The 57,671-nt window shown below is 45.3% G+C and carries 31 protein-coding genes and 1 pseudogene (2 of these 32 running past the window's edge); 24 read left to right on the top strand and 8 right to left on the bottom strand.

All coding sequences use genetic code 11. The annotated features are described in order from the left end of the window. From R70331_RS07095 to R70331_RS07120, 6 genes and pseudogenes are all read left to right on the top strand, one after another. Window positions 1–6,408: pseudogene (locus R70331_RS07095) on the top strand (amino acid adenylation domain-containing protein); its annotated part reaches 9,837 nt to the left of the window's first position; the annotation flags it as partial. Then, window positions 6,382–7,281 carry a phosphopantetheine-binding protein gene (locus R70331_RS32460; RefSeq protein WP_231576491.1) on the top strand — a complete coding sequence of 300 codons (900 nt, stop codon included), beginning with the start codon at window positions 6,382–6,384 and terminating at the stop codon, window positions 7,279–7,281. The pseudogene R70331_RS07095 and the gene R70331_RS32460, both read left to right, overlap by 27 nt. Before the next feature lie 59 nt (window positions 7,282–7,340). Beyond that, window positions 7,341–8,588 carry an ACP S-malonyltransferase gene (gene fabD / locus R70331_RS07105; RefSeq protein WP_042174069.1) on the top strand — a complete coding sequence of 416 codons (1,248 nt, stop codon included), beginning with the start codon at window positions 7,341–7,343 and terminating at the stop codon, window positions 8,586–8,588. A 14-nt stretch (window positions 8,589–8,602) separates the two neighbouring features. Next, window positions 8,603–13,297 carry an SDR family NAD(P)-dependent oxidoreductase gene (locus tag R70331_RS07110; protein ID WP_042174071.1) on the top strand — a complete coding sequence of 1,565 codons (4,695 nt, stop codon included), beginning with the start codon at window positions 8,603–8,605 and terminating at the stop codon, window positions 13,295–13,297. A gap of 35 nt (window positions 13,298–13,332) precedes the next feature. Further along, window positions 13,333–18,105, top strand: a complete 4,773-nt coding sequence (locus R70331_RS07115) for an SDR family NAD(P)-dependent oxidoreductase (protein ID WP_156131086.1) — start codon at window positions 13,333–13,335, stop codon at window positions 18,103–18,105. 165 nt (window positions 18,106–18,270) lie between these two features. Then, window positions 18,271–18,990, top strand: a complete 720-nt coding sequence (locus R70331_RS07120) for a thioesterase II family protein (protein WP_042174073.1) — start codon at window positions 18,271–18,273, stop codon at window positions 18,988–18,990. A 136-nt stretch (window positions 18,991–19,126) separates the two neighbouring features. Here the strand turns inward: R70331_RS07120 and R70331_RS07125 are convergent, their stop codons facing one another. Genes R70331_RS07125 through R70331_RS07135 form a run of 3 tightly spaced genes read right to left on the bottom strand, consistent with a single transcriptional unit; the run spans window position 19,127 to window position 21,002 of the window. Further along, complete coding sequence (locus R70331_RS07125; protein WP_042174075.1) at window positions 19,127–19,894, bottom strand: hypothetical protein; 768 nt, start codon at window positions 19,892–19,894, stop codon at window positions 19,127–19,129. Then, a complete protein-coding gene (locus R70331_RS07130) occupies window positions 19,891–20,625 on the bottom strand; it encodes an ATP-binding cassette domain-containing protein (RefSeq protein ID WP_231576419.1) in 735 nt (244 codons plus the stop codon). The genes R70331_RS07125 and R70331_RS07130 overlap by 4 nt, the downstream gene beginning before the upstream one ends. Then, window positions 20,616–21,002, bottom strand: a complete 387-nt coding sequence (locus R70331_RS07135; protein ID WP_042174077.1) for a GntR family transcriptional regulator — start codon at window positions 21,000–21,002, stop codon at window positions 20,616–20,618. Before R70331_RS07135 ends, R70331_RS07130 begins: the two co-directional genes overlap by 10 nt. Window positions 21,003–21,194: 192 nt before the next feature. On the opposite strand from R70331_RS07135, the gene R70331_RS07140 reads away from it, so the two are divergent. Then, a complete protein-coding gene (locus R70331_RS07140) occupies window positions 21,195–24,215 on the top strand; it encodes an efflux RND transporter permease subunit (protein ID WP_042174080.1) in 3,021 nt (1,006 codons plus the stop codon). A gap of 122 nt (window positions 24,216–24,337) precedes the next feature. Here the strand turns inward: R70331_RS07140 and R70331_RS07145 are convergent, their stop codons facing one another. The 3 genes from R70331_RS07145 to R70331_RS07155 all read right to left on the bottom strand — a co-directional run bounded on the left by R70331_RS07145 (window position 24,338) and on the right by R70331_RS07155 (window position 27,061). Then, complete coding sequence (locus R70331_RS07145; RefSeq protein ID WP_052418958.1) at window positions 24,338–25,033, bottom strand: 4'-phosphopantetheinyl transferase family protein; 696 nt, start codon at window positions 25,031–25,033, stop codon at window positions 24,338–24,340. Between the two features lie 402 nt (window positions 25,034–25,435). Then, entirely contained in the window at window positions 25,436–25,993 is a 558-nt protein-coding gene (locus R70331_RS07150) for a glutathione peroxidase (RefSeq protein WP_042174082.1), read from the bottom strand. Window positions 25,994–26,170: 177 nt separating this feature from the next. Further along, a complete protein-coding gene (locus tag R70331_RS07155; RefSeq protein WP_052418959.1) occupies window positions 26,171–27,061 on the bottom strand; it encodes a helix-turn-helix transcriptional regulator in 891 nt (296 codons plus the stop codon). 128 nt (window positions 27,062–27,189) lie between these two features. On the opposite strand from R70331_RS07155, the gene R70331_RS07160 reads away from it, so the two are divergent. Beyond that, window positions 27,190–29,916 carry a glycosyl hydrolase family 95 catalytic domain-containing protein gene (locus R70331_RS07160; protein WP_042174084.1) on the top strand — a complete coding sequence of 909 codons (2,727 nt, stop codon included), beginning with the start codon at window positions 27,190–27,192 and terminating at the stop codon, window positions 29,914–29,916. 432 nt (window positions 29,917–30,348) lie between these two features. Here R70331_RS07160 and R70331_RS07165 read toward each other — a convergent pair whose 3' ends face one another. Then, window positions 30,349–32,334 carry a beta-galactosidase gene (locus tag R70331_RS07165; protein ID WP_081947520.1) on the bottom strand — a complete coding sequence of 662 codons (1,986 nt, stop codon included), beginning with the start codon at window positions 32,332–32,334 and terminating at the stop codon, window positions 30,349–30,351. Window positions 32,335–32,450: 116 nt separating this feature from the next. On the opposite strand from R70331_RS07165, the gene R70331_RS07170 reads away from it, so the two are divergent. The 7 genes from R70331_RS07170 (at window position 32,451) to R70331_RS07200 (ending at window position 41,917) form a co-directional block, all read left to right on the top strand. Then, window positions 32,451–33,293: a helix-turn-helix transcriptional regulator gene (locus tag R70331_RS07170; RefSeq protein WP_042174086.1), complete on the top strand. Its 843-nt coding sequence runs from the start codon at window positions 32,451–32,453 to the stop codon at window positions 33,291–33,293. A gap of 53 nt (window positions 33,294–33,346) precedes the next feature. Next, window positions 33,347–35,128, top strand: coding sequence for a sensor histidine kinase (locus R70331_RS07175; protein WP_042174088.1), 1,782 nt, complete (start codon window positions 33,347–33,349; stop codon window positions 35,126–35,128). Continuing rightward, complete coding sequence (locus R70331_RS07180) at window positions 35,128–36,723, top strand: response regulator (RefSeq protein WP_042174090.1); 1,596 nt, start codon at window positions 35,128–35,130, stop codon at window positions 36,721–36,723. Before R70331_RS07175 ends, R70331_RS07180 begins: the two co-directional genes overlap by 1 nt. Before the next feature lie 129 nt (window positions 36,724–36,852). Next, window positions 36,853–38,382 carry an ABC transporter substrate-binding protein gene (locus tag R70331_RS07185; protein ID WP_042174092.1) on the top strand — a complete coding sequence of 510 codons (1,530 nt, stop codon included), beginning with the start codon at window positions 36,853–36,855 and terminating at the stop codon, window positions 38,380–38,382. Window positions 38,383–38,466: 84 nt separating this feature from the next. Continuing rightward, entirely contained in the window at window positions 38,467–39,396 is a 930-nt protein-coding gene (locus tag R70331_RS07190; protein WP_042174094.1) for an ABC transporter permease, read from the top strand. Window positions 39,397–39,416: 20 nt separating this feature from the next. After that, a complete protein-coding gene (locus R70331_RS07195) occupies window positions 39,417–40,307 on the top strand; it encodes a carbohydrate ABC transporter permease (protein ID WP_042174096.1) in 891 nt (296 codons plus the stop codon). 47 nt (window positions 40,308–40,354) lie between these two features. Next, on the top strand, window positions 40,355–41,917 hold the full coding sequence (locus R70331_RS07200) for a glycoside hydrolase family 43 protein (protein ID WP_042174099.1): 1,563 nt from the start codon (window positions 40,355–40,357) through the stop codon (window positions 41,915–41,917). A 300-nt stretch (window positions 41,918–42,217) separates the two neighbouring features. Here R70331_RS07200 and R70331_RS07205 read toward each other — a convergent pair whose 3' ends face one another. Further along, the gene (locus R70331_RS07205) at window positions 42,218–44,380 is read right to left on the bottom strand and encodes a carbohydrate-binding protein (protein ID WP_197071402.1); all 2,163 of its coding nucleotides are present in this window, start codon (window positions 44,378–44,380) and stop codon (window positions 42,218–42,220) included. 205 nt (window positions 44,381–44,585) lie between these two features. Between R70331_RS07205 and R70331_RS07210 the strand changes: the two genes are divergently transcribed. From R70331_RS07210 to R70331_RS07250, 9 genes are all read left to right on the top strand, one after another. Further along, complete coding sequence (locus tag R70331_RS07210; RefSeq protein ID WP_042174101.1) at window positions 44,586–46,394, top strand: sensor histidine kinase; 1,809 nt, start codon at window positions 44,586–44,588, stop codon at window positions 46,392–46,394. Continuing rightward, entirely contained in the window at window positions 46,387–47,979 is a 1,593-nt protein-coding gene (locus tag R70331_RS07215) for a response regulator (protein ID WP_042174103.1), read from the top strand. The genes R70331_RS07210 and R70331_RS07215 overlap by 8 nt, the downstream gene beginning before the upstream one ends. 186 nt (window positions 47,980–48,165) lie before the next feature. After that, a complete protein-coding gene (locus R70331_RS07220; protein WP_231576420.1) occupies window positions 48,166–49,473 on the top strand; it encodes an ABC transporter substrate-binding protein in 1,308 nt (435 codons plus the stop codon). An 84-nt stretch (window positions 49,474–49,557) separates the two neighbouring features. After that, the gene (locus tag R70331_RS07225) at window positions 49,558–50,469 is read left to right on the top strand and encodes a carbohydrate ABC transporter permease (RefSeq protein WP_042174107.1); all 912 of its coding nucleotides are present in this window, start codon (window positions 49,558–49,560) and stop codon (window positions 50,467–50,469) included. A gap of 47 nt (window positions 50,470–50,516) precedes the next feature. Then, the gene (locus tag R70331_RS07230) at window positions 50,517–51,317 is read left to right on the top strand and encodes a carbohydrate ABC transporter permease (RefSeq protein ID WP_442950576.1); all 801 of its coding nucleotides are present in this window, start codon (window positions 50,517–50,519) and stop codon (window positions 51,315–51,317) included. A 108-nt stretch (window positions 51,318–51,425) separates the two neighbouring features. Beyond that, window positions 51,426–52,703 carry an ABC transporter substrate-binding protein gene (locus R70331_RS07235; protein ID WP_231576421.1) on the top strand — a complete coding sequence of 426 codons (1,278 nt, stop codon included), beginning with the start codon at window positions 51,426–51,428 and terminating at the stop codon, window positions 52,701–52,703. Window positions 52,704–52,833: 130 nt separating this feature from the next. Next, complete coding sequence (locus tag R70331_RS07240) at window positions 52,834–55,032, top strand: alpha-galactosidase (RefSeq protein ID WP_042174109.1); 2,199 nt, start codon at window positions 52,834–52,836, stop codon at window positions 55,030–55,032. Between the two features lie 175 nt (window positions 55,033–55,207). After that, window positions 55,208–56,197, top strand: a complete 990-nt coding sequence (locus R70331_RS07245; protein ID WP_042174112.1) for a LacI family DNA-binding transcriptional regulator — start codon at window positions 55,208–55,210, stop codon at window positions 56,195–56,197. Window positions 56,198–56,373: 176 nt separating this feature from the next. After that, a protein-coding gene (locus tag R70331_RS07250; protein ID WP_042174113.1) for a sucrose-specific PTS transporter subunit IIBC crosses the window boundary here: on the top strand, window positions 56,374–57,671 show its 5' portion. The gene runs 151 nt beyond the window's last position; 1,298 of the gene's 1,449 nt are visible here — the first part of the coding sequence; its start codon is at window positions 56,374–56,376; its stop codon lies beyond the right edge, outside the window.

Consider the following 57,671-nt stretch of genomic DNA (forward strand, 5'->3'; position numbering starts at 1 on the left):
GGCAAACGTGCGAGGCATCGAGAATATTATCGGATTGTTTATCAATACCATTCCGACGAGAGTCAAAGGCAGCGAGGACATGACCGCAATAGAGCTGCTCAAGAATCTCCAGAAGCAAGGAACGGAGAGCGACCCATATTCCTATTGCTCCCTCGCTGAAATTCAGTCTTCAAGCCAGCAGAAGAATCACCTGATCAAAGTGCTTTATGTATACGAAAACTACTTTATTGATGAAGAAAAGCTGAAGGCCGGGGAAGGCGGGCTCTCGTTTACACTGGAGTCGTCCAGAGAGCAGACCAACTATGATATAACATTGTGTGCGTATCAAGATGAAGAGCGTCTGGTATTTGACCTTCTTTATAATCCAAATGTATATGCCAAGGAAGAAATTCAGAGCATTCTAGCCAGAATTGAAAAAGTGCTGCAGGCCATTGGTGAAAATCCTAACCGGAAATTGTCCGAGATTGAGACGATTACTGAACAGGAGAAACTCCAAATCCTCAGCGGATTCAATGATACGGCTGTTGAGTATGCACGAGACCGGACTGTCGTAGATCTGTTTGAGGAGCAGGTTAGGAAATTCCCTGCAAAAACGGCGGTTGCTTTTGGGGAGCAGCAAATGACTTATGCTGAGCTGAACCATAAGGCCAATCAGCTGGCAGGCAAACTGCGCGATTTAGGTGTAAAACCAGATGATCTTGTAGCTATTTTAGTTGAGCGTAGAATCGAGACGATTATCGGTATTTGCGGAATTCTAAAAGCAGGAGGGGCTTATGTCCCAATTGATCCGATGTATCCGGAAGATCGAATTCAGTATATCTTGAAGGACTGCCAGTCTAAAGTGGTGCTCATTTGCAGCTCAGAACTCGAAACGGAATTATCTGTCATAAATCTTGCAGATCATAAGATTTGGGAAGGTGAGGCGAATAATCCGGTAAGTGTGAATAAATCGGGGGATTTAGCGTATTGCATCTATACTTCTGGCACAACCGGTAAGCCGAAAGGCAGCCTGATTGAGCATAAAAGCATCATTCGATTGGTCACGAATACTAACTATGTGGAACTGGATGAAAAGAGAGTAATTTTACAAACGGGATCTATGTCCTTTGACGCATCCACGTTTGAAATGTGGGGAGCACTCCTTCATGGGGGACTCTGGTGCTTGCATCTCAGGAGGTAATCACCGACAACAAGAGTCTGAAAGAGCACATACTCCGTTATCAAGTAAGCACGATGTGGATTACAGCCTCTTTGTACAACTTAATGATTCAGACTGATGTCGAGATGTTTGACAGTCTAAACGAATTGTTGATTGGCGGAGAGAGGCTCTCGGAAGAACATGTGAGAATGTTAAAAAACCGGAAGAATCAGGTTAGATTGATCAACGGTTACGGGCCGACAGAAAACACAACATTTACAACAACTTATGAAATTCCTGAGTGCTTTGAGCTGATTCCGATCGGCAAACCGATTGCCAATACGCAAGTCTACATTCTAAATCAGAATAGACTCTGCGGAATTGGCATCCCCGGAGAGCTCTGCATCGCGGGCGATGGTCTGATGAGAGGATACCTGAACAAGCCGGATTTAACAGCCGAGAAGTTGATCACCAATCCGTTTGGAGCAGGCAAACTGTATCGTACCGGAGATTTGGCAAGATGGTTACCTAATGGCAACATTGAATACTTAGGACGAATTGACGAACAGGTTAAGATCAGGGGCTTCCGAATTGAGCTGGGTGAAATCGAAAGTACACTCAGAAGGATCGATTTGATGCAAGATGCGGTTGTGCTTGCACAAGAAGATACTTCGGGAGAGATGGCCCTCTTCGCTTATCTGGTATCCGATACGCCGATCCGCTTGCCGGATATCCGGGATACTCTTAACAAAATATTGCCTTCTTACATGATTCCGGCTCATATGATGCAGATCGACAGTATTCCGGTCACTCCAAATGGAAAGTTGGACAGAAGAGCACTTCCGGAGATAGTAGCAAGCAGCCAACACGATTATGTTGCGCCGAGAAACGAAATCGAAGAGACGCTGTGTCAGGTCTTTAGTCAGGTGCTGGGTGTGGAAAGGGTTGGGGCGGAGGATAGCTTCTTTGAACTTGGCGGAGATTCCATCAAAGCGATCCGCATCGTATCGAAGATGAGAAGCGCAGGGTACAGCATCTCCGTTAAGGAGATCATGGGCAAATATACGGTGGAAGCGATCGCTCACGCGGTTGAGGCAGTCAGCGAAAACCGCTATGAGCAAAATGAAGTGACAGGACCCGTGATCCCGACACCGATCATAGAGGCGTTTGCATTGTGGCAGCTTCCCGTCCCGCAGCATTTCAACCAGGATATCATGCTGGAGATTGATCTTGTGGATGAAGCCCAAATCCACAAGGTGCTCACCGCTTTGGCTGTGCATCATGATATCATCCGGTCCGTCTATCGGAAGGGCCGCCTTGAAATTCTGGGCAGCCGTGAAAGCAAATTGTATGAGTTAAAGGTGTTTGATGTCCGGGGTGAAGCGCAAGTAAGGGACCGGATCGAAGCCGCCTGTACCGAACTGCAGAGTAGTATGGATCTGGAACAGGGACCCCTGATGAAAGCGGCATTGTTCCGGACTGCCGGGAGGAACCTCCTCTTCCTCTGCTTGCACCATTTGATTGTGGACGGCGTATCTTGGCGCATCCTGCAGGAAGACTTAAGAACGGCTTTACAGCAGGTGAAGGAAGGCCGGAGTATTAACTTGCCGGCCAAGACGGCCTCGTTCAAGGAATGGGCAGAAGCGCTGGAAGCCTATAAAGGCAGCCGTCAGCTTCAAAAAGAACGGACGTATTGGGAACAGGTCATGTCACAGATGGAACAGGGCCATATTGCAAGTGAATATACCGGTGCTACCGGATTCGCCAGCCTGGAGATCACCTTGAGTAAAGAAGAGACGGAGCAGCTGGTTCACCGGGCAGGAAGGGCATTTAACACTGAAATAAATGACCTGTTGATCAGCGCCATCGGTATGTCTGTCCAAAGGCTGACGGGGCAAGCCGTTGTGTCCGTTGGACTGGAGGGCCACGGCCGGGAAGAAATCCATACGAAGATGGAAATTGACCGGACCGTCGGCTGGTTTACAAGCATGTATCCGATTGTCATCGCATGTCATGAAGAGCTGCACGAAATGATTGTGGCGACAAAGGAAATGCTGCGGAAAGTTCCGAATCATGGCCTGGGATACGGGGTGCTGAAGCCGGAGCTTCCGGATCTCGCAGCTGACATCCAGTTTAATTATTTGGGACAAATGGATGCCGAGGCCAAAGACGGTAAGCTAAGCTTCTTTTCCGCAGGAAAAAGCTCAGCAGATGAAAATATCTTACCGGGAAAAGTGAGCTTTAACGGATATATTTCCGGGGGCCGGCTCAGCCTGACCTTAGCCTATGACAAAAGCCTGTACTCTGGTGTACGGATAGAAAAGTTCACATCCCTGTACAAACAAAGTCTGCTTGAGATCATTGAGTATTGTCTCCTGCAAAAGGAAACGGTGAAGACCCCTTCGGATTATTCTGTATCCGATTTAACGAACACGGATTTATCCGTTATACAGAACGCTTTCGAGAGAACGTCGCGGATCGAGGACATATACGCCCTTACCCCACTGCAGGGGGGGATGCTATTCCACGACATTGCCGATAAGGAATCCACAAATTATATCATCCAGAGCCTATTTTCTATCGGAAGCGATGTTGAAGAAGCCTATATTCAGCAGGCCCTGCAATTGCTTGCCCTGAGGCATGATGTATTGCGGACGGCGATTGTGCACGAAAACCTCTCCAAGCCGAGACAGGTGCTGCTGCATGACAGGGAAATCGGGTATGAAAGAACGGATCTGTCGGGACTTGAGCAACCTGAGCAAGCGGAAAGAATCGCCGCGATAGCGGAAGGCCATATCAAACGCGGATTTAACTTGGAGCAAGATCCGCTGCTGCGGGTTCAATACCTTAGAGCTAGCGAGGGCAGTCACAAATTGATTTGGAATTATCACCATATCATCTTGGACGGCTGGTGCTTGTCCTTGCTGTACGGCGATTTCAACAGATTCTATAGGATGTTGAACGAAGGCAGCAGCCGGGATGAGCTGGAACAGATGGTGAGGGAGGAAAAGAAACAGAATGCTTCCTATGGGGAGTATATCGAATGGCTGGAGAAGCAGGATCAGGAACAAGGGCTGTCCTATTGGGAGAAGCTGCTGAGCGATTATGAGGAAACGGCTGAGATTAAACCGGTGACGAAGCCCCCGGTGACGGAGCTGCAGGTTCAGCGGGAAGTCGTCAAGGTGTCTGGCGAGACCAGTAAAATGCTTTTCCAGGCCGCCGCGGCTCATCAATTGACAGCCAATACTTTGGTAGAGGCTGCATGGGGAATCGTTTTGCAGGCATACAGCGGTACCCGGGATGTCGTATTTGGAAAGATTGTTTCAGGTCGTCAGGCAAACGTGCGAGGCATCGAGAATATTATCGGATTGTTTATCAATACCATTCCGACGAGAGTCAAAGGCAGCGAGGACATGACCGCAATAGAGCTGCTCAAGAATCTCCAGAAGCAAGGAACGGAGAGCGACCCATATTCCTATTGCTCCCTCGCTGAAATTCAGTCTTCAAGCCAGCAGAAGAATCACCTGATCAAAGTGCTTTATGTATACGAAAACTACTTTATTGATGAAGAAAAGCTGAAGGCCGGGGAAGGCGGGCTCTCGTTTACACTGGAGTCGTCCAGAGAGCAGACCAACTATGATATAACATTGTGTGCGTATCAAGATGAAGAGCGTCTGGTATTTGACCTTCTTTATAATCCAAATGTATATGCCAAGGAAGAAATTCAGAGCATTCTAGCCAGAATTGAAAAAGTGCTGCAGGCCATTGGTGAAAATCCTAACCGGAAATTGTCCGAGATTGAGACGATTACTGAACAGGAGAAACTCCAAATCCTCAGCGGATTCAATGATACGGCTGTTGAGTATGCACGAGACCGGACTGTTGTAGATTTGTTTGAGGAGCAGGTTAAGAAAACACCTGATGAGATTGCAGTCGTTTTTCAGGAAGAACGACTGACGTATGCGGAACTAAACCGGAAAGTTAATCAAGTCGCATGGAAACTCCGCCGGCTGGGGATAAGACCAGATGACAGGGTTGCCATCATGACCGAGCGTAGTATCGAGATGATCGTCGGGATCTATGGAATCATGAAGGCGGGCGGTGCCTATGTACCGATTGATCCTACCTTTCCAGAAGAGCGTATCCAGTTTATTCTGGAGGATTGTCGACCCAAAGCAGTGCTTCTTTACAAAACGGATTTAAATACTGAACTTTCTGTTCTCGATCTTGCAGATCCTTCGATTTGGGAAAGTGTGTATGAAGATCCGGATAAAGTAAACAAGCCCGATGACTTGGCCTATGTCATTTATACCTCGGGAACTACTGGTCAGCCTAAGGGTGTCATGCTGCAGCACCAAGGCATTACAGCCATGCGTATCTATCTGAAGAATCTATACCAAGTAACCGATCAAGACAACGTTCTGCAATTTTCCAACTATGTCTTTGACGCTGCAGTGTGGGAAATGACGTTGTCACTCCTGCTTGGTGCAAGGCTGACGTTAATCACGAAAGAGATAATTGCGGACACCGGAAGATTTAATGAGTTTGTTAACCAGAGTGGAATCACGTTGGCCTTGTTGCCGCCACAGTACTATTTGCAGACTCAGCTTACAGGCTTGAAGGTGCTCACGACCGGCGGTTCGGCATCCAATGCAGCAATTATTCAAAAGGCGGGCAGCCTTTGCAGATATGTCAATGCCTATGGACCGACAGAAAACACAGTACTAGCTACACACTGGGAATATGACGGAAAAAGTGACATCCCGCATCCGGTCCCGATAGGCCGGCCGATCTCTAATGTACAAGCCTATATTATGAACGGAATGAATTTATGCGGAATCGGGATACCAGGTGAATTGTGTTTTGCAGGGGATGGTATAGCTCGAGGGTATCTGAATATGCCGGAATTAACAGCCGAGAAATTTATTTCCAATCCATTTGGAGCCGGCAAACTATATCGGAGCGGAGACTTGGCCCGCTGGCTGCCTGATGGAAACATCGAATATCTTGGACGAATCGACGAACAGGTCAAGATCAGAGGGTTCCGAATTGAGTTGGCTGAAATCGAAAGTGTGATGCGTAAGCTGGAACACATCGTTGATGCAGTGGTAATCGCAAGAAAGGATGACCGTGAAGACAACACTATTCAAGCCTATGTGATATCCGATGTTCAGGTTAATCCGACCGAGATCAAGAATGCACTCAAAGGTGTACTACCAGGATACATGATTCCTGCCTTTATCATGCAGATTGATAGTCTTCCAGTTACCAGAAGCGGAAAGTTGGATAAAAATGCATTGCCTATACCTGACTTAGATCTCTTCCGTAAGACCAATCGATTTGTAGCTGCTAATAATGAATGTGAGCACATCCTGAGTAATATCTGGAGAAGCATACTTCATTTCGACGAAATCGGCATTGACGATAACTTTTTCGATTTAGGTGGAAATTCCTTGCTGATCACCGTCATGCTTTCACAAATTGAAGAGCAGTACCCTGGGGTTGTAAAAGTTGGTGATGTATTTGCAAATCCAACCATTGCACAGCTTGCCGAGCATATTGAAATGAGCAGTTTGGAAACTATGTCCTGCTCGCAGATTTCGTTCCCTGATTCTTATTTTAAGCAGTCCAACAAAGTGCTTCGTGATTCTATGGTCAAAGTCACGGACAGCGGCAGCCTGTATCAGAGTATTAAAGCAATGCATGATACCGATGAATTCAAACTATATGAATTTCTGTTGTTCTCTTACAGCTATTTGTTGTTTGATGCGACTGGCCAGCAACAACTTGCGGTATGTGCTGTCAATCAAAAGGACTATGCCTCCTTTGAAGTAGAAGCTGAAGAAGACCTGAATGTTCTTATGGAGACTGTCCATCAGAACTATCAGGATGCGACTAAATTCCAGAGAGCGAAGATCCACATCAAAAGCGCGGAAAAAGGTTTGATGCCAATTTTTCTCTACCGATTTAGTGGTAACGAACTATACAAGGACTATTATGATTTCTCCCTTTCCTTTGATATTGGAGAAGATTCCGTCACATTTGCTGCTGAGGTTTTTAACAAAAAAGTTTCTGAGCAAAAGCTAGAAGAGTTATTGAGGGGATTGATTCAAATCGTCCAATACCTGTTGGAATATGCATAAAAAAAATATGAAGGGTGGGTAGACTAGCCCATACGAATGTATGGGCTAGTCACTAAATTATGACTAAAAAGGCAATTGTATTTCCGGGGCAAGGTTCGCAGTATGTTGGAATGGGCAAGAAATTGTGTGAGAACTTTAAAACAGCATCCGATGTTTTTGATCAAGCAAGTGAAGCGTTATCCTTGGATATGAAAAAAATGTGCTTTGAGGGTGAAAAGTCAGAATTGACACTCACGTACAATGCACAGCCGGCTATTCTAACCACCAGTGTTGCAATGTTCCGGGTCTTTATGGAAGAAGAAGGGGTTACACCTGATCTGATGGCCGGTCACAGCTTGGGGGAAATCTCAGCGTTGACTTGCGCTGGCGCTATCAATTTTTCTGATGCGGTTAAGATTGTGAGAAGACGAGGGGAATTCATGCAGCAGACCATTGCCCCCGAGCTCGGTTCAATGGTGGCTGTATTGACCCGAGATATCGATAAACTTGAAGAGGTTTGCAGATCGGTATCGGGAAAGGAGGGGATTGCCAGCATCTCCAACTTCAATTCGATAACTCAAACCGTGATCTCCGGTAATCGAAATGCAGTAGATCAAGTAGTAACGATATTGGAGAAAGAGGATATCAAGGTGAGCCGACTAAATGTCAGTGCACCCTTCCACTGCGAGTTGATGCAGCCTGCTGCAGAGCTTTTCAAGGAGGAACTGGCCAAATATACGTTCAACGATCTCGAATATTCTGTCCTTTCGAATGTAACAGCAAAACCCTATGGGGGAAAAGAGGACATTGTTGAGAATCTGACTGCTCAGATTGTAATGCCTGTACAATGGGTCAATTGCATGATCTATGCCAAGATGCTGACGGTACAGTATGCGGTTGAGCTTGGGCCAGGTAATGTTCTGAAAAACATGATGAAGGGTATTACGTCCGATCTTCCAACCTACTCTTATGATAATCCTTCAGAAATAATTGCTCTAAAAAAATACATTCAAAACAAATATATTCCGTTTTTGTCGAGAAGCTTGGGAATCTCCGCAGCAACCCGGAATTTCAACTGGGATGAGGAAACATATCGTAAGGGTGTTATCGAACCATATAATCACATAAATGATATCCAGCAGCTTATCGAAAGAGAAGACAGAGTAGCAACCAGTGAAGAAATGCAACTGGCAATTGAAATGCTGCTCAAAATGTTTCGCACCAAGAAAACTCCGCGAGACGAACAAATTGCAAGATTCAAGCAATTGTTTAATGATTCGGGTACCCAAGGTTTGTTCAAAGATTTTGACTATAGCATGATCAATTAAGGGGGGGAATCTCTATGGATTTGAATGCTTTAAAGCATCTTTCGATTCTTCCCGATTCCAGTGATGTGCCTGTATCTGCAGCCGCCGATGTTGGGGGGAATGACATTGCTATTATCGGTATTGACGCAAAGATCGGAAGTGCTAAAAACGTCGAGGAACTTTGGGATTATTTGAGTAATGGTTTTGATCTGATACGGGATTTCCCAGTAGAACGCTGGAAGGACGCTAACCAGTTCTATAAATTAAAGTTTAATAGGCAATTGCCTGAAGAACTGACCCCATGCTCTTATATAGATCGGCTGGATATGTTCGATGCCGGATTTTTTCAGTTATCTCCAGCAGAAGCAGAATTGATGGAGCCGGCTCAACGGTTGTTTCTTGAATCTGCCTGGACTGCTTTAGAGGATTCCGGATACGGTAAAGGGATTTTGAACGGAAGCAAAACCGGAGTTTTTCTGGGATACAATAATCCACAAAATCCATACAATATGGTGGTTGAAGAGACTGATAATTATATGTATGGCGTGGCGGTGTCAGGAAATGTGGACGCAATTATCGCAAGCCGAATTAGCTATTTTCTGAATTTAAAAGGTCCGGCGGTTAATGTTGATACATCTTGCTCTTCATCGTTAGTAGCTGTTCATCTGGCTTGTCAACAAATTAGAGACGGTGAGGTTTCGATGGCGTTGGCGGGTTCTGTACGCTTGAAGACATTGCCTCCTCATCAGCATGGAAAGAAGATGGGAATCGAATCCTCTTCCGGCAGAACTAAAACATTTGATGACCGCGCAGATGGTACTGGTATAGGGGAAGGCGTCATCTGTATCGTCCTTAAATCGCTCCGTCAGGCCGTACGGGATCGCGATAACATCTATGCTGTAATTAAGGGCAGCAGCATCAATCAGGATGGTGCATCCGTCGGCATCACAGCTCCAAATGCGGCTGCACAAGAAGAAGTCATCAAGGCAGCGTGGAAGGATGCGGGGATTAATCCGGAAACGATCACTTATATTGAAGCGCACGGTACCGCTACTAATTTAGGAGATCCAGTCGAAATCAATGGTATCGAACGGGCATTCGGCAGTTTTACAGATAAGAAGCAGTTTTGTGCAATCGGTTCAGTGAAATCAAATGCCGGGCATCTAGACTGTGCTTCGGGACTAGCAGGCTTGGTGAAAGCAATCTTGATGCTGAAGCACAAGCAATTACTGCCTACTCTTCATTTTGAGGTGCCTAACCGAAAGATCAACTTTATATCATCCCCGGTTTACATCAATGACACATTGGTGCCCTGGGAAACGGAATACGGTTCGAGAAGATGTGGGGTCAGCTCTTTTGGAATGAGCGGTACGAACTGTCATCTGGTCTTGGAAGAAGCACCTGTGTTGCAAAGAATGGAAGGAAGCACCGCTCCAGTAAGATTGTTGACCGTCTCTGCGAAGAATAAAGAGGGGGTTATGCGTCTGATAAAGGATTATCAGACCTATCTCCGGCGGTTTCCAGATTGTAGTTTGGATGATTTCTGTTATACGGCTAATATCGGCCGCGGGCATTACAATTGCCGGTTTGCGATGATTCTCGATTCAACCGATGATTTTTCAAACCAAGTATTTGACATTCATCAGCTTACTGATGAGCGTTATATGTATCGCGAACATAAGGTGACAGATGTAGAACTGCAGATAGAGGGATATATTACTTCTTCTTTGAAAAAGTCATTAACGGAGCAGGCAAATCTATTAATCGAACAGGTCAATGAGGAGCAGGATGCCAATTTATATGAGCAGCTGCTGCAGAAAATCTTAGACCTTTATGTTCAGGGAGCAGACATTCAGTGGCATCAGTTTTATAAAAATGAGGTTCGGTATAGAGTGAATATTCCTACGTATCCCTTTAATTATAAACGTTACTGGATTAACTTCCCTGAAAAAGAAGCTTCACCATTGCAAAATAATAACTTGGAGAAGCTTCATCCCTTGGTTCATAAATGTGTTCTCGATACTCATCAAATGCAGGTGTATGCCACTGATATGAGTATAGATAGCTGTTGGGAACTGAAATCTCATAAGATCAACGGTGTGTATGTTTTACCTGGAACTGCATTTATTGAGATGGCTCAGTTTGTCAGTAGCCGTTTTTTGAAAAAAAATCATTTCGAGATTCAGGAATTATCCTACTTAGTCCCATTTGTTTGTAAGGAAGATGAAGTGCGGGTTGTTCACACGCTTGCAAAAATGGAGAATTCTGAGTTGAGCATCTCATGCTACAGCAAAAATAATGATGAACATGAGTGGACGCCTCATCTGGAACTGAGGGTGAGTGAAGAATGTGAACAAGTGCGATTTACTTTGCAGGCAAATGAAATTATTGACCGTTGTAAAAAGGCCGATACGGCGACAAAACCAAGCACGCTGTCGATCGTTGAGATCGATGGAGAAAAGTGGGGCCACTTAAAGGACGTCTATTTAAATGACAATGAAGTTTTGCTTCACCTTGAACTGAATTCATCTCTTACACAGGACATAAAAAATTACTTTTTATTTCCGTCCATGTTGGACCCGGCAATAAATGGAGGGAATTTCCTCCTGCAAAGTGTGTATTTGCCGTTCTCTTGTTCAAAAGCCAGGTTCTACGAGGCACTTCCAGAAAATTTGTACAGTCACATTAAAAGAAAAACTCATGGAAACGAGTCGGATGAATTTGCAGCCTTCGATATCACACTGTTGACGGAAAATGGACGGGTTATTGCCGAACTGGAAGACTACAGCATTAAGAAAGTGCATCAGCCGGAATCTTTTATGAGGAAAGAAAACAGCCAATTAGACATGTACCATGCAACGAGCTGGGTTTCTTATGAAAAGGCACACGAAAATGCCTTGATGTTACCAGGTGATGAGGATCTCCTTTTAGTATTGCATCGGCCTGACCAGAAGTTCAGTCCGCTGATGGAAGCACTGCAACACCGGTTTGGTCACCGCATGGTAGCGTTCCAGCTTACTGGAGATAATGATTTTGAAGGTTGGCTGAGTCTATTTCCTAAAGAGAGAATCAAGTACATCGTACAACTGGCGTCACTTTCGATGGAGGATGTTCAATCAGTTCATGATGTTGTGTATGAAACAAGCATTATTTTGAAAAGCACATTTGACCTGATTAAAGCACTGCTGAAACAAGACGTTAGGCAAGAGATCCGCCTAGTCTTGATGACGTCAAATGCGACCTTCGTAACGGGGGATGAAGATCAAGTATATCCAATTTATCGTGCACTGGCCGGGATGGGGGCTAGCATTGGAGAAGAGTACGCTAATATCAAAACTCGCACAGTGGATTGTGATAGAAATACGGAGCTAGCGTCCCTCCTGGATGAATTGTTTTATGACGAAAAGATGTACGCGGTAGCTTTTAGAGATAACAAGAGATATGTAGAACAGCTAGATACGGTTGCTTACTCCGAGCAGTTGGCTGAGAAAAAGCTGCAACTCAAGGATCAAGGAACTTACATCATCACGGGCGGATTAGGCGGCATGGGACTAGCAATCTGCAGATATTTGTTTAGTGTGAATCCGGCGATTCGCGTCATTCTTCTGAATAGGACGTTTTCCCGTGAGATGTTTAAGGCGTTAAAGGTACATGATGATATCTTCTTGCAGAACAAGATCGATGAAGTAAATAAACTTTGGTCGGATGGAAAAGATTTGGAGATTTTACAGGTGGATATCGCTGATTATGGACAGTTGAGGGAAACGTTGCAGGATATCCGGGATCAGTACGGAGCGATCGATGGTGTGATCCATACCGCTGGTGTGGCGGGTGACGGATTCATTATGAAAAAGGATTGGGAAACATTCGAGGCGGTCTTACGCCCGAAGGTCTACGGGACATGGATGCTTCATGAATTGACCCGTGATGATCAACTAAGTTTCTTCGTGATGTGCTCGTCGTTCGCATCTCTGTTTGGAGCAGCAGGGCAGAGTGATTATATAGCGGCCAATGCCTATCTGGACAGCTTTACATATTATCGTAGAAGTTTAGGAATTCCAAGCCTGACCATCAACTGGACAGGTTGGAGTGAGTCGGGTATGGCCGTTGCTAATGGTCTGAATGCAAACGGAATGTATGTGCATTTTGTTAAGGATACAGAAGGGGCCAATGCCTTTGCTTACGCGCTGCAAACCGGGTTGCCCAGAGTTTTGGTGGGTGACGTCAATTACTCTGTATTAGCATCAGAAAGTCAAGGGTATGGGGAGAAAATAAAGTTCTCTGAAAAAATAGAGAAAAAGCGTGGAACTGCCACAAAGGTAACTACGACTACTGAGCGAGATCTTCATGACATTGTCGTGACCGGGAAAAGTATGGATAAACTGACGGAAATTGAAAAGCATGTGATCTCCGCCTGGGTTAAAACGCTGAGTGTAGATGAAGTCGATCTCCATGACAAGTTTTTCGAATCCGGAGGCAACTCATTGTTGGCTGCTTATCTGCACAAGGAATTGAATAAAGCCTACCCGGGAGTTACGGCCATTACCGATATCTTTGTTTATTCGTCTGTTTTGGATATTTCTAATTATATTGAGTCCAAGGTGAGCGCAAGTACGAAAAAGCTCGTGATTGAGGAAGAACAGAGCGAAAAGAATCTTGAAAAAATGGTTGCACAGTTTGTCGGTGGCGATATGGATCTCGATCAAATACTGGCACTGCTTGATGAGTAAAAATTGACATTAACTATCTCAAAGGAGTGAATAAGTTGAATAATGTAAAACGGTTTATTTTAGACCAACTAGGTAAACAAATTTTATCGCAGCAGGAAGCAGTACAATTATTAAGTGAATTGCAGAATAAAGAGACGGAGAGTACGCAGGAAATTGCTATTATCGGTACAGCTTGCAGGCTTCCTATGGCGAATAATCCAGAAGAATTCTGGGACAATTTGCTGAACGGAAGAACCTGTTTGAGCCCCAAGCCGGCAGACAAGCTGATCTACGAAAAAGTATTTAAAAATAAACATTATGCGGAATTTGTCGGGATGAACCAAATTACCGACGATCATGAGAATTTGGAAGATTTCTTAGGGTTGTTTGTTGAAGACATGGATAAATTTGATGCGAACTTCTTCGGTATTCCTCCGAGAGAAGCGAAATGTATAGATCCAGAACAGCGGGTTTTCATGGAAGTTGCATGGAGTGCGATTGAAGATGCTGGTTATGGGGCGGAGAATATTAAAAATACCAAAACAGGTGTTTTTGTTGGCAAGGATAGCACAACTACAACTGAATATAAGTACATTACTGAATGGGATCAAATGACACTGAGTGGAATCTGGAGCGGCATTCTTGCCAGCCGGATCAACTACATATTCAATCTGAAAGGGCCAGCAATGGTACTCGATACAGCTTGCTCCTCTGGGTTAGTTGCGCTACATGAGGCCTGCAATTCAATTCGAAACCAGGAATGTGAAATGGCACTTGCCGGTGGGATTTCTATTGGCTCAAAGGGTGCTAAATCGGTTAGTGAAACGGAAAAGGCAGAAGAAGAGGCTAATGGCGTTATGCAGGCTGTCTCATCAAATGATAACCGGGTACGTTCCTTTGACAAAAAGTCCAGCGGAACTGTTTTTGGTGAAGGTGTTGTCGTATTTGTACTAAAGTCGCTCGCAAAAGCGGTGAAAGATCGCGACCATATTTACGGTATTATCAAAGGCAGTGCGATCAACAATGACGGTGCTTCTAATGGTCTGACCGCCCCGAACCCGCTGGCGCAAGAGGAAGTGATCATTGATGCATGGAAACGGGCTAAAGTTGCGCCCGAATCTATTAGCTATGTAGAAGCACATGGGACGGCCACACAACTGGGTGATCCGATTGAAATCCTCAGTCTTTCGAATGCCTTTTCAAAATACACTGATAGAAAACAATTCTGCGGCATTGGTTCTGTCAAGACAAGTATCGGACATACGGTTGGAGCTTCCGGGCCTGCAAACCTGTTAAAAGTATTGTTATCAATGAATCAGCATACGTTACCGCCGAGCCTGCATTTCGAAGAGCCAAATCCGCATATTAATTTTATGGATTCGCCGATTTTTGTAGTCGATAAAGTCACACATTGGGAAGATAATGAGCAGCCGCTTCGTGCAGGTGTTAGCTCCTATGGTTTCAGTGGGACAAACTGTCATATGGTTGTTGAGGAATATCAAGAAGGACAGGACACGAAAACGGATATATCCAGGAATAATATTCTGACGCTATCTGCAAAAACAGAGACTGCCATGCTTAATATCATCAAGAATTACGATAAATACTTGGAGAATAAAACACAGTTAAATATTGATAATCTTTGTTTCACAGCCAATACGGGACGGGGAGATTACGGATATCGTGTGGCTATGGTTATTAATAGTCTGGAGCAATTGAAGGAAAACATCGCATTGCTTAGTCAAAACGGATTGAATTCCATTGAAGACAAACAGATCTTTTATAACAAGAATCACGTTGTATCCGACAAACGCCAGCATAAGCAGGAAGGAGAAATTACCGAAAGCGAGCTTCGCCACATCAAATCACAAGCCCAGAAAATTGCGGATACGTTGAAGGATCGTGAAGAGGACGAGGGCTATTGCTCAATGCTTTTAGATTTATGTGCTTTGTATGTTAAGGGGGCTAATGTAGACTGGACCCAGGTATACGGCCAGGGGCTTTATAGTCGTATTCCGCTACCAACCTATCCATTTGATAGAACTCATTACTGGGGCGATGTCAAAATTACAAAAATTGCAAGCGAGGATGCTGCAGCGAACAATCAGGCACTCCATCCTCTGGTTGAGAGATGTCTTGTCGACTCCATGAGACAAAACATATATCTGATGAACTTTAATCTTAAGAAGCATTGGGTACTGCAGGACCACAAAATTATGGGCGGTAATATACTTCCCGGCACAGCGTACATTGAGGTCATTAAAGAATCATTCCGGCAGTGCTATGACAACGAGAACGTTGTGATTAAAAACATTGTATTCCTTTCTCCGTTGGTAGTTTCTGCTGAAGATGAGGACATAGAAACTCATATCGTTATTACTAAGGAAGAGGGCGATGCAAGCTTCTCTGTTGTTTCTAGACATGCGAATGCAAATGGTGACACTTGGATTGAACATGCAAGAGGCAATGCATATTTTCATAACGATACCGTCGAAAAAACAGCTGAATTTAACAGCATTGTGACAGATCCTGAGGTGACAGTGCTTCCCTTAAAGACAACGTTGGAAGAGAACGCAATGAACGCCTTTGGGGAAAGATGGAACTGTGTACAGCATTTCTATCAGACTAAGGATGAGGAAGGCCTAACCATCTATACGGAAGTTAAAATTCCAGATAAGTTATCAAAGGATTTGGAAGAGTATGCCTGCCATCCCGGTTTGATGGATACAGCCGTCAATATGGCCACCATGCTGCTCTATCAAGGTGAAGAACACTTCTTACCATTCTCCTATAAGGGCCTGAAGTTCTACAAAAAGCTGCCGGGTCACTTTTACAGCAAAATCAGAAGAATTCCAAAAGGTAATGATTCCGAAATCATGAGCTTTAATGTGGTGCTTGCGGATATGGAAGGAAACATTATTGCCGAAATAGAAGAAACTTCACTGAAGAAGATCAATAATATCCATGAGTATGTAAATAATTCTTTTTATGGGGTGAGATGGGCTCCGCAAGCGGCGGATAAAAGTGAGAGCTTGATTCCCGATGGGGGTATCCTGATCTTTACGGATCAATCCGGGTTGTCAAGTAATCTAGCAGGTAGACTCCAGACATTAGATAACCAACTGTATTTTGTATCCTTCGGTGAGGCTTTCGCAAAGCTTGATTCGTCACACTACACCGTAGGTTCATCGGAAGAAGATTATTTGAAGCTTCTGGAATCGATCGGCCCGGAGAATATCTCAACTGTCTATCATTTGAGTACTATTAATTTTAACCAAACGGATTTTGCCCTTGAGCAGTATCCTGTAGTCTTAAATCAAGGCTTGTACTCCCTGGCCTACCTGACAAGAAGCTTTTTGAACATGAAAAATAACAATGTGAATTTTGTCTTACTGACTGAAAATGCTCATGCTATTGACAACGAAGAAGCCTATATCAAACCTGCTAACGCATCATTTTTAGCTCTGGCCAAAGCGACTCAAGCGGAATGCCCATTATACACATACAAATGTATCGACATCGACGATCTCACCAGTATTGACACAGTGATGAATGAAGCGCTTCGCATAGATAAGCAAGCCTTCCGTGTCGCTTACCGCAACAATGTACGCTATACCGAAATGCTAGTTACTATCGACGTTCAGCCTGATGATATTAAGGAAGTTAAAATCAAAAATGAAGGAATCTATCTGATCACTGGAGGGACGGGCGGTCTCGGCTTAGAAACTGCATTGCTTTTGGGAGATTCGGGACCATGCAATATCTGTTTATTAGGCCGGAGAAAGCTGCAGGAACGTTCCGAATGGCAAGCTGTGTTAGATAAAGAAGAAGACAAAAAAGCATGCAGTTTGATCCGCGGCATTCAGCGTCTTGAAAGCAAAGGATGTAACGTTATTCTACGGTATACAGATGTGTGTGATGCTGATCAAATGAATACTATCGTTGAAGAATTAAAGACGGTGTATGGCCGGATCAATGGGGTCGTGCATTGTGCCGGCGTTGCCGGAGATGGCTTTTTATTCCGCAAAGACATGGACAATTTTAATAGTGTCCTTACTCCGAAGGTCTTTGGCACTGTCATTATCGATGAATTAACAAGAGATCAGGAACTTGATTTCTTCATTCTGTTCTCCTCGATGCAAAGTTTGTTCGGCGGGCTCGGTCAAGGGGATTACACAGCAGCCAATGCGTTTCTTGATGCATACGCATCGTATCTTTCGAAAAAAGGGTTGGCAGCTCAGACCATTAACTGGCCTGGTTGGAGTGAAACCGGTATGGCGGTCGACTATCAAGTAGCTGATTCTTTAACAATGTTTAAATCGCTGGATACTCATGTGGCGATTAGTGCTCTGGACAATGTCATGAATTCCAAGTTAAGTAATGTGGTTCCGGGCCAGATCAATCTTGATATGCTCGGGCAAATCGGTGAAGACAATCTGCCTTTCGGACTATCTGAAGATTTACAGAAGAAAGTTGCACGTTATAAGAGAAAGAACAAGGATACAGGAAGTAAGGAAGTGAAAAAACTACTGAATCCAGAAGACTTATTGATTCTGGGAAAAGGTAAGGAGTACACTGAAGCGGAAAAAAATGTGGCCTACATCTATGCAATTACACTTGATTTAGATGAAATTGATATTTATGAAAATTTCAATTCTATTGGTGGCGATTCCATTCATGCTATGCAGCTGATGAAAGAATTAGGTTCCATCTATCCTGGAATGGTTGACATCTCGGACATTTTCACTTATCCAACAGTAGAAGAGCTTGCGGCATTTATTGACAAGAAAAGAGCTGCGGGGAAGGCTGATACGATTACATTGATGTAATAGTTGGAGTTGATTTGCCTGATATAGAAATAATTGGGCTTCTGAGTAACTTATGGCTGTACTTCTTTTTCCCCTCATCAATAACGTTCTCTTTCCGTTGTTGATGAGGGGCGACGGCCATAGTGTAATATATCTACCGAAAAAGAGTACATAAGGCGGGATGAAATGAAACCGATCAAATTATTTTGTATCCCCTATGCAGGGGGGACATCCGAAGTATATTGGAAGTGGAGAAAGTTCCTATCTAATCATATTGAATTGTGCCCAGTAGAGATTGCCGGGAGAGGAAAGCGAATTTGTGAACCGCTTCCCCAACAGTTTGAGGATGTAACTGAAGATTTGGCTTCCTCAATTATGAATCAGCTGGAATCAAACGAAAGGTATGCTATATATGGACATAGCATGGGATCCTTGCTTGCTTTTGAAACATATTACAAGTTGATGGAAAAAGGGTGTCATGCGCCCAAACATATGTTTTTTAGCGGAAGAGAAGCACCTCAGAGCTCTCATAAATCTGATAAGCCTATTTGCCATGACGCGTCGGATGAACAATTTCTACAAGTTGTATTAGAATATGGGGGTACTTCAGAGGAAGTTGTCCAGAATCAAGAGCTGCTTCAACTTTTCTTGCCAATTTTAAGAGCGGATTTCAAAATTACAGAGACGTACAAACACCAGGGGAAAAAAGAAAAAATTGCTTGTGACCTCACTGTGATAAACGGGACTAACGATCGAAGTATTATGAATTTTGATATAAATGAATGGCGGTTTCATGCGGAGAAGAAATGTAATATCAAAAAAGTAATGGGGGGACATTTCTTTATCATTGAAGACAGCATGTTGTATGTTGTTGATATCGTCAATGATGCACTGCAAAACGTGTGAGTTGAGGTATTAGCGATTTAACGGGAAATTTAGAATAAGGTAAACCTTGCGATTACAGTGCGTAAAAGCTTCTGAGAGATGAACCTCTTTCGCATTGAATCGCAAGGGAATTCCAAAATAAGAGAATAATCTTGGTTTAGATTTGTATTTTTTTCTCTAATATTAAGGAAGATACAAACAGAAACAATGCCGAAACCAGCAGGGATACAAGTAAAGTGATTGGTAGATATGAAGATAGATAATCAGAAGATATATATTCTGGCAGTTGAAAGGATAATTTAAAGGATAAGTTGGGATTCTTTGAAATGATATTGTGATCTGAAAACACCAAGCTAAGTAAAGGTGAGGCAAGCATAATGATCAGAAGAACAAAAAATCTCAATCTGGATTTGAATAACATTACCAAAGTAATGGTAATTGAGATGATTAAAGGACTTAATATTAGATATCCAAAGTAGTTCATATTAACTTCATAAAAGTAATTTCCTAAGGAGTGGCGGTTATTAAATAATTCAGGGCTGAGCCAATAGCTTTCAAGGCCAGTTGCAAGTGTGATTGCGTAGCATAATAAGAGTATTTTGAAACAAATGATCAATGCGGAAAGTGCTTTTGCACATAATAAATAATATCGGGGAAACGGCAACATTAGCCACCAGCTGATTGTTTGTTTCCTCCATTCTTTAATGGATAACCTTATTGAAACTCCGGCAAATACGAATATAAACAAAGGAGTGATCTTTAGCAAGTTGAGAGGAGCGATTGCTGTTCCATAGAGAAGGACTACGGTATACCATGTGAAAAAAAGGAGCAGCAGAAGAGCGGAAATCCATAAATATGCCGGTTTTCGATTTGATTTATCACCCAATAAACGGTCATTTTGCACAAGGCTCCAAAAAGAACTCATCGATAAATCCCCCTATATATAGTTTCGATTGATCCCTGTGTAGAACGCAAGTATTCTACATCCCCTGACAATACGTTAGCCCCATTGCGGATAAAAACAGCGTGATCGAATAATCCTTCTGTTTCGTGAATCTCATGTGTACTAATAATAAGAGTGGAAGAAGATTCAACCATATAGTCAATAATGACCTGAATGATTTGTTCTTTAGATACGAGATCAATACCTGAGAATGGTTCATCCAATAGCACAATTTTTGTATTCCGTGCAAGGCATAGCACAAGATACAGACGTGATTCCTGTCCTCTGGATAGTGTATGTACTTTTTGATCGGCATCCAATTCCATGAACTGGATTAGTTCCAAGGCCTTTTCTAAATCGAAGGAAGGAAACAAAACCTTGGAGAACTTTATAGCTTCCAATACAGTGTGATGCTCATACCATTTGGTTCGATCAGACAAAATAGTAATGTCATGATTTTGTTTCCAATTGATTTTTTCACCGAAAATTCGGGCCTCTCCATGATCAGGTTGCGTTAATCCTGCAATAATCTTGAGTAATGTGGACTTGCCTGCTCCATTCTGTCCAAGAAGACCAGTTATCTTACCGGCAGGAAATGAAGCTGTAAATTGATTAAGAACAAGCTTTTGCTTATAACGCTTAACCAGTTCCCTACATACAACAGCATCTGAATTAGTGACTAATGAATTAGGCCCATGAGTTATCAATTCCACTCAGCCTCCTCAATCAATGTTATAGCAGAGTCTTTCGTAAATCCTATGCTCTTTATGGACGTAACGAAGCTGCTAACGGCCTGAGTTGCCAGGGATCGTTGAAGTTCGTCCACTTTCTTCTGGGATGAGGTTACAAAAGTTCCGTGCCCTCTTCGAGTTTCAAAAAGATTATCCCGCTCCAATTCCTGATAAGCCCGCATGACTGTATTGGGGTTAACTTTTAGCTCTTTAGCTAGATCACGGACTGAAAGTGTTCTTGTACCCAATGGGATATGCCCCTGTGCAATGTCAAATCTAAATTGGTTGATGATCTGCTCATACAAAGGCTTACTGTAATCCAACTGGAACGTGAGGTCGCCTACTTGAATAATATCCATTTCACATCCCCCTCACTGACTATATGACTCCTCATGAATTGTATTATATATGTTAATACAAACAAGTCAATGCATTTACAGTATTTTGAATAAAAAGTTATCATTGACTTAAGTGTATTATGGTATATAATACAATTGTCGATACATAATTTGGTAAAAATTAAATTAATTCTACATTAAGGAGCTAAAAGGATGCACAGAATCACGAAATGGGCTATGGCGAACAAAGCAGCAATTCTGGTTATCGTTTTTTTAAGTTTGCTTGTCGGCATTTTCAGTTACTCTAAAATGCCGAGGGAATTACAACCTTCTATGGAAGTATCTACAATTAGCATCACAACAGTAGGACAATCCATGGATTCAAATTCGATGCTGGTATCTGCAACAGAACCGATAGAGAGAGCGGTAGCAAATGTGAAGGGGCAATCCTCTGTTATATCTACTACCGGGGACGGTTACTCCCAGGTCACGATAAAGTTCCAGCTCGGAATGAAGATGAAAGAAGCTGTTGCCGAAACAGAAAAAATTGTAAACGGGCTACAGCTTCCAACAGGGGTAAGCAAGCCTTATATTTATCAACCCAGTACAGACAGCATGCCGGTTTCTATCCTGGGAATCGGATTATCTGATCAAATGTCATCTACAGGAATGGATAAAATTAATAACGAAATCATCCCCCGATTACAGAAGATCACAGATGTAGGAAGCATTCGAAACACAGGTGGTGTTACGCAAAATGTGATTATTCGTGTAGATCCAGATGAATTGAGTAAACATCAAATATCAATGGAAAGCCTGATGAGCCTGTTAAGCGGCCAAAATTTAGTCGTATCCTTAGGCAGCCATGTGGTGGATAACACAGCAGTATCTCTTAAAGTTGTCGGCAACTTAAATGACTTACAATCGCTCGGGGAACTTAATGTTGCGGCTGATGTTAAACTAAGCGATGTTGCGAAGATCAGCCTTTCTAAAGATACAAAGACGATGACTCATTTAAATGGTCAAGATGGCGTTGTTCTTTTAGTGAATAAGGTTGCAGGCGGGAATGCTGTAGAGGTTGGAAAGAATATAGCAGCTGAAATTAAGAAAATGAACGAGGATTATAAGGGTGACATTGAGACATCCCTTGTTTGGTCGAGCGACTCTTTCATTACAGGTTCTGTTAATAGTATGATGCGTGAGGTGCTGCTGGGTACATTGTTCGCAACCTTGATTATCTTTCTGTTCTTAAGAAACTGGAGAATGACACTTATTACAATTATCAGCATACCATTGTCGCTGGCAATTACTTTATTCTTTTTATCGTTATCAGACATAAGTTTGAACGTAATTACTATCGGCGGTATTGCTGTTGCAATCGGACGATTAGTTGATGACAGTATTGTCGTTATAGAAAACCTATACCGCAGATCACAGATAGAAGGCTTTACCAAAGATGTCATTATCGACTCGGTTAAAGATGTCGCAGGAGCTATCACACTTTCAACTTTGACCTCCGTTTGTGTATTCTTGCCGCTTGGATTAGTTAAAGGCTTGTCCGCGATGGTTCTTCCCTTTGCTCTAACAGTAACCTATTCTTTGTTGGCTTCTTTATTTGTTGCTATAACGGTAGTCCCGTTGTTAGGTCATAGTTTCATGAAGAATGCCAAGCCAAAGAAGCATAAGCAGGTGAAATCGTATCAGGCCGTGTTAAAATGGACTTTGAATCACAAATTTATCACACTTGCAGCAACCTTTGTTCTATTGATTGGTTCTATCGTAGCTTATGGGGTTATACCTAAAGGCACGATAAATAATAATGATACCTCACAGATTGATATCAACCTGACTCTTCCAAGCGATACCCCTTATGAGACCGTCAAACAAACTGCACTTCAATTAGAAGATTTGGTAAGGCAGCAACCAGAAACCAAGCATGAATTTATTCATTTAGGTGTTAGCGAAGAGGACCTGAAATTAGGATCTGTTCAGTCGCCGACATCCATTGCATTTACCATCTTCTTAAAAGAGGATGCGAATGCAGATCAATTAATAGACAAAATTATTACCTTCAAAGATCAGTACCCAAATGCTGATTTTGAATATACGGAATCAAGCGGAATGAGTTCAGCAAATAATGCTATCGTTCTTGATCTTTCAGGAAGTCATCAGGAGGATTTGGAAGCAGCAGCTAAAAGTGTTACTGAAGCGCTGAACCCAATTGAGGGAATTCAAAAAATCAGCACTAATCTGACGGAGAAGAAAACGATCTATAGTATTAATGTGAATCCCGGCTCAACGAATGTTTCAAATCTGGCAATGCAATTAAATATGCAGTTGAATCAAATACCAATCGGTTCGATGATACTGGATGGAGTTGCGACACCGATTTTATTAGATATAACGAATCCATTACAAACCGGAGACAGCCTGCAAGATTTGAAAGTGATTGGAAAAACAGGTGAGATTGCATTAAGTAAAGTTGCGAAAATTGAAAAAACGGAGCAACAATCTACGATTCTTAGGAAGAACAGTCATGATTTCATTCGTATCACTGCTACTGTAGATGGAAGCAAATTAAGTACCATTAACAATCAAATTGCCTTGGAAACCTCGTCGCTTAAGCTGCCTGATGGAGTCTCCTTGGACATAGGCGGAGCAGGGGCACAGCAGAGTGTAGATACCAATAACTTATTCACAGCTATGATCGTTTCGATTGGTATTATTTATTTACTTTTAGTCATTATGTTTAAGAATCTTAGAATGCCATTTGTTATTCTTTTCTCGTTGCCATTCGCAGCGGTTGGTTCAATACTGGGTCTGATTATTAGTAGAATACCCGTAGATACGTTTGCCCTGATAGGCGCATTGATGCTGATAGGAATTGTAGTCACAAATGCAATTGTTTTGCTGGACCGGGTGAAACAGAACGAAAAAACAATGATCATACGAGAGGCTCTAATCGAAGCAGGAAATGTCAGACTTCGTCCAATCCTGATGACGGCTGCGGCTACCATATTTGCACTTCTGCCCGTGCTCTTTTCGAAACCGGAGCTTGGCAGTATCGTTTCAAAAGGCTTGGCAGTCGTCGTAGTTGGCGGATTGGCGGTATCAACATTACTGACCTTGGTAGTCGTACCTGTAATATATGAAGCTTTTTTCTTCCGGAAATCTAAACGACAACGATTGAATAACATGAATACGAGCGTAGAACAAGATCAGATAAATATGTAAGTAACGAAGCAAAAGGTGTCGATACTGCCTCCTGACGGGGAGAGTATTGACACCTTTTCTTTAGCGGATTCAACAATCCATGTTGGCTTGTTAGTTATAAGAGCCTGGACTATGTATATGTATTATATTTTTGCTGGAAATTGTTTTATAAGCTCATCACATGACTTTATCAATACAATAGAAGGTGGGTTTTGAGATAACGAACATAAGGATAGTTTGTAATCCGGATCAATATCGTATTGATTGAAAAAGACACAAGACGCCTCGTCTTGAGAGGTAAGTTTAAATACACCATTGTCGCAATGGATACTAAACGAGTTCAGATCTTGAGATAATCCTTTTCCGATATATTTGATATAGCTCTCTTTAAGGGTCCACAAGTCATAAAAATATGATAATTGCTTAATTGGAGGTTTTCTGATTAGATCGGTATACTCGTTTTTTGAAAAAAAGTATTCTGCTGTTGAAAGATCGAAAGGCTGGATTTTTTCAATATCAATGCCTATTGGGTTCGAATCGATGGCGAGTACAACCCAATGACCGGAATGGGATATATTAAAATGAAATGGTTCAGGATGTACTAGAAATGGCTTACCGTAACAATTGGAATTAAATTGGATGCGGTCATTGGGAAGTTGATACATCTCCATTACAGATGTCCGAACTAACAATTCGCCAAATAGTGTTCTTAACGCATCTTCGTATCGCCGAAATGAACGAACCTTAGCTTGTTTCTCCACTGGGAGGTGATCCAGTAATATATGAAAAGTATTAGAACTAAGCCTGTTATTAATTTCTAATGCGATAATTTGCGGCATGTTGTCATTCCCTTAGAAAAAGATAAGCTAGCACGGATTGTGACTGGAAATAATAAGGACTATGTATGTTTTTATGTAAATAATCTTCTCCCATCTTAACATAATAGATTGTAAACAACTAGGGCCTTACATTGTTTGGGATGAAAAAGGATCTGGCAATCTCGCAGAGTTAGTAGTCGGGGAGACATATCAAGCGCATCAGGAGAGGAGGGTTAATCACGCGCTCCTCAATCGCTCTTCAATAAAACCTACTTTTTCTTACGCTTGCTCAGGAACCCAACCCAACAACTAATAGCCGCGAGGAAAGTAATAATAACGGGTACCAGTTGATTATTAGTCAAAGTGCAACACCCCCATGTTGAAAATATTACCATTGGGTAATTTTGTATTATGTAATTAATATCACGAGAAGGGATAAAGCAATGATTCAATTGCTGACTGTATTTCAAATGGTTCCGTCGTTGTTTCGTATCTATTAAATACTTGTCCGTTCCGACCGATCACAAACTTTGTGAAATTCCACTTGATCCCTTGCCCGGTGTATATGTCAGGATACTTTTCCTGCAGAAAATGCTGCATCCATTGACCGTTCGAAGTCCGGGTATCGAAGCCTTGAAAGGGTGCTTGATTCGTTAAAAATTGAAATAATGGATGCGGGGTCTGCCCCCTAACCTCCACTTTCTCGAATAACGGAAACGTCACACCAAAATTGCGCACACAATATTCCTGCACTTCTGAGTTGTTCCCCGGCTCTTTCTCATTAAATTGGTTACAAGGAAAACCAAGGATTTCAAACCCTTGTTCACGGTAATTTTCATAAAGCGTCTGAAGACCGGCGAATTGGCGAGAATAACTGCACATACTGGCAGTGTTGACTATAAGGAGTACTTTTCCTTGGTATGTTGATAATTCTATAGTCTTACCACTGATTGTGTTTACTTGAAAACCATAAATAGACATCAGATCATTCCCCTTTATCAGAGTATATAAGCACATAATATGTTGTTATGACTTATAGGTCAAATATATGAATATAATTATATCTATAGGTATAATCAATAAGTCGGCCGATAATGTTACAAAGATATAAAGGGTGAAGAGGTACTCTCTGATGTAATAAATACCGGGAGCAGGGTGTCAACATTTTCTCTTATACTGGGTGGCCGTCATTCCAAAATATTTTTTGAACGCATTACTGAATTGTTCCGGTGTGGCGTATCCCACTTGGGCTGCAACTCTGCTAACAGAACTATCCGTTGTGAGCAGAAGACGTGAAGCGGCGCCCATTCGTGCCTGCAGTTTCTTGTCTTTGAAGGACATGCCGTACTGCTTGTGTACCATCCGCTCCGTCTGTCTGGTGCTCAGCCCCAACTGGCCGGCAAGCTGCTTCAGCGTAATGGAATCGTAATGGTATAAGAAGCTGTTTTCAATCATTAGCAGCCTGCTGTCATCAAGGGTCTTCAGCGGAAGGGATTGGGTGGGGGCATGATTCTGTCTATATTGTCTTACCAGCCGGATCACAATCATCTCAAGAATGTTGGTTGCCATATGATGAACACCGGCTTGCTCAAGAGAGAGCTCATCTGCCAGCAGTTGAAACAGATCGAGCATATTTCCGTTGTCTGTTCCGATCCAGAAGGGAGTGGACAGGAGCAGCTCCGGAAGAGCAGGCTCCTTGACGAAGCTTCGCTTGACTGGCGGAAGAATGGAGTTGCTAGGCAAAATCTCAAAGAAGATGCAATATTCTGCCATCGGATCCTCCGGGTGAGGAAGCTGTTCATGAACGATATCCGGTCCGGTCACATATATCGTGCCGGGTGTGATCGCATAACGTTCACCTTGTGCATACAGAATGCCCTGACCGGCCGGAATATAATGAAGCTCATAGCTGTTGTGGCTGTGGCTGTGCTCAGGCATCGGCCTGTAAAAATAACCGAACTTGACATACAATACGTTCAGCACCATTCCTTCAAGGTTCAGCTTGATATCCATATTCTCAATGTTGATGCTGGGTAATTTTATGTCCATAGATATTCCCTCCTGTAAAAATGCGACACCTTTCCGGCTCCATTGTCATCTCTAAGGATAACGAAACTAAACGCCCATTGATATAATTATTTTGCATTCAGCCTTAGCCGTTCAGGAGGAGTCCAGAGATGACAAGAGTACCAGACACAAGACGCATGTATCAAAAAGGGAATTACGCTAACACGTATACAGAGGTTCCTGCCGTCAATCCCGGTAATGCGTGGCGGGAGGGCATGATCAGCGGAAACGGGGAGAACGGGTATATCACCTCCGGCTCACCCTATTCGGACAGTTTTATTTTTCAGTATATGTGGTTTAATTACCCTTCCAAGGACCCCCGAGTCATTCCGGAGGAATTAACCGCTCAGCTCCCTGATGCCCGGCGGAACGTCTTCAGCCGCAATGATAGCTGGAAGATTACGGACGAGGCCGGCGGGACGAGAAAGAGAACCTTTTACTATAGCTACCATCCGGGACATCAGCTCAGAGTTAACATGTTCAATAAAGGAAGTTTTACCGGTTATGAGAGATGGACGAACTATGAAACAGCAGAGACGGGAGTGCGCTACAGCGATGAGTATGGGGAGTGGGTGCGTACATCTTTTACTTCCCGGGAGGATAATGTTTCAATTACGAAGCTCACTTCATCCTCTGCAGGGGCCAAGATTCACTTGACCCTCTCTATAGACGATATTTCCGCTTTGAGTGGGGCATACGCTGGTCCCAATGATTTGAAGGCACTCCAATATAAAAAGCTGGCAGACTCTAATGCGGATTATCTCGCGCAAGTCGTTCATTACCCCTCCTATCCGGGAAGTGAGCTGGCCTATGGAGGATACGCAGGCTTGACCCGGATTGTTGTAGTTAACGGTATTAAGGAAAAAGTAGTGCTGGATGACAGCACCCTTGAACCGATGAATGTGTCCGGTACAGTAAATCCTGCGGTCCAGGTTAAGGATGCCGATGAAGTATATTTCATTACACGCTCCAGAAGAACTCATTCCATGGGGAGAATAGAAGATTTCGCTGCAATGACTCAATATGATATTATAGACCAGCTTTTTCAAGACACTAATGCTGTTGTGCGAAAATATTCGGGTCTGGGCGGCCAATTCGATTATGATGCGGCTCTTGCTGCCCATACGGAGAAGCATTCAGCAGAGTATAGCGCAGTAAGCTTCAGCATTGAAGGCGACGAGCAGGATAAGGACGCTGATAATCCGGCCTTAATCCGTGCGCAACAATCAGCTCCGCAAAGAGTCAATCATGCTTTTATGGAGCAGGTGTATAACCAGGGCAGATATGCCATGATCTGCTGCAGCGGCGCAAGCGCACCGCGTTTGTATGGAATGTGGACGGGGGAATGGAACCCCGGCTGGCGCGGGATCTATACACTTGATGCCAATGTGAATTTGCAGGTTGCCGCCATGAATACAGGGCATTTGACACAAGCGCAGCTTGGATATATTACTTTTTTCTTGAGGAATACTCCCGATTTTGAATACAATGCGCGGATGGCGTACGGCATGCATGATGCGCTGCAGGTATCCGTTAACTCTGACGGCGACCGCGGGATGCACGTAGAATATGACAATGATTACCCGTTTGAATATTGGAACGCGGGGGCAAGCTGGTGTCTTTTGCCTATCTATGAGTACTGGCAGTGTTACGGCAATCAGCAGATTCCGATTAACGGCAACATGCGGTTCGATGAACTGAAACCGGTTCTTGGTGTTAATAATGGCGGCCTGGGCGATGAGGAATTCACGCAGCTTGTAGAACAAGGCTATTTGAATCTTGACGGGGATATTCTGCTTCCCCTGCTGACCAAGCAGGCTAACTTCTGGGAGCAGCTCTGCACGCCGGAATACTACACGGATGTTAACGGCAACGCATGTCATCAGCACGGCAAAACGCTACTAAATCCGGGTGAACAATACCTGATCATTCCAACGTATTCTCCCGAGAATCATCCGATTGGTTATAACAGCACAATTACAGCTAATGCCACCATGGATATTTCAGCCGCACGGGATGGTCTATCCATGGTCATCGCTATGGAGCAGGCAGTCAAGAGGGAAGGCTATGAACACGCAATCGCTAGATGGGAATCACTGCTTAAGCTGCTGCCGGATTATAAATACGATTCGGACGGTGCCTTACGCGAGTGGGCCATGAATGAATATACGGAGAATAACAACCACCGGCATTTGAGTCATCTCTATGCAGCATGGCCTGCCTATGAAACGCAGAACAATCCGGCATTGGCCCGGGCTGCGAAGACCGCGATCGCTAACAGGGATCAGTATAACACCGGGGATGATACTGCCGGACATGGCTGGATGCATAAGGCGCTGGTTCAAGCCAGGCTGAAGAATGGTGACGGTGTGCTCGCATCACTGCTTCCAATGATGAGGGATGCCGGATACTACAGTTCCTTAATGACAGATCATGATTCTAACAGAAAATGTAACTGTTACTGCTCGGATACCTCCTTCGGCGCAGTGGCAGCTATCAATGAAGCATTATTATTCTCGAATACCGGAGAAATAGAGGTTCTTCCGGCTTTGCCTTCCGATTGGCAAACCGGCGCTATAAATGGACTTATGGCAAGAACAGGGGTCGAGGTTACGACATTATCCTGGGATTTGCCTGCAAGAACGGTACAAGTGACACTGAACTCTCTCAGGGAGGATAATGCCATCCGCTTAAAGTTAGGGCTTCCATGGACAAAGGCTATGGTTAACGGGAGTGAAGTGAAGATAGAGAGTAATGAACAAGGGAAGCATATTGAATTACTCCTTAGTGCAGGGGTAGAGGTTACTGTTATCTTTTACTCGAGGTCTGTCTTTTGACAGACTCTTTTTTTGCGTTGAGGGTTACCGGTATCTCTGTGTTGCTCTCTTCTCATGGAGCGCTTAGAGAAGGGTTAAGTCAGTGGTCCTATGAGGTAAGTGGATGATGATCAATATGTTAATGATAATACGCTCACTGCCAACATCACGAGATTACGGCAACAGCTTTCAGCTCTCCATTTAGCCGAAGGGATTGTAACTAAAAAAGGTCTTGGATCTATGGCCGTTACGCTTTAGGAGGTTTCCCATTGTTCATAGCTTATCTCGTTTATAAAAAAGTTGAAATGCCATCGAATTAAACGTTAATGGAAATTGTTGACCGATCCGAATTACTAATAGTGAAATCACTCTAAAAATAGTGTGGTAAAGAGCTGCCCCCCAAGGTATTCAGCCTTGTGAGACAGCTCTTCCCGAAGAGGTAAGCCGCTAATCCTATAAAGTTAGAATATCTACTCCCAGAGCTGGCAGTATGATCTTCTGCTCCAATCGCTCGCTGGTTAACAAGCTGCGATAGGGGGCGTCAAGCATAATCTCACGTTCTTCGTTCGTCAAGTTAATCAGGAACAGGAAGCTTTCCTCACCCTTAGATCGAATTGACAGCTCGACACCTTCCGGCAGCTGGAGCCTGGGCGCCAAGTCCTTTTCTTTCAATATGCCTTCGAACAGCTGATAGAAATACGATGGCTCCGGCCAAGTGCCGACATAATACACCTCACCTTCACCAAGCTTATTGACAGTAACCGCCGGCACTCCCTCGTAAAAATCATTGTCATACCAGGCAATCGGTTCTGCTCCCCGCAGTTCCAGCAGATCGCACCATTGCTTCGCAGCGAATGTCTGGCCCGCCGCGTTCCGAATCCGATGCTCGCTGTTGCCGATTGCATCATATTCACTAACGACAACCCCCGCCGCTTCCGCCAGCAGCCCCGGCAGAGGCAGCATCTCACATACATTCCTCATGTTCTTCACACCGGTCCGATTGGTGAGGACGACCGTACCGCCCCCGGCTGCGAATCGCTCCAGCCGCTGCGCTACTTCTTCATTTAACAGAAAGAGGGAAGGGACAATGACCAGCTTGTAGCCATCAAGCTCCTCGGTCCAGTTGATAACGTCCGTACCGATGCCCATTTTCAGAAAAGCATTGTGCATAGAGGACAAGTTGTCCATATAGTGCATTCCTCCCTCTGCTTGCGGCTGAAGGGAAAGCGCCGTATGCTGATCATGCGAATGCAGAATCGCAACCTGGGCAACGATTGTCGAGCCGGCCAGCAGTTCTCCTAGCTGGTTCACCTCGCGAGTAAGCTCTGCGAACTCTCTGAACCTGCGTCCAGGAACATTGCTGTGGTCGATAAGCCCATGCCAGAACTGTTCGGCTCCGGCAGCAGCACTCCGCCAGCGGAAATGAACGACCATATCCGCGCCGCGGGCGATTGTCTGCCAGGAACGGGCCCGGATCAGGCCGGGATAAGGGGTACGCTGAATCGGCATCCAGGCACCCTGCGGACCGCTCAGCTGCTCCATTACCCAGAAATTGCGGCGCTTGATACCGCGAACCAAGTCCAGCGACAGCGCTCCGTTCCTCGGAAATTGATCACCATAATCGCGATATAGCTCATTTGGATAATAATCGACTGAAACGAAGTCCAGCTCTTTGTGAAGATCATAATAGTCCAGAATATTCGGATATTGCCACATGTTATGCGTCACGAAATGGCCTGCACAGTTGCTGCGCAGAATGTCAAGCTGCCATCCAAGCAGATAACCTACGCTGTCCGAGCAGAACCGCTTGTATTCCAGAAGATAGGAAGGATTCATCGGCTTGCTGCCGCCGAGCGGCGTCGTTACCTCGGCCCAGCTGCTGTACTCCCCGCTCCAGACGACTGTGCCCCACTCCCGGTTCAACTCTTCCAGACTGGAATAACGCTTCTGCAGCCAGGCGACAAATGCACGATTGCACGTATCACAATGGCATTCCTGGTAGTGCATCTCGTTATCGATTTGCCAGCCAATGACGGCGGGATGCTTCGCATAGCGCTGTGATATCGCTTCCACAAACCTGGAGCCCAGCATTCTCAGAGAATAGCTGTTGTTGCAACGATGTCCACGCACACCCGGCCGGATGATTTGACGCTGCTCATCCCTTGGAAGCACATCCGGATAGCGGGTTGTCATCCAGTTCGGCGGGGTATTGGTAGGTGTACATAACACGACCTGAATGCCGCGCGAGGCAAATACTTCTATAGCCGCATCCAACCATTCAAACCGGTAATCACCCTCGGCCGGCTCCATTCGGCTCCAGGCAAACTCCGCCATCCGCACAACAGCAACACCGGTTTCTTGCATAAGCGCTGCATCCTTTTCCCATAGCTCGGGAGTCCATTGCTCTGGATAATAATCAATGCCAATCTTAATCGTCATCCTGTGATCTCCTTTATTCATCAATATATTGAGATTATATGCTATATTAACTGGAGTGAATATCCTAAATAATTAATGCGGTATAACAATATTAAGATGACAGGAGAGTTGGTCGCATGCCTCATCCCAATCGCGCTTTTCCGGTATTATCCGCCCGGGACAAGCTGCTCCCTTTTTATTTGCTTGGCATTGGCCTGCATCATGAACAGGAGCATATACGCCGGGACCCGGGCATTCAGGATTATCAGTGGATTCAATGCCGCAGTGGCGAGGGCAAGCTCAAGCTAAGTGGAACGGAGCATATCATCAAGCAAGGCATGGGCATGCTGCTGTTCCCCGGGCAGCAGCACGAATACTATGCATTATCGGGGAGCTGGAAAGTCGACTGGATCATCTTCGACGGCAGCGGGTCAGCGGGCTTGTTTGAAACAGTCGGCATAGTAGACACATGCGTATTTACGCTTGCATCGCCCGAATACCTTCTTTCCCGAATGAGGGAGCTGCTGCAGGCTGCCCTTACACCGCAAGAACAAACGTTAAACAATTACTCCTGCTCCGCCATCCTTTATACCTTATTGACGGAGATTATTCAGCGCGTCTCTGTCGAGGGCAGCGATACCGTCGGGCAGCAGTATGAACGGTTGAAGCCGGTTCTGGACTATATTGAACAGCATTATGCCGAAGAGATTACTTTGCAGACACTCGCCGGACTGATGTGCGTCACACCGGAATACTTCTGCCATTTGTTCAAGAAGACGACAGGCATTCGTCCCATCAGCTATGTCAATCAGGTAAGGGTCAATAAGAGCAAGGAACTGCTGCTCGACAATGTGCAACGCGGGATGCAGGATATTGCTCATCAAGTCGGCTTCGAATCTGCCAGCTATTATGGAGCAATCTTCAAGAAGCTGGAGCGGCTCACACCCGGCGACTTCCGCCGCAGCTATCAGAAGTCGTAGCCTACTGTATTATCCAAGTGCGCTATATTCTCAACATAGAGAGGAAGATCATTATGTTTCGGACACTGAATATTCGGCAGGCTCCTTATCTGAGCTGGCAGTCCATACGTGTGAAAATGATGCTTGGTTTATTCATGATTGTCATTCCGCTCGTTGCATTTCTGATTTATTCCAACGTGTATGCCATACATACGGTGCGGACACAGGTGGCGGAATCGAGTAAGGATCTTCTGTCTTTATACCGGAGCCAAGTGGATGCCCGGCTGCAGGAGGCGGATAACTATCTGAACGGCCTAATGCTTGAACCGGAGCTGTCGGACTATAATTTTTACACCGAGCCTGACGAGCGCCTATTCGTAAAACAGCGTATTAATAACAATCTTTCAAATTCCATCCTGCGTTACTCTGTATTAGATGGATTATTTGTATATTTGCCTGCGGATAATGATTTTTTGTATTCCTTCCAGACCAGATCCACCTTTATCGACAGGATGTACCTTAAAGACTACATTGTCAGCGATGTAAGCAAAAGCGAAAGCCTGCAGCGCCAGCATATGAAGAACTGGTATGTTCAGAGAAGCGGCGATCAGACTTACCTGATCCGCTTCTTTGTGATGCCGAATGCTTCGGTGGTAGGCGCATGGATCAATATGAATGCCTTCAAAACTCCGCTTGAGCTTCTGGGGATCGGGGAGAAGGGAGCGGCTTTGCTCGTAGACGACCGCGGTAACGCGCTGGTTAATCAGAGCTTTATCCGTGACAAAGGGGTTCAGATTAAGCTGGATGAAGCGTCTTATTATTTAACAGGGGAACCGGACCGCTACCTGACAGTCGGGGAACGTTCCCACGAAGGGGATTTCAGCCTGTATGCTTTTATTCCGGAGGAAAAAATCCTGCAGCAGCTGCCGACACTCCGGGCAATCTCTTTTATCCTCCCCTTTGCTTCAATTCTCATTTTATTGCTAGGCCTGGTGCTGCTGCGCAAAACGCTGCTTATTCCTCTGAACCGCCTGTTAAAAGCGATGAACCGGATACAGCAGGGGAATCTGGACACGCAGATTAAGCAGTTCCCAACTTCCATTGAATTCCTTACAGTAAACGATACGTTCAACAATATGATGGAACAAATCAAAAATCTGCGGATTAACGTCTATGAAGAGCAGCTGAACAAGCAGAAGGCCGAGCTTCAGCATCTGCAGCTGCAGATCAAACCCCATTTTTATATCAATACATTGAATTTACTGCATACGCTCGCCAGGACTAAGCAAATGAAGCTGCTGGAAGAGCTGTCACTGTATCTAATCCGTTATTTCCGTTACATGTTCCAGAGTAATTTAAGCTTCGTCACCCTGAGAGATGAGCTTCAGCATGTCAGAAACTATTTAAGAATACAGGAACTGCGTTTTCCCGGACAGCTTATCCATGAGATCAAGGCTCCCGATTTTTTGCTGAATACGCCGGTGCCCCCGCTGGTCATTCAGACTTTTGTGGAAAATGCAGTTAAGCATGCCATTACTTTAGATGATCCGGTGTACCTGTATATTGACTTGGAGATGAAGGAAGAGCCACAGGAGGGAATTCTGATTCAGATACGGGATACCGGCCCTGGATTTCAAGAAAAAATCATCAGGCTGATTGAAAAAGAAGAACGCATTGTCGATGAGGAGGGTGAACATATCGGTATTCGAAACCTCAAACAGAGGCTGCGCATCCTCTACCATGGACAGGGAGAAATTACCCTCCGAAATGCTGGCCCGCATGGAGCCGTGATCGATATTACGCTGCCTTTTGAACCGGAGAATAAAGCAAACTACAACTCAGGAGGTACTGCTTAATGTTAACTATGCTGATTGTGGACGATGAGAAGCTGTTTGCGGATTCGCTAAGACAAGAAGTGGAATGGGCATCTCTAGGGATTGGCCCTGTCTATACGGCATACAATTCCCGTCAAGCCAAAGATTTTTATGAACGCGAACAGGTGGATTTTATGCTGTGCGATATTGAAATGCCGCAGGGGAGCGGGCTCGAGCTGCTGGCCTGGGTCAGAGAGCATTATCCGCGTACCGAATCGGTGTTCATGACCTGCCATGCTGATTTCAGGTATGCGCAGCGCGCAGTGCAGCTAGGAAGCTTCGATTATTTATTGAAACCGGTTGCAGCAGGAGAGTTGTGTGATGTTGCCGGCAGAGTTGTGGAGAAGATTCATAAAGATAAGGAGACGAAGCAGTACAGCCGGTTCGGCGAATTCTGGGCAAGGCATCAGCCGCTTCTGGCAGAACGCTTCTGGCTGGATATTATCAATCATACGATCCCTTCCAATCCGGAGCTGATCCGAAAAGAAGCGGAGGAACGCAACATCCCCTTTGATACCGGGATGAAGCTTCTGCCCGTACTCATATCTATTCAGCGCTACAACAAGTCCTTTAAGCCCCGCGACGAAAAAATTATTGAATATGCACTGATAAACTCCGGTACAGAACTGCTTGGAGTTCAGGGCAGCGGCCTGTTGTTCGGTTTGCCGGAGCGTAAACTGCTGGCACTGATTCCGGTGGAGCAGAATACATTTGAAATCCAGGAGAGGCTGCAGAAAAACGGGCAAGCATTTATCGCTACAGCAAGCTCCTATTTCTACTGCGATGTAGCTATCTACATTGGTAACGAGGTTCTCAGTCATGAATTAACTGATATGGTAAGCCGGCTGGCTGAATGGGACAAACACAATGTAGCCCACAGCAATAAAGTACTGTTGTGGAGAAATAAACCGTATAGCCAGCAGTCGATTGTTCTGCCGGACATGAATATCTGGTCTGTTCTGCTGAAGGAGGGACATGGGGATAAGGTGACCGCAGAGGCGGAGATGTTTCTCCGCAGCCTAAGTGATGCGGAAACTCTGGATGCAGACAGCTTATACCGGTTTCACCATAACTTTTTGCAGATGGTATATTATGTGCTGAAGCTGAGCGGCATTGAGGCCCAGCTTCTGTTCGATGATGAAACCTCATCCATCCTGTTCCAGCGAGCAGTCCACTCCTTGACAGATATGATCTACTGGATGAAGCATACAATTTCCAAAGCGATGGATTATATAGGGACCGTCCAGCAATCGCAGCCGATTATAAAAGACGCGGAACATTTCATCCTTCGGGCGCTAGAAGCCGAAGATTTGACCCGGGAGGCCGTGGCCAATCATGTTTTTCTGAATCCGGATTATTTGGACAGGCTGTTCAAGAAGGAAACCGGTTATTCTGTCACGGAGTTTATCGTATCCCGGCGCATGCTGCTGGCCCAGGATTTGCTTGCGAAGACGGATCTGCCGATCGGATCGATTGCATCCCGGGCAGGATACACCAATCTGGCCCATTTCTCCCGGAGATTCAAGCAGATGGTCGGGATGAATCCGAAGAACTACCGGAGTAAACATAAACTATAGACAGAGAGGTCGAAAATGTACAACTGTGAGGTCGAAATCAGAGTAGTGAGGGGATTGGCCCCGCTGTAATATTATAACCAGATTCGATATCAATTCGATTCCAAACAAAGCGATACAGGGGGATGAAGAATGAAAAGAAAGCTTAGCTGGTTGAGTCTCTTGCTGGTATTCATGCTTGCAGTAACGGCTTGTTCAGGAAACTCCGGCGGTAACAACGCTTCCGGAGGAAATACAGAGGCCGGCATTGCCAATTCAGCCGGTGGTAAAGAGGAGCCTTATGAGGTTGTATATGCCTATCCGGCATTCTCTAATGTTCCTGCTGACATTCAAGAGGTGCAGGAAGCCATTAACAAGATTTCGGTGGACAAAATCAATATTAAAGTCAAGCTGCTGCCAATCAGCAACAGCGCTTTCACGAATCAGATTAACCTGATGTTATCTAGTGGAGAAAAGCTGGATATGTTCGCCATGCTTAGTAACTACAGCAACCAGGTAGCCAGGGGTGCCTTATATCCGATTGGTAATATTATGGAAGCGAATGCACAGGGCACAATTGAAGCTTTGGGTGTCGATTACTATAACGCTACCAAGGTTGGCGGCGTCAGTTACGGCGTACCCAGCCTCCGCGATCTGGCTCAGGATTTCGGTATTGTAGTCCGCAAGGATGTGGTAGAGAAGCATAACATTAACTTGGAAGATGTCAAAACCTTTGATGATTTTGAACGAATTTTCAAGGTGGTTAAAGAGAAGGAACCGGGAATGGCCGGCGCTACCAACCTGACAAATGGTTCGATTCTTAGTACCTACGGCATCCAGGACCCGCTCGGAAATAATCTGGGTGTCCTGCTTAACCATGGCCTTGACGATCTGAAGGTGGTTAATCTGTTCGCATCCGAAGAATACAAACAGATTGTGACCAAGATCCGCGAATGGTATCTGGCAGGCTATCTGGTGAAGGATGCCGCAACCAGTCCGGAATTAAATAATGTCATGGTGAAATCCGGTAAGGCGGCAAGCTGGTTATCCGCCATGAAGCCGGGATTTGAAACACAGGAGAGCCGAAACGTTGGTTTGGATATGGTAGCTGCACGTACCCAAGCACCGGTGGCAATGACGGATACGGTTACAAACGTTGCTATTGGTGTTGCAGCTACTTCGGAGCAGCCGGAAAAGGCACTGCAGTTCCTGAATCTGATGTACACCGATAAAGATATCGTGAATTTGATTGACTGGGGCATTGAAGGCAAGCATTATGTGAAGGTTGAAGGAACGGATAATGTAATTAAATATACCGATGGTGTTACGGGCGACAATGTCGGATATAAAAGTGACGGCTGGATGCACGGTAATCAATTCCTCTCCTATGTCTTTGAGGGGGATGACCCTGAAGTGTATGTGAAGATGAATGAGTTCAACCAATCTGCCTCTAAATCCAAAGCTCTCGGGTTTACTTTTAACGGCGACTCCGTAAAAGCCGAAATTGCTGCCTGCAATGCGGTGCTTGACCAGTACCGCAGAGCGATTGAAAGCGGAGTGCTTGAACTAGATAAAGCGCTTCCGGAATTCCTGAAGAAGCTGGACGATGCCGGAATCAATACCATCATCACAGAAAAACAGAAGCAATTAGATGAATGGGCTGCCGGCAATACAACGAAGTAAGGGATTCTTCCGATCCAATCAGTGGGACGCTGATTGGATCGTATTTTTTAAGGCTATTCGTCAAGGGAAAGGAAGTGCAGTTGTATGAAGCAGCCAAGGCTGAAGCGGAGAAATAAAACATATAAATATCTTCCCCTGTACTTACTGATGATTCCGGGAATTGTCTATCTGCTGATCAATAATTATCTGCCAATGCTGGGGATATTCATAGCTTTCAAAAATATTAACTTCACTAAAGGGATCTTCGGCAGCGAGTGGATCGGCTTTCAGAATTTCAAATATCTGTTCCAGACCAGTGACGCCTACATCATTACGAGAAATACGATTTTATATAATGTGGTATTCATCGTGCTGGGGACGATTTTTGCCATTGCTTTTGCCATTTTGCTCAATGAAATTAAGAAAAAGTTATTATCCCGGTTCTATCAGAGTGTAATTGTACTTCCGCACCTGATCTCATTCGTAGTTATCGGCTATTTGGCCTATGCCGGGCTCAGCCTGGAAACGGGTTTTATGAACAAAACTGTGCTCCCCATGTTGGGTATTGAGCCGATTTCGTGGTATACCGAGCCTAAATACTGGCCATTCATTTTAACGATTATTCATTTATGGAAATCCATTGGTTTTAGCTGCATCATTTTTCTGGCTTCCATTATCAGTATTGATACAGAATATTATGAAGCGGCGACCTTGGACGGAGCTTCCAAGTGGGCGCAAATTCGCTCAATTACCCTTCCGTTGATTACACCGGTCATCGTTATGCTGACGTTGCTGGGAATTGGGCGTATCTTTTATTCCGATTTCGGCCTGTTCTATCAGGTGCCGATGAATGCCGGCTTCATTTCAGATACAACCAGCGTAATTGATACTTATGTCTACAAAGGGTTGATGGTATCCGGTGATATGGGCATGGCATCAGCTGCAGGCGTGTATCAGTCCATCGTTGGATTTATTCTTGTGCTCGGGGCGAATTTGGTTGTCCGCAAGGTAAGCAAAGATAATGCTTTATTCTAAAGAATCGGGGTGACCTAATTGTGTTCAATGAAAGTAAAGTAATGCGGTGGATCTCAAATACGGTGCTGGGATTTTTTTCCGCTGCATGTCTTATCCCTTTTGCACTGCTGATTATCGCGTCGTTCAGCAGTGAAGAAAGCATTGTCCGGCAGGGCTACTCGTTCTTCCCGGAAGAGTTCAGCTTAAAGGCATATGCGTATCTCTGGCAGCACCAATTAGAATTGGGCCGAGCATATGGAATAACCATACTCATTACGACCGTCGGGACTGCGATAAGTCTGGCTATTACCTCGATGCTGGCTTATCCGTTATCCCGGAGAGATATGCCTCTGAACAGAGTCTGGACATTTGTAGTATTTTTTACCATGCTCTTTAATGGAGGGCTGGTGCCAACTTATCTGGTTTACACGCAGATTTTTGATATCAAGAATACCTTTTTTGGTTTGCTTCTTCCCGGCCTGCTCATGAATGGCTTTAATATTTTGCTGGTCCGAACGTTCTTTCTTACTTCTATTCCGCCTGCTTTAATTGATGCGGCAAGTATAGACGGAGCTGGGGAAATCAAAATTTTTTACCGGATCATTCTCCCTCTCTCCATGCCCATTATGGCAACGATTGGGTTATTCCAGGCTATCGCTTATTGGAATGACTGGTTCAACGGCTTGATCTATATTACCGACACGAGGATGTTTGGGATTCAGACGATTCTTACCAAAATGGTTATGGACATTCAATTTTTGACAAGCAACAGTAATGCTGCTGGGATGAATACCGGAGCAGCGATAGCGGAACTGCCAAGCACTTCCGTTAGAATGGCTATTGCAGCGATCGGCGTTCTCCCTATTCTGATTGCATATCCATTTTTTCAAAAGTATTTCGTAAAAGGGATCACCATTGGCGCTGTAAAATAAAAACACATTACAGAGCAGCGATTAACTTAAGATAAGGAGTATGGAGAATGAAATTCAGTAATCCGATTGTAAGCGGAGCCTATCCGGACCCCAGTATTTGCCGGGTGGATGAAGACTATTATCTGGTCAACAGTTCGTTTGGATATTTCCCGGGGCTTCCAATATTTCATAGCAAGGACTTGGTCAATTGGAAGCAGATCGGCTACGGATTAACGAGAGAGAGTCAGGTGCCTTTATTTGGCAGCCAAGGGGGCAGTGAACCCTTATTCAGCTTTATGGGCATTTATGCGCCAACGATCCGCTTTAATAACGGGCATTTCTATATTGTGACAACCAATACGGTTGGCGGACGGAATTTCATGATCCATTCAGATAAGCCGGAAGGCCCCTGGTCAGAACCTATATATCTGGAGGACTGGGGAGGAATTGATCCTTCGCTCTTTTTTGACCCGGACGGAAAAGTATTCATTACTGGTACGGGAGGTCATTTGGATGTCGTTCCAGGTGTTTATCAGGCGGAAATTGATCTTTCTACCGGTAAAATACTGACAGAGCGAAAGCTGATCTGGGAAGGAACAGGCGGTAGCTTCCCTGAAGGACCACATTTGTACAACATAGATAACCGCTATTACTTAGTCATTGCGGAAGGCGGAACGGAATATGGCCATATGGTAACGGTCGCCAGAAGCGATCAGCCGTATGGACCCTTCGAAGCGTGTCCTTACAATCCCGTTCTTTCGCACAGGAGCATTAGCCATCCTGTTCAGGCCACGGGCCATGTTGATTTTGTCCAGGCGCATGATGGAACTTGGTGGACTGTACTGCTCGGCATCCGGCCTATCGGGTATCCTTTTCACCACCATTTAGGCAGAGAAACATATCTGGCACCTGTAACCTGGACGGAAGATGGCTGGCCGCTTATTGGAGAAAACGGCAGAGTGGATATCGAGATGGAGGGACCGGCTTTTTTCAAAGAGTATAATCCAGCGTTATCCCGCTTCGGACGTGATGATTTCGACAGTAACGAGCTGGGCTTCCAGTGGAACTTTTATAAGAACCCGCGTGAACACAGCAGCTCGCTTACTGAACGGAAAGGCTGTCTGACACTACACGGAACAGAGTATACGCTGGACGATTCACAGCAGCTGGCTTTTGTCGGCCGCAGGCAGCAGGATTTTGATTGTTCTGTATCTGCATTGATGGCATTTGAGCCAGAGCTTGATGGAGAAGAGGCTGGACTAACTGTCTACATGAATGAAAAAGCCCATTATGAGATTGGAGTAAGAAATAATAACGGACTTAAGGCGCTGTTTTTGCGCCGGCGTATTGGTTCTCTGTGGAGAGTGGAGTGGGAGAATGAACTGGATGCAAGTGAAGTGATTTTAAATATCCGGGCGGATTCATTATGTTACAACTTTAGTTATTCCTTGCCTGGACAGGAGCAAATCAGCATCGGCAGAGGCGAATGCTCTTACTTGGCCACTGAGGTTGCCGGCGGATTCACTGGCGTATACTTCGGTATGTATGCGACTGGAAACGGAAAGCCAAGTCAGTCTGCTGCCTATTTTAAATATTTTGATTACTGGGCTTTACCAAAGGAAAGTACATGATTAAATGGCTTAAAATATAATATAAGAAGGCAGCATCATACACCCGCGGGGATGTAATGCTGCCTTCTTGTATATCTGAAATAATTAACGCGACAGCACGGAGTTACCCGACTCCTTGAAATAACAACGGGATGATTACCACGAGTATTACAAGCGGAACAAACACAAACGGCTTCAATCTCCTCTGAAACTGTATAATAAAGCGTTAACTAGGGATGGCCGTAGTCACCTAGATTCAAGACTCAGGCCATCACTATTTATCTCAAAAATACCACTCTTATAAGTGCTATAGAGAATGCGTCAGTCCCGTGCAGCGGCTATGGAAATATGGTCGATATCCGGAGCGTAGGCTGTGCCGTTAGAGAAGCGAATCGTATTGTTGCCGGAGTTCAGCTGTACGTCGACGACCGTTGTATAGAAGGTGGACCAGCTCAGTGTATTGCGGAAATAGTGGCGCTGCGCCGGGCCTCCGTTAACGCTGATATCTGCATAGCGGTTCACAATATTGTTGTTGTATGCGTGTGTTCCTACAACTTCCGCGTTGGCATGCGTAACGATCATCCGGTAAAGCCCTGAAACCGGCACGTTGATGGTATTGAATTGCAAATAATTCCCGGATCCCGCCCCGATCCATTTCACTACGCTGCCGCCTGCCGCATTGGAGCTGCTGGAGATGGCAGCATTGCCGCCGAGCGAATTGCCGGCTGCCTCCGCCTGATATGTCGTAATATTGCCCGATGTAGGTAAGACATCGATATAGTCGATGTTAACCGCATCTGATTCATTGTTTGTGAACGCTTTCAAACTAATTCTGTTAATTCCGGCGGTGAGGAAGACACGAATAGTTGAACTGTTCCATGTATCCCAGCTGGCTGTCGCCGGCAGGGATAAGTCCGTCAGCGTACTACCGTTCAAATCCATACGGAGGTTGCGTGTTGTAGGTGCACTGCCAAACGGACCGGCTGCATAGCGAACCGTGACGTTATAATAACCATCCGCTGCCGCGCTTACTACAAAGTTAGTACTGGCGTTGTTGGTTGCGCCGTACCCTTCAACGAATGAAGTGCCGGAGTAACCTCCTGTCGCTCCGTAAGTAATTGCGGCAGTTCCCGTAATCCCGGCATATTCCGCCTGATAGCGGGTAGAGCTGCCAACCGGGGACAAGTCCTTGTCCGGGGTAATGATCAACTGATACGCTGATTGTGCTTTCATCCCATTGACAGGTACAACGATTTGTCCGTTTACAACCGGGTAGTCTCCCTCCTGCACTACATACGGAACATTTGCGGGGCTTGTTCCCGTGTTATCCGTTCCCCATACTGTGACGTGGGCAGAGCTTCCGAAGTAGGAAGCGGAACCGAAGCCCTTGATGACCACATCGGTGCCGAACACATCCGTACTGTTAAGCGAGCCTCCCAGAATAATACGCGCCTGCTTCTTCGCGTTATCCAGCGCTGCGGCTCCTTGAAGTGAGCCATTCTGGGAGGGAGGTGTGACCTGCACCGTTCTGCCCGTCAGATCGGCGTACCACTTATAAAGCCACCATGCGCCTGTCGGCCTGTTATTCTGGGTGACCAGATCATTCAAAGCGCCGGCTGTAGTCCAATAGGCAAGATTGCCGTCCACCTTGCTGTTCTCAAACTTTGCGATAAACTGAACAAGATTTCCTGGAACGCCGATGTCGGTCGACGCTCTTCCGTATTCGTTAATGACGATTGGTCGTGGCGTAATGCCGAGACTGGCTTCGACTCCGCGGTAATGATTGTAATGCGTATCCCAATCCGTGAAGAAAGAATTGTCCAGCTCATGCCACAGCATGATGTCAGGCAGTACGTTATTGTCCTTGGCAAATGTCATGAACTGGCTGTAAACACTCGCGTTATAGTAAGAGTAAGTTGGGCCGGCAATTTTTGCGTTGGGATAAATCGAACGGATCCTTTGATAGACGGTTTTCCAGTCGTTAAAGAAGTTCTGCAGCTTGTTCGTAGAATTGTACCAAATCCAGTCGGGTTCATTAAATGGAATGAAGGCATAGACCTCTTTATTCGGGTCTGCAAGTACGTTATTGACTATCGCATCTACTTTCGTTAAGTAATCGGTCAGGCCGTTATTCTCATAGGGCCAATTCTGATAGATATCTTGCATTTCAATCAGGATTTGTCTTCCGCCCGCCCGGATAAATTGGGGAGCAACTACCAAAGCGTCGCCATTCGGGTGTTGCAGTCCATTCGGGGCTTTTTGAGAAATCGTCTGCGGCTTAAGAGGGATGAGCATATTGTCGCTTGGAATGCCAGGATCGCTGAGACCATAGAGAAAGCCGGTGGCTCCGTATTTGATGGCGCCGGTATCTTTGGATAAATCGACAATAAATTGTGAGTTCGCTGCGTGTCCTGTATTCGCGGGCAATATGGCTAAAGCAAGGGCAGCGCCAAGAAATGCGGACATCCATTTGGATCTCTTCATTTTCACCATTCCTCCTTAAATGTATAATACAGTATTAAGCTTAAAGAAACGGTTTATATGTTGAAATGTACTAATTTGACAACATACCATTCATTTTTTTACATTCGGGTCTATTTAGGCGAGGATCTAAAATTGGGGGTAGCGAATCATTAGTGTGAGAGAATATTATAGAGTCGATGTAATACTGGGGTATGGGGGGATTCTCATGTACAAAAAATTCAAATTCATCAGCATTAAAAATAAGATGGTGCTTCTGTTTATCCTCTCGATCCTGATCCCAATCATCATCCTGTTTATCAATTCTTATATTTCTTCACAACAAATGCTGGAGAGCAAGTACACCGATCTGTTGGAGGACATCACCCGTCAATCGAATATCCGCATTGAGGAATTCATGGAGGATATTGAGCAAATCTCCCTCATCTCCAGCTACGGAATCAATAGCTATGTCTCCGCCGTTTCCCAAGAGAACTATCCGGTACAGAATTATCTTAAGAATCCTTCGCAGAGCAACGAGAATCAGGCTACTCAGCTGTTGATGAATTACATTACGATGAAGGAACGGGCTTTCTCGGTCTATATTTATAACTTGAACGGCGGTCAGGACCTGATGGTTAGTACAAACAAACCTGTGGACTACATGTATCACCCCCGTAATGAGACATGGTTCACCAAGTTTCTGGCGGAGGAGGACATAACCAAGGACTTGCCTTCCCGTATAGATTTGCAGACGAAGCAAGAGAACAATTGGACAATTTATCATCTGCGTAAGATCTTTGATCTGGAGGACGGCAAGCTGCTGGGAGTTATGGTGATAAGCATTGATATCGACTTCATTAACAAGGTGAACCAGCGGCTGCAGGAGAGCAGCCGTTCCGCCTTCACAATCGTCGACGAACAGAACCATGTGATCTTTAATACCGATTATTCGCGAATCGGCCGCTCCTTCAGCGACCTGTTTGTTACGGATGCTGAAATTGATAAAGAACCTCCAAGAGAAGTCGTTAAGTCCGGAGGCAGAAGCTATATTCTCATTCATTCGGCATTTGAAGCCCATAATTGGACGACTTATCTGTACATGCCTGTGGAAGAACTGGGTATGGAGGGGAATATTCTGATACGAAATTTATGGCTCATCGTCATGGGTCTGGTCTTATTCGCTGTTATCAGCTCGTTTTATATGTCCAACCTGATTACGAGACCGATTAAACGGCTGATGAGAAACATGACGCTCGTTGAGCAGGGGAAGTTTGACAATTTGCCCTCGGTCCGATCCAATGATGAAATCGGACTTCTTGCTAAACGCTTCGAGCAGATGTCATCCGAGCTTAAGCAGCTTGTCGAGCGTATCTATCAAGAGCAGGAGGAGAAGGCAGAAGCGGAAATCCGGGCGCTTCAAGCCCAGATCAACCCTCATTTTCTGTACAACACTCTGAATTCGGTTAAGTGGATTGCTTCCATGCAAAGGGCAGATAAGATCGTCGAGATGACAGAAGCCCTCATATCGATCCTGCGGTATTCCTCAAAGACCGAGAATCGGATGGTTCCGATTCGCGAAGAAATGGATAATATCGTTCATTATCTGACAATCCAGAAGGTGAGGTATTTCAATCGCATCACAGTACATTATGAATTGGATGAATCTTTACTCGATTATGAAATTCTGAAGTTGAGCATTCAGCCGATTGTAGAGAACGCCATCTTTCATGGAATAGCAGACATTGAAGACGGCTGCTTAACAATAGCAGTGATACCCATCGGTATGAATGAAATCGCCGTTCAGGTGCGTGACAATGGAGCTGGAATGGATGAAGCTGCTGCCTCTGTATTAAGAGAGCGGCTATACAAACCGGAGGGGCCTCCCGGCAGTATTGGCGTTTTAAACGTACATACACGCATACAAAGAGTATTTGGTGAGCGTTACGGTATTACGTTCTGTAGCGAGCAAGGAAAGGGAACAGATTTTACCATAACGATACCCAGAATAAAGAAGGGGGTAACCGGTAATGCATAAGGTGCTTATCGTCGATGACGAGCTGCTCATGCGAATCGGACTGATGTCGATGATTGATTGGGAGAAGCGGGGCTTCCGGATTGTCGGCGAAGCAGCTAATGGCAAGGAAGCGATTGAGCTCGCGGAACTTCATCAGCCCGAGCTTATCATTACGGACATTAAGATGCCTATCATGGACGGACTTGAACTCATAAGAGAACATTCCCGCAAACATGAGGGCTGCCGCTATGTTATTTTAAGCTGTTTGGATGAATTCCATTATGCACAGGAAGCAATCAGGCTTGGAGCTGAGGACTATTTAATCAAGAGCGACATCAAGCCGCAAGAACTGCTGGATGTACTGGACAAGGTGCAGAAGCGCATTGCCAAGACTTCCAAAGATGAAGATGCCGCTGTGCTGAAGGAAGGGATTGGCTATCTAAAGGAAACTCTGTTCAAGGAACTGCTCAGCGGGTTTCGCGAGGAAACGGAGGTCATCGAGAAAGCCGGTATGTTGAACATTTCCCTTCAACAGGGTCCTATGGTTTTGATAAAGCTGAGAATCGATCGGTTTGAACAAATCCGCAGGAAATACGTGGAGCAGGACGCGAAGCTGCTTAGATATTCTGTTGTTAACATCTTGGAGGAGATCATTTCACGAAAGAGAAGACGCGAAATTATTGTCGAAAATTCCGCGGAGTATTTGCTCGTTATGAATGTGAAAGAGGTGGCGCTGGAGGGAACGGAGATGGGTTCTTATAACGCTTTGTTTGCCAGAATTCAGGAAACGTTAAAGGATTTCCTCAACATCACCGTTACAATAGGAATCAGCTCAGTCACCCCAGGGTTTGGCGGACTGAAGAAGGCGTACCGGGAGGCCGACATGGCGCTGAAGAGTCTGTTCTTTGGAGGGGCGGAGCGAATTGTATATTATGACGGAATTTCACAACAATCTAGGAGCTTGGAGATCTTTCCTATTGCCCCAGAGGACGAGAGGAAGTTTCGTTCGGAGGTGGAGAGCTCCACTGAAGGAGCCCTCCTCTTCATGCGCATGCTAAACGAGAGGGTTCGCCAGGATGGCTATACCGAACAAGCTGCTCGTAAAGCTAATTTGTCATTGTTATCTCTGATATCTTCCTGTTATCCAAGTCTGCCGGCTTTAAGCGATGATGGACGCAACATTTACGAGCAAATTCTTCTCGAAGAGACTTTAGAGGGGGTGCAGCAGTTGGTTAGCCGGTATTTAGTTGAGTGCGAACAGCATAACCTTGACCGGCCCGAGCGCCCCCAGAGCTATGCAGAACAAGCAAGAACTATTCTGCTGCTGCGGTATGCGGAGGATATTTCACTGCAATCCGTTGCAGACTTTATCAACGTGAATTCTTCTTACCTCAGCCGGGTATTCAAGCAGGAAACGGGTGGGAATTTTATAAATTTCCTTACCAAGATACGTATTGAGAAGGCACAGGCATTACTGAAGGATAAGAGTATCCTCATTTATGAAGTCGCTAATCGGGTTGGCTACCCCAATACGGCATACTTCAGCAAACTATTTAAAAAAGTGACCGGATTAAGTCCTGAGGAATACCGGGCCAACTCTGGCTGACGATTAAAGTAAATAATAGAATAGGAATAGTAAAAGAAGTGCATAGGGACCTATGCGCTTTTTTGATGCGGAATGAAGAGGTAAAGAAAGGAGATACAATCGTAAAGGATGTGGATTTAGCTCACAGGAAGGACCAGTTAAGATCATATATGTACCAAGACATTTAATGATCTAGGGGGTCTTTCAGTGAAAAAACGTTTATCCGTATTAATGGCAATCGGAATTGCCGCTTCCGCTCTTACTGCATGCGGCGGTAATAACACATCCGGTTCGTCTTCAGCGCTGCCGGAAGCGTCTTCAGTTCCGGCAGCCTCCGCCAGCCAGAAGCCAAGTGGTGATCCGGTTACCCTTACGTACGCGATCTGGGATTCGAATCAGGAAAAAGGGTTGCGTATGATGGCGGATGAGTTTGAAGACAATCATCCGAATGTCAGCATCAATATCGAAGTGACGGGATGGTCCGATTATTGGACGATGCTCGAAGCGGGAGCGACAGGGGGATCGCTGCCGGACGTATTTTGGATGCATTCCAACGAAATTTATCGTTACGCCTCCAACGGAATGCTGCTCGATCTGAGTGACAGAATTAAGAACAGCGGATCGGTCAAGCTAGAAAATTATCCGGAAGGACTGAACCGGATCTATAACTTCCAAGACAAGCAATATGCCATTCCCAAGGACTTCGATACGATTGGATTGTGGTACAACAAGACGATGTTTGACGCAGCGGGTGTGAAGCACCCGGACGAAACCTGGACTTGGGACGATTTATACAGCGCGGCGAAAGTACTGACGAAGGACGGCGTTTATGGATTTCTGGCTCCACTGCACAATCAGGAAGGCTACTATAACTTCATTTATCAGAATGGCGGCACTGTTATCACGGATGATAAACAATCCGGCTACGACGATCCTAAGACTTTTGAAGCTCTCGAGTATTATGTCAATTTCGTTAAAGAGGGTCTCTCTCCCGCCGTCTTTGACGATGCGGAACGTGCCGAGCTGATCAAGAACGGTAAGGTAGCTATGGGTTACTTTGGCTCATGGAATCTGTCCGGCTTTACTGAAAATGAATATATGGCTAAGAATTTCGATGTGGCCGTCCTGCCTAAGAAGGAGAAGCAGGCTTCCATTTATAACGGTTTGGGCCATGCCGTTGCATTTAATACCAAGCATCCGGAGGAAGCTTGGCAATTCGTCGAATATCTTAGCTCTAAGGAAGGTCAAGAGCGTCAAGCTGAGCTCGGCGTTGCCATCTCGGCATACAAGGGCGCAGCCGATTTATGGATATCCTCGAATAAAACGTTTAACATCAAAGCGTTTGTAGACATGGTCGATTACGGCATTATCCGTCCGTACTCGAACACGACGGCGGTATGGGAAGACAAGGTCAACGAAGTCCTTGGACAGGCCTTTACCGGCAAGGTTCCGGTTAAGGAAGCAGCACTGAATGCGGGCAAGGTGATGAACGAAAGCCTGGCTCAGGAAAAGTAAGGCTGAGAATATTACTAGAATAAGTCATCCTTTTTCGCGGCAGCCGGAATGCTGCCGCGAAAGGATAGGAGAGGGAGACAATCCATGAACAAAGAGGTATCCAGAAGAATCTCCAGACAAACATGGAACGAATGGTCCTGGGGCTGGTTTCTGATTGCGCCGACCATTATCGGACTTATCGTGCTGAATATTATTCCCATCATTCAAACGGCCTATCTAAGCTTCTTTAAAAGCGGAGATTTTGGCCGGGGCAACGTCTTCGTAGGTCTGGATAATTACCGCAAGATGATCGATGACGTCCAAGTCTGGCATGCCGTCGGTAATACAATGCTGTATGCCTTACTTGTCGTTCCCATTAGTATCGCCTTATCTCTAATCGTCGCCGTACTTTTGAACGGTGAGATCCGGGGGAAGTCACTTTACCGCACGATCTACTTTATTCCGATGGTTGCAGCTCCCGCTGCTGTCACTATGGTATGGAGATGGCTTTACAATGAGCATTTCGGTTTAATAAACTACGTGTTGTCTAGAATCGGTATTAAAGCCGTCGATTGGATAGGAAATCCGAATGTTTCACTAATCTCTATAGCCATTATTGGGATTTGGAGCGTTATCGGGTACAATATGGTTCTGCTTTTGGCGGGTTTGCAGGAGATTCCTAAAGATTTCTACGAAGCCTCCGAAATTGATGGGGCCGGCAAGCTGCGGCAATTTTTTGTCATTACGCTTCCGCTTTTATCACCGACATTATTCTTTGTAGTCGTAACTTCGGTCATTCAGGCCATGCAGGTATTCGATGTCATTTATATGATGATTGATGTGACCAGCCCGGCCTATGAACATACCGTTTCCCTTGTGTATTTGTTCTATAATAACTCCTTTAAATATTCCAACAAAGGGTACGGATCTGCAATCGTTATTCTGCTGCTCGCCATCATCATGCTGATTACCTTCCTTCAGGTGAGAGGGCAGAAAAAATGGGTCAACTACATGTAAGGAGGACTAATGCTTTGGATAAGAAAATGCGATCCCCCCGTCGGTTAATGATTCATATATTGCTCGTCATCGGCGCTGCACTAATGATTTTGCCTTTCTTCTGGATGCTTCTTACTTCATTTAAGTCCGTAACCGAATCTACTTCCATGAACCCGTTCGTCTTTTTCCCTTCGCAGTGGAGGTGGGGGAACTATATCGAAGTGCTTCGGCAAAACAACTTTCCCAGGCTCTACTGGAACACCTTCGCCATGGTCGTTCTGAGGGTAATCTGTTCCATTGTGTTTAGCGCCATGGCCGCTTATGCCTTCGCCCGTCTAAAGTTTCCCGGACGCGGTTTTTTCTTTGGACTCGTTCTTTTTCAAATGATGGTTCCTACCCAGATTTTCATCATCCCGCAATACTTGATGGTCGATTCGTTAGGGATGCGAAATACGATTTTCGCGCTGCTGTTTCCAGGCCTTGTGAGCGCATTCGGAACCTTTTTAATGCGTCAGTTTTTTATGGGATTGCCGAAGGAATTGGAGGAGGCCGCTAAACTGGACGGCTGTAATATCGGACAAACGTTCATAAGAATCATGCTTCCTCTCGTCCGCTCGGGTATGGTGGCGCTCGGCATATTTACCGCGTTGTTCGCCTTTAAGGATCTGATGTGGCCGATGATAGTTAATACGAACTCGAATGCCGCAACCCTGTCGTCCGCATTGGCGAAAATCCAGGGAGCCTATTCGGTCGATTATCCCGAATTAATGGCAGCCTCCGTGCTTGCGATTATTCCCATGCTGATTCTGTATGTCTTCTTCCAAAAGCAATTTATCGAAGGTGTTGCAACATCCGGCGGAAAGCTGTAGAAGATAGCTTCCATAAGCCATTGCTGGAGTGTATGATTTATGGTGAGAATAAAGATTAAGATACCGGAACATGAAAAGAAATATCATAACTAAAGGGGTCTTCTTATTATGAACGCTGCAAGCAGGGGATGGATGATCAGCATCATACTAATCGTATTCAGTCTGTCAGCCTGCAGCAGTACGGATATAACCATGATCACCGAGAACGAAGAAGTCTCCGGCGAACAGATCGTGCTCCGTTATTCGAGCTATCTGCTGGATACGGCACAAGCAGGTAAAGTTTATTACGACGCGATCAAGCAGTTCGAGGAGGAGAATCCGGGGATCAAGATCGAAGCCGACTTTATTCAGAATAACAACTATACGGCAGGAATTAAGATCCGGCTGCTCGGCGGCGAACAGCTCGATGTATTTGACACCTGGTCTCCAAGTTTGTTTCAGGAATTTCGTGCACTCCGCAGCGATGTGTATCTGGAGCTTACAGACACTGCATTTGTGAATGACTTCTATCCCAATTCGTTAAAGCCCGTTACGATAGAAGGTAAAGTATACGGCGCTCCTGAGGTCATGCACAGCGACGGCCTGCTGTATAACCAGACGCTGTTTAACAGGCTTGGGCTTGAGCTTCCCCGGACTTGGAATGAATTGCTTCTAGTATGCGAGAAACTCAAGGGCGAAAGAGTGATTCCAATTGCCATGGATTCGGAGTGGTCAACCGCCCAATTCTTCTGGGGCTCTATCATGTCCAATGCTGGTGCCGACGAGGAGTGGACTCGAAAGCTGGAAAGCGGGGAGATCAAGATCACTGACCCGCTCTTCGTGGAAGCCATCAAGATGCACAAGGAAATTATCGAAAGAGGCTACGTTCCTTCCAATTGGCTGAGCTTAAAGCATGAACAGTCCAAGGATTTGATCGGACATGGCAAAGCAGCGATGATAATGACGGGAACCTGGGACATCCCGAGCATCAGACAGCGCAACCCTTCCAATGACATTCGTTTTATGAGTGTTCCTGGCCAGATAAAGACGGTCCCCAATATCAATGTAGGAACGTATAGGGTGATTAATTCGAAGACCAAATACCCTGAGGAAGCGAAGAAATTTGTCACCTTTATGACAGGAAGAGCAACGCAGGAGAAGCTGGCCGCAGGAGCCTCGGCGGTTCCCTCTGTCGTTTCAGCTCAAATAGACGACCCAGTCGCAGCACAGATTGCGGAGGCAGTTACGCGTGACAACGCCATTTTATTTTGGCCGCATATGGTTTCAACGGAAACGCTTCAAACCCATATTCAAGAATCCGTGAACCGTTATTTGTCCGGCCAGAGTCTAGAAGAAACGTTGCGTGAGATTCAGCTTGTTATTAACAGTGTAGCCAACAAGCGGTAGTTGACTAAGGGAACCTTTTCCCCCATTTATCATCATATTTGGTGTGCTTCAATTAACCTGCAATTAATTCTAAGCGAGAACACGGGGGAGTGAGAAAGCGCTCTCGTGCAGGACTACAGGAGGATTCAAGATGTCCATTCTATATGACGAGCAGAACCGGAGTTTTCATTTATCGACTTCAGACACGAGCTACATTATTCAAATCCTTAGGGACGGTTATTTGGCGCACCGTTACTGGGGGAAACGAATTCATGAATTTCGGGATTCTAATAGGCTCATTCACGTTCACAGGCCGCTGTCTCCCAATCCCGATCCACAGGACCGGTCATTCTCATTAGACGAGCTGCCTCAGGAATATCCCGGATTCGGCAGGAGCGACCTGCGTACACCGGCATATCAGATCGAACAAGTGAACGGTTCTACCACCAGTGATCTTCGATATGTTACCCATCAGATCATTAAGGGAAAGCCTGCGCTTGAGCAATTGCCTGCTGTTTATATTGAAGAAAATGACGAGGCAGAGACACTCGAGATCACTTTAAAGGATGAGTTACTGGACTTCTACGTTATTCTTTCTTACACGGTTCTGGTTCAATGGAATGTAATTACGAGATCCGTCAGATTTATCAATAAGTGCGCAGAGAGGGTACGTCTGCTGCGTGCCGCGAGCATGAACATCGACTTTAGTGATGCCGAGTTCGATCTGCTTCATTTATCGGGAGCGTGGGCTAAAGAACGTTCTATGATTAGAAGACCGCTGTTTCAGGGCAATCAATCTGTCGACAGCCGCCGGGGAGCGAGCAGCCCCCATCATAACCCGTTCATTGCATTGATGCGAAAGGGTGCCGATGAGTCGCTGGGTGACGTCTATGGCTTTAATCTGGTATACAGCGGAAATTTTCTGGCCAATGTGGAAGTAGACCCATACGATACGGCCAGAGTGTCCATTGGAATAAATCCCTTCGACTTCGCCTGGCTGTTGGAACCGGGTGAAAGCTTCCAAACTCCCGAGGCGGTCATGGTATTCTCGTCCACGGGACTTGGGGGAATGTCGCGTACGTATCACAGATTGTACCGTTCGCGCTTATGCCGGGGTCAGTACCGGGACCGGGTCCGGCCGATTCTGATTAATAACTGGGAAGCGACCTATTTTGATTTCACTGCGGAGAAATTGGTACAGATTGCTGCCAAAGGCAAAGAACTCGGTATGGAATTGTTCGTACTGGATGACGGCTGGTTTGGAAAGCGGAACGATGACTCTAGCTCGCTTGGGGATTGGTTTGTTAATCGGGAGAAGCTGCCAAATGGCCTTGAGGACTTGGTGTCGCGTATTAATGACCAAGGCATGCAGTTCGGACTGTGGTTCGAGCCCGAGATGGTATCGGTAGACAGCGAGCTCTACAGAGCTCACCCGGATTGGTGCATCCATGTAGAAGGTCGCTCACGCACGACAAGCCGAAGCCAGCTTATCCTGGATCTGTCACGTCCCGAGCTATGCAGCGAATTGGTACAGCAAATTTCCGGCATTCTGCAGAGCGCCCCGATTACCTATGTGAAATGGGATATGAACCGCCATATGACCGAGGTAGGTTCAGCAGGGTTGCCTGCAGAACGTCAGCGCGAAACTGCCCACCGCTACATTTTAGGGCTATATAGAATCCTTGAACAACTTACCACGGCATTTCCGGATGTTTTGTTTGAAAGTTGTTCCAGCGGCGGCGGACGCTTTGATCCGGGGATGTTGTATTACATGCCGCAAACCTGGACCAGCGACAACTCGGATGCCATCAGCAGGCTTAAGATTCAGTACGGAACGAGCATTGTGTATCCCGTCAGCTCAATCGGGGCGCATGTTTCGGATGTGCCTAACCATCAGGTCGGACGTATCACACCGCTGGAAACAAGGGGGCATGTGGCTTTAACCGGTGTGTTCGGATACGAATTGGATCTGACCACATTTAATGAATCCGAGCAGAGCCTGGTAAAAGAGCAGGTTCAATTCTATAAAGAGGCAAGGGAACTAGTCATGAAAGGAGATTTATACCGGCTTCTGAATCCGTTTGAAGGGAATGAAGCCGCCTGGATGGTGGTATCCCAGGACCGCACCGAGGCGCTCTTGTTCTATTGCCGTGTTCTGGCAGAGCCAAATCCGGGATTCCGTAGCTTGCGTTTACAGGGATTAGATGAAAATGCTAAGTATACGATTGATGATGGTGAAATGACTTATGGCGGTGACGAGCTGATGTATGCAGGCATACGTGTGCCGTTTGATCTTCATGGTGATTTTAAAAGCAGGGTCTGGAGGCTCCAGAAGAGTAGCGAAAGATAGGTGTAGGAGGGTGGCAGTGAACTAGCTACTGCCCTCTTTAAAGTGCGCCCGGCAGGGGTGATAACTATGTGAAATGGTATTCAGTAAGGCTGACTCGCTACATTGGCTTGCCGATACAATCGATTTTGTTTATAGTAAAATTGAAATTAGTATCGGAAAATGGAGTTGAATTCACATGGTAACAATTTCTGACATTGCCCGTTTGTCGGGGGTGGCTAAAAGTACGGTTTCCCGTTATTTAAATGGAGGTTCGGTAGGCGGTGATACCCGTATTAAGATTGAAAAGATCATACGTGAAAATGGATATATACCTAATTCCTTTGCACAAAGCTTAAAGACTAAACGTCCGAACATTATCGGAACAGTTGTTCCAAGATTGGATTCTTACGCTTCTTCCCGAACGTTGATGGGCATTGATGAACAACTTCTCGCTCTGGATTACGAAATGATGATTCTCAACAGCGACCGTAATCCTGAGCGGGAAGTAGCGAATTTATACAGTCTTGCTAGACAAAAGGTTGCGGGAATTATATTGCTTGCTACCGAAATTAGCGAGGAACATATAACGGCTTTCCAGAAATTACAGGTTCCAATTCTTCTGGTAGGTCAGCAGTACCCAGGCATCTATAGTCTCATTCATGACGACGAGCAGTCGGCGTATGATCTTTGCCAGCTTATGCTGAAGAAGAGGCATCGGCATATTGCCTTTCTTGGTGTAACAGAAAAGGACAAGGCAGTCGGTATAGGCCGGAAGAAAGGTTTTATTAAAGCGACAAGTGAATACAAGGACGTAAAAGCGACCTGTTATGAAACCGGATTTGGAATTGAGGAAGCTCAAATCAAAGCGGAAGAGATTATCCGGCAGGATAAACCGACTGCGTGGATGTGTGCAACAGATAATATTGCGTTAGGGGTACTAAAAGCTGCACACAATTTAGGACTTAGCGTCCCCGATGATTTTTCAATTACGGGATTTGGAGATTATGAAATAGCGGGAATAATGCACCCCGGGCTGACAACCGTGAACTTTTTTTATCAGGAAACAGGTAGAACGGCTGCTTCCAGTATGTTTAAGCTGGTTAACGGCCAGCTGGTCGAGAAAGTCATGCATTCCCAGTATAAAATTATTGAGCGTGAAAGCCTTGACATCCCACTTGGTGTCTGATTATAATCAGATGGAAGGAACCGGTTCCAATAAAATGCCGGTTTTTTTAACAATCATAATGGAACCGGTTCCGTTAACTGAAAATAGATAGCTAATACTTGGGAGTGTTTGTCTTGTAATTAGCTAATTTCTACAAATAACATGGAATCGGTTCCAATACATGCGGAGGGGAAAATATGGATCACAAGCAAGTCGCGGCTGATATTCTAGCTGCCCTTGGAGGCAAGACAAACGTAACAGCAGCGGCGCATTGCGCTACACGTTTGCGGCTCGTTTTAGAAGATGAGGCTCAAATCGATCAAAAAGCGCTTGAGCAAATGGATAGCGTTAAGGGGACCTTTTCAACAGGAGGGCAATATCAAATAATCCTTGGAGCTGGAATTGTAGATACCGTATATGGCGAGTTTGCCAAACTTACAGGGCTTGGAGAAATGTCTACAGGTGATGTGAAAACGGTGGGAGCGACTAAAATGAATCCGCTTCAACGATTTGTGAAGTCACTCTCTGATATCTTTGTTCCGATAATTCCGGCAATTGTTGCCGGGGGACTATTAATGGGGATCAATAACGTTCTGACTGCCAGTAATCTGTTTGGACCTGAGTCGTTGGTCGAGATGTATCCTGGCTTTGCCGATTGGGCAAGTCTTATTAATTTGTTCGCTAACGCTCCATTTGTTTTTCTTCCCATCCTAATCGGTTTCTCAGCCACTCGTAAGTTTGGCGGAAATCCATATTTGGGTGCAGCGCTCGCCATGATTATGGTCCATCCGGATCTGCTCAATGGTTATGGTTACGGCCAAGCCCTTGTCGATGGAACTGTGCCTACCTGGCAATTGTTCGGTTTCTCTGTTGAAAAGGTGGGCTATCAAGGGACGGTTCTTCCAGTGCTGGCCGTATCTTATATATTATCGGTAATCGAAAAAAGTTTTCGTAAGGTCATCCCTTCTTACCTCGATAATCTGTTGACTCCCTTGCTGTCGGTCCTGATTACTGGCCTTTTGACATTTACTGTTGTAGGGCCCGTCCTTCGAGCTGCAGGCAACGGACTTACAGACGGTATTTTCTGGCTCTATAATACAACGGGCTTTGTTGGAGGAGGTATATTTGGATTTTTCTATTCCTTAATTGCTATCACAGGAATGCATCACAGCTTCCTCGCTGTAGATACCCAGCTATTGTCGGACGTGGCTAAAACAGGAGGCTCCTTCTTGCTTCCGATTGCCTCTATGGCCAATATTGCTCAGGGTGCAGCTACCTTAGCCGTCTTTCTTATTACTCGCAACAGCAAAACGAAGAGTATTGCTTCAGCTGCCGGTATATCCGCACTTCTTGGTATTACCGAACCGGCAATGTTTGGGATCAACCTCAAACTCCGTTATCCCTTCATTGCTGCAATGATCGGATCTGGTCTGGCCTCTGCATATATTGTTTACACGCATGTTCTCTCTATTTCGATGGGACCGGCGGCCATACC

The sequence above is a fragment of the Paenibacillus sp. FSL R7-0331 genome (assembly GCF_000758645.1).
Taxonomy (GTDB): Bacteria; Bacillota; Bacilli; order Paenibacillales; family Paenibacillaceae; genus Paenibacillus_AQ; species Paenibacillus_AQ camerounensis.

Bases quoted from the DNA above. Each gene is read 5' to 3' on its own strand.
- R70331_RS32460 (WP_231576491.1), top strand. From the start codon at position 6,382: ATGCAGATTGATAGTCTTCCAGTTACCAGAAGCGGAAAGTTGGATAAA.
- fabD (WP_042174069.1), top strand. From the start codon at position 7,341: ATGACTAAAAAGGCAATTGTATTTCCGGGGCAAGGTTCGCAGTATGTT.
- R70331_RS07110 (WP_042174071.1), top strand. From the start codon at position 8,603: ATGGATTTGAATGCTTTAAAGCATCTTTCGATTCTTCCCGATTCCAGT.
- R70331_RS07120 (WP_042174073.1), top strand. From the start codon at position 18,271: ATGAAACCGATCAAATTATTTTGTATCCCCTATGCAGGGGGGACATCC.
- R70331_RS07125 (WP_042174075.1), bottom strand. From the start codon at position 19,894: ATGAGTTCTTTTTGGAGCCTTGTGCAAAATGACCGTTTATTGGGTGAT.
- R70331_RS07135 (WP_042174077.1), bottom strand. From the start codon at position 21,002: ATGGATATTATTCAAGTAGGCGACCTCACGTTCCAGTTGGATTACAGT.
- R70331_RS07140 (WP_042174080.1), top strand. From the start codon at position 21,195: ATGCACAGAATCACGAAATGGGCTATGGCGAACAAAGCAGCAATTCTG.
- R70331_RS07145 (WP_052418958.1), bottom strand. From the start codon at position 25,033: ATGCCGCAAATTATCGCATTAGAAATTAATAACAGGCTTAGTTCTAAT.
- R70331_RS07150 (WP_042174082.1), bottom strand. From the start codon at position 25,993: ATGTCTATTTATGGTTTTCAAGTAAACACAATCAGTGGTAAGACTATA.
- R70331_RS07155 (WP_052418959.1), bottom strand. From the start codon at position 27,061: ATGGACATAAAATTACCCAGCATCAACATTGAGAATATGGATATCAAG.
- R70331_RS07160 (WP_042174084.1), top strand. From the start codon at position 27,190: ATGACAAGAGTACCAGACACAAGACGCATGTATCAAAAAGGGAATTAC.
- R70331_RS07165 (WP_081947520.1), bottom strand. From the start codon at position 32,334: ATGACGATTAAGATTGGCATTGATTATTATCCAGAGCAATGGACTCCC.
- R70331_RS07170 (WP_042174086.1), top strand. From the start codon at position 32,451: ATGCCTCATCCCAATCGCGCTTTTCCGGTATTATCCGCCCGGGACAAG.
- R70331_RS07175 (WP_042174088.1), top strand. From the start codon at position 33,347: ATGTTTCGGACACTGAATATTCGGCAGGCTCCTTATCTGAGCTGGCAG.
- R70331_RS07180 (WP_042174090.1), top strand. From the start codon at position 35,128: ATGTTAACTATGCTGATTGTGGACGATGAGAAGCTGTTTGCGGATTCG.
- R70331_RS07185 (WP_042174092.1), top strand. From the start codon at position 36,853: ATGAAAAGAAAGCTTAGCTGGTTGAGTCTCTTGCTGGTATTCATGCTT.
- R70331_RS07190 (WP_042174094.1), top strand. From the start codon at position 38,467: ATGAAGCAGCCAAGGCTGAAGCGGAGAAATAAAACATATAAATATCTT.
- R70331_RS07200 (WP_042174099.1), top strand. From the start codon at position 40,355: ATGAAATTCAGTAATCCGATTGTAAGCGGAGCCTATCCGGACCCCAGT.
- R70331_RS07205 (WP_197071402.1), bottom strand. From the start codon at position 44,380: ATGAAGAGATCCAAATGGATGTCCGCATTTCTTGGCGCTGCCCTTGCT.
- R70331_RS07210 (WP_042174101.1), top strand. From the start codon at position 44,586: ATGTACAAAAAATTCAAATTCATCAGCATTAAAAATAAGATGGTGCTT.
- R70331_RS07215 (WP_042174103.1), top strand. From the start codon at position 46,387: ATGCATAAGGTGCTTATCGTCGATGACGAGCTGCTCATGCGAATCGGA.
- R70331_RS07225 (WP_042174107.1), top strand. From the start codon at position 49,558: ATGAACAAAGAGGTATCCAGAAGAATCTCCAGACAAACATGGAACGAA.
- R70331_RS07230 (WP_442950576.1), top strand. From the start codon at position 50,517: ATGATTCATATATTGCTCGTCATCGGCGCTGCACTAATGATTTTGCCT.
- R70331_RS07235 (WP_231576421.1), top strand. From the start codon at position 51,426: ATGAACGCTGCAAGCAGGGGATGGATGATCAGCATCATACTAATCGTA.
- R70331_RS07240 (WP_042174109.1), top strand. From the start codon at position 52,834: ATGTCCATTCTATATGACGAGCAGAACCGGAGTTTTCATTTATCGACT.
- R70331_RS07245 (WP_042174112.1), top strand. From the start codon at position 55,208: ATGGTAACAATTTCTGACATTGCCCGTTTGTCGGGGGTGGCTAAAAGT.